The organism is Vibrio sp. 1457 (genome assembly GCF_033340195.1).
Lineage (GTDB): Bacteria > Pseudomonadota > Gammaproteobacteria > Enterobacterales > Vibrionaceae > Vibrio > Vibrio alginolyticus.
The window spans coordinates 1-57671 of the sequence record NZ_JAWOWA010000013.1 but is presented as its reverse complement, the minus strand read 5'-3'; the positions used below and the strand labels follow the sequence as shown (position 1 = coordinate 57671).

At 44.0% G+C, this 57671-nt stretch carries 53 protein-coding genes (1 of these 53 running past the window's edge); 25 read left to right on the top strand and 28 right to left on the bottom strand.

Features of this window, described 5'->3' with window-relative positions:
* From sucC to sdhC, 7 genes are all read right to left on the bottom strand, one after another.
* Positions 1-604 carry the 5' portion of an ADP-forming succinate--CoA ligase subunit beta gene (gene sucC / locus R7Z41_RS14905; protein ID WP_005382179.1) on the bottom strand. Its footprint begins 563 nt before the window's first position, so the window shows 604 of its 1167 coding nt (coding positions 1-604); its start codon is at positions 602-604; its stop codon lies beyond the left edge, outside the window.
* A gap of 213 nt (positions 605-817) precedes the next feature.
* Positions 818-2026 (bottom strand): 2-oxoglutarate dehydrogenase complex dihydrolipoyllysine-residue succinyltransferase, encoded by a 1209-nt coding sequence (odhB, locus tag R7Z41_RS14900; protein ID WP_005382177.1) that lies wholly within the window; start codon positions 2024-2026, stop codon positions 818-820.
* Between the two features lie 28 nt (positions 2027-2054).
* Positions 2055-4880, bottom strand: a complete 2826-nt coding sequence (gene sucA, locus R7Z41_RS14895) for a 2-oxoglutarate dehydrogenase E1 component (protein ID WP_017634810.1) — start codon at positions 4878-4880, stop codon at positions 2055-2057.
* 171 nt (positions 4881-5051) lie between these two features.
* The gene (locus R7Z41_RS14890; protein WP_005382174.1) at positions 5052-5762 is read right to left on the bottom strand and encodes a succinate dehydrogenase iron-sulfur subunit; all 711 of its coding nucleotides are present in this window, start codon (positions 5760-5762) and stop codon (positions 5052-5054) included.
* Between the two features lie 15 nt (positions 5763-5777).
* Positions 5778-7544 carry a succinate dehydrogenase flavoprotein subunit gene (gene sdhA / locus R7Z41_RS14885; protein ID WP_005382172.1) on the bottom strand — a complete coding sequence of 589 codons (1767 nt, stop codon included), beginning with the start codon at positions 7542-7544 and terminating at the stop codon, positions 5778-5780.
* Positions 7545-7889, bottom strand: coding sequence for a succinate dehydrogenase, hydrophobic membrane anchor protein (gene sdhD, locus R7Z41_RS14880; protein WP_005382169.1), 345 nt, complete (start codon positions 7887-7889; stop codon positions 7545-7547).
* Complete coding sequence (gene sdhC, locus R7Z41_RS14875) at positions 7883-8275, bottom strand: succinate dehydrogenase cytochrome b556 subunit (protein WP_017634811.1); 393 nt, start codon at positions 8273-8275, stop codon at positions 7883-7885. Before sdhC ends, sdhD begins: the two co-directional genes overlap by 7 nt.
* Before the next feature lie 396 nt (positions 8276-8671).
* Between sdhC and R7Z41_RS14870 the strand changes: the two genes are divergently transcribed.
* Complete coding sequence (locus tag R7Z41_RS14870; protein WP_017819951.1) at positions 8672-9961, top strand: citrate synthase; 1290 nt, start codon at positions 8672-8674, stop codon at positions 9959-9961.
* A gap of 92 nt (positions 9962-10053) precedes the next feature.
* Here the strand turns inward: R7Z41_RS14870 and R7Z41_RS14865 are convergent, their stop codons facing one another.
* A complete protein-coding gene (locus R7Z41_RS14865) occupies positions 10054-10812 on the bottom strand; it encodes a Nif3-like dinuclear metal center hexameric protein (RefSeq protein ID WP_005382162.1) in 759 nt (252 codons plus the stop codon).
* A gap of 231 nt (positions 10813-11043) precedes the next feature.
* On the opposite strand from R7Z41_RS14865, the gene R7Z41_RS14860 reads away from it, so the two are divergent.
* A complete protein-coding gene (locus R7Z41_RS14860; RefSeq protein WP_213973131.1) occupies positions 11044-11817 on the top strand; it encodes a DUF1853 family protein in 774 nt (257 codons plus the stop codon).
* A 61-nt stretch (positions 11818-11878) separates the two neighbouring features.
* Here the strand turns inward: R7Z41_RS14860 and pgm are convergent, their stop codons facing one another.
* Complete coding sequence (gene pgm, locus R7Z41_RS14855) at positions 11879-13525, bottom strand: phosphoglucomutase (alpha-D-glucose-1,6-bisphosphate-dependent) (protein ID WP_005382154.1); 1647 nt, start codon at positions 13523-13525, stop codon at positions 11879-11881.
* 92 nt (positions 13526-13617) lie between these two features.
* Positions 13618-14160: a replication initiation negative regulator SeqA gene (seqA, locus tag R7Z41_RS14850; RefSeq protein ID WP_225477748.1), complete on the bottom strand. Its 543-nt coding sequence runs from the start codon at positions 14158-14160 to the stop codon at positions 13618-13620.
* 92 nt (positions 14161-14252) lie between these two features.
* Here seqA and R7Z41_RS14845 point away from each other — a divergent pair, with 92 nt between their 5' ends.
* From R7Z41_RS14845 to fldA, 3 genes are all read left to right on the top strand, one after another.
* Positions 14253-15020 (top strand): alpha/beta fold hydrolase, encoded by a 768-nt coding sequence (locus tag R7Z41_RS14845; protein ID WP_017819953.1) that lies wholly within the window; start codon positions 14253-14255, stop codon positions 15018-15020.
* A gap of 112 nt (positions 15021-15132) precedes the next feature.
* Positions 15133-15354, top strand: coding sequence for a DUF2788 domain-containing protein (locus R7Z41_RS14840; protein WP_005393038.1), 222 nt, complete (start codon positions 15133-15135; stop codon positions 15352-15354).
* Between the two features lie 48 nt (positions 15355-15402).
* Positions 15403-15936, top strand: a complete 534-nt coding sequence (gene fldA, locus R7Z41_RS14835) for a flavodoxin FldA (protein WP_005382146.1) — start codon at positions 15403-15405, stop codon at positions 15934-15936.
* A 52-nt stretch (positions 15937-15988) separates the two neighbouring features.
* On the opposite strand, the gene R7Z41_RS14830 is transcribed toward fldA, so the two are convergent.
* Entirely contained in the window at positions 15989-16492 is a 504-nt protein-coding gene (locus tag R7Z41_RS14830) for a DUF4442 domain-containing protein (protein ID WP_005382144.1), read from the bottom strand.
* Between the two features lie 200 nt (positions 16493-16692).
* On the opposite strand from R7Z41_RS14830, the gene fcrX reads away from it, so the two are divergent.
* A complete protein-coding gene (fcrX, locus tag R7Z41_RS14825) occupies positions 16693-17142 on the top strand; it encodes a ferric iron uptake transcriptional regulator FcrX (protein ID WP_005382141.1) in 450 nt (149 codons plus the stop codon).
* A gap of 222 nt (positions 17143-17364) precedes the next feature.
* Here the strand turns inward: fcrX and glnS are convergent, their stop codons facing one another.
* Together glnS and nagE are read right to left on the bottom strand one after the other, a co-directional pair.
* Positions 17365-19035 carry a glutamine--tRNA ligase gene (gene glnS, locus R7Z41_RS14820; RefSeq protein ID WP_005382124.1) on the bottom strand — a complete coding sequence of 557 codons (1671 nt, stop codon included), beginning with the start codon at positions 19033-19035 and terminating at the stop codon, positions 17365-17367.
* A gap of 276 nt (positions 19036-19311) precedes the next feature.
* Positions 19312-20805, bottom strand: a complete 1494-nt coding sequence (gene nagE / locus R7Z41_RS14815) for an N-acetylglucosamine-specific PTS transporter subunit IIBC (RefSeq protein WP_065274258.1) — start codon at positions 20803-20805, stop codon at positions 19312-19314.
* A gap of 489 nt (positions 20806-21294) precedes the next feature.
* Here nagE and nagA point away from each other — a divergent pair, with 489 nt between their 5' ends.
* From nagA to asnB, 4 genes are all read left to right on the top strand, one after another.
* Positions 21295-22431 (top strand): N-acetylglucosamine-6-phosphate deacetylase, encoded by a 1137-nt coding sequence (gene nagA / locus R7Z41_RS14810; protein ID WP_005384983.1) that lies wholly within the window; start codon positions 21295-21297, stop codon positions 22429-22431.
* A gap of 2 nt (positions 22432-22433) precedes the next feature.
* The gene (gene nagC, locus R7Z41_RS14805; RefSeq protein WP_053307520.1) at positions 22434-23648 is read left to right on the top strand and encodes a DNA-binding transcriptional regulator NagC; all 1215 of its coding nucleotides are present in this window, start codon (positions 22434-22436) and stop codon (positions 23646-23648) included.
* A gap of 81 nt (positions 23649-23729) precedes the next feature.
* Positions 23730-25319 carry a cation:proton antiporter family protein gene (locus R7Z41_RS14800; RefSeq protein ID WP_005384981.1) on the top strand — a complete coding sequence of 530 codons (1590 nt, stop codon included), beginning with the start codon at positions 23730-23732 and terminating at the stop codon, positions 25317-25319.
* Positions 25320-25549: 230 nt separating this feature from the next.
* Positions 25550-27214 carry an asparagine synthase B gene (gene asnB, locus R7Z41_RS14795; RefSeq protein WP_171343130.1) on the top strand — a complete coding sequence of 555 codons (1665 nt, stop codon included), beginning with the start codon at positions 25550-25552 and terminating at the stop codon, positions 27212-27214.
* Between the two features lie 115 nt (positions 27215-27329).
* On the opposite strand, the gene rfaH is transcribed toward asnB, so the two are convergent.
* On the bottom strand, positions 27330-27830 hold the full coding sequence (gene rfaH / locus R7Z41_RS14790) for a transcription/translation regulatory transformer protein RfaH (RefSeq protein WP_005382098.1): 501 nt from the start codon (positions 27828-27830) through the stop codon (positions 27330-27332).
* A 333-nt stretch (positions 27831-28163) separates the two neighbouring features.
* On the opposite strand from rfaH, the gene R7Z41_RS14785 reads away from it, so the two are divergent.
* Positions 28164-29552: a peptide MFS transporter gene (locus R7Z41_RS14785; protein ID WP_005382097.1), complete on the top strand. Its 1389-nt coding sequence runs from the start codon at positions 28164-28166 to the stop codon at positions 29550-29552.
* 49 nt (positions 29553-29601) lie between these two features.
* Here the strand turns inward: R7Z41_RS14785 and hemH are convergent, their stop codons facing one another.
* From hemH to htpG, 3 genes are all read right to left on the bottom strand, one after another.
* Positions 29602-30564: a ferrochelatase gene (hemH, locus tag R7Z41_RS14780; RefSeq protein ID WP_054575221.1), complete on the bottom strand. Its 963-nt coding sequence runs from the start codon at positions 30562-30564 to the stop codon at positions 29602-29604.
* Between the two features lie 166 nt (positions 30565-30730).
* Entirely contained in the window at positions 30731-31375 is a 645-nt protein-coding gene (adk, locus tag R7Z41_RS14775) for an adenylate kinase (protein ID WP_005382094.1), read from the bottom strand.
* Between the two features lie 320 nt (positions 31376-31695).
* Positions 31696-33600 (bottom strand): molecular chaperone HtpG, encoded by a 1905-nt coding sequence (gene htpG / locus R7Z41_RS14770; protein WP_213961846.1) that lies wholly within the window; start codon positions 33598-33600, stop codon positions 31696-31698.
* A gap of 271 nt (positions 33601-33871) precedes the next feature.
* On the opposite strand from htpG, the gene R7Z41_RS14765 reads away from it, so the two are divergent.
* From R7Z41_RS14765 to R7Z41_RS14750, 4 genes are read left to right on the top strand one after another with little or no spacing between them, the layout of a single operon-like run.
* Positions 33872-34750, top strand: coding sequence for a transcriptional regulator (locus R7Z41_RS14765; RefSeq protein ID WP_017634819.1), 879 nt, complete (start codon positions 33872-33874; stop codon positions 34748-34750).
* A gap of 11 nt (positions 34751-34761) precedes the next feature.
* The gene (toxS, locus tag R7Z41_RS14760) at positions 34762-35277 is read left to right on the top strand and encodes a transmembrane regulator ToxS (RefSeq protein ID WP_005382091.1); all 516 of its coding nucleotides are present in this window, start codon (positions 34762-34764) and stop codon (positions 35275-35277) included.
* 46 nt (positions 35278-35323) lie between these two features.
* On the top strand, positions 35324-36079 hold the full coding sequence (locus tag R7Z41_RS14755) for a sulfite exporter TauE/SafE family protein (protein ID WP_176310838.1): 756 nt from the start codon (positions 35324-35326) through the stop codon (positions 36077-36079).
* Between the two features lie 21 nt (positions 36080-36100).
* Positions 36101-36379 carry a SelT/SelW/SelH family protein gene (locus R7Z41_RS14750; protein ID WP_005382088.1) on the top strand — a complete coding sequence of 93 codons (279 nt, stop codon included), beginning with the start codon at positions 36101-36103 and terminating at the stop codon, positions 36377-36379.
* A gap of 39 nt (positions 36380-36418) precedes the next feature.
* Here the strand turns inward: R7Z41_RS14750 and yfcE are convergent, their stop codons facing one another.
* The 6 genes from yfcE to R7Z41_RS14720 form a co-directional block, all read right to left on the bottom strand.
* Positions 36419-36964 carry a phosphodiesterase gene (gene yfcE, locus R7Z41_RS14745; RefSeq protein ID WP_138939153.1) on the bottom strand — a complete coding sequence of 182 codons (546 nt, stop codon included), beginning with the start codon at positions 36962-36964 and terminating at the stop codon, positions 36419-36421.
* Between the two features lie 75 nt (positions 36965-37039).
* Positions 37040-37249, bottom strand: a complete 210-nt coding sequence (locus R7Z41_RS14740; protein WP_005382086.1) for a hypothetical protein — start codon at positions 37247-37249, stop codon at positions 37040-37042.
* Positions 37250-37398: 149 nt separating this feature from the next.
* Positions 37399-37806 carry a CBS domain-containing protein gene (locus tag R7Z41_RS14735; RefSeq protein ID WP_005382085.1) on the bottom strand — a complete coding sequence of 136 codons (408 nt, stop codon included), beginning with the start codon at positions 37804-37806 and terminating at the stop codon, positions 37399-37401.
* Complete coding sequence (locus R7Z41_RS14730) at positions 37803-38153, bottom strand: P-II family nitrogen regulator (RefSeq protein WP_054578025.1); 351 nt, start codon at positions 38151-38153, stop codon at positions 37803-37805. Before R7Z41_RS14730 ends, R7Z41_RS14735 begins: the two co-directional genes overlap by 4 nt.
* Entirely contained in the window at positions 38143-38934 is a 792-nt protein-coding gene (locus R7Z41_RS14725) for a DUF1538 domain-containing protein (RefSeq protein ID WP_005382078.1), read from the bottom strand. Before R7Z41_RS14725 ends, R7Z41_RS14730 begins: the two co-directional genes overlap by 11 nt.
* On the bottom strand, positions 38931-39665 hold the full coding sequence (locus R7Z41_RS14720) for a DUF1538 domain-containing protein (protein ID WP_005382077.1): 735 nt from the start codon (positions 39663-39665) through the stop codon (positions 38931-38933). The genes R7Z41_RS14725 and R7Z41_RS14720 overlap by 4 nt, the downstream gene beginning before the upstream one ends.
* A gap of 255 nt (positions 39666-39920) precedes the next feature.
* Here R7Z41_RS14720 and R7Z41_RS14715 point away from each other — a divergent pair, with 255 nt between their 5' ends.
* From R7Z41_RS14715 to R7Z41_RS14695, 5 genes are all read left to right on the top strand, one after another.
* The gene (locus R7Z41_RS14715; protein ID WP_047102894.1) at positions 39921-40835 is read left to right on the top strand and encodes a TIGR01777 family oxidoreductase; all 915 of its coding nucleotides are present in this window, start codon (positions 39921-39923) and stop codon (positions 40833-40835) included.
* Positions 40836-40879: 44 nt separating this feature from the next.
* Positions 40880-41707, top strand: coding sequence for an SDR family oxidoreductase (locus tag R7Z41_RS14710; protein WP_025766996.1), 828 nt, complete (start codon positions 40880-40882; stop codon positions 41705-41707).
* Positions 41708-42179: 472 nt separating this feature from the next.
* Positions 42180-43034 (top strand): co-chaperone YbbN, encoded by an 855-nt coding sequence (locus R7Z41_RS14705; protein WP_005388628.1) that lies wholly within the window; start codon positions 42180-42182, stop codon positions 43032-43034.
* A 159-nt stretch (positions 43035-43193) separates the two neighbouring features.
* A complete protein-coding gene (locus R7Z41_RS14700) occupies positions 43194-44111 on the top strand; it encodes an SPFH domain-containing protein (RefSeq protein WP_047102903.1) in 918 nt (305 codons plus the stop codon).
* Positions 44112-44114: 3 nt separating this feature from the next.
* On the top strand, positions 44115-44576 hold the full coding sequence (locus R7Z41_RS14695; protein ID WP_047102904.1) for an NfeD family protein: 462 nt from the start codon (positions 44115-44117) through the stop codon (positions 44574-44576).
* A gap of 840 nt (positions 44577-45416) precedes the next feature.
* Here the strand turns inward: R7Z41_RS14695 and R7Z41_RS14690 are convergent.
* From R7Z41_RS14690 to zipA, 3 genes are all read right to left on the bottom strand, one after another.
* The gene (locus R7Z41_RS14690; protein WP_005382055.1) at positions 45417-46826 is read right to left on the bottom strand and encodes a hypothetical protein; all 1410 of its coding nucleotides are present in this window, start codon (positions 46824-46826) and stop codon (positions 45417-45419) included.
* A gap of 509 nt (positions 46827-47335) precedes the next feature.
* On the bottom strand, positions 47336-49348 hold the full coding sequence (ligA, locus tag R7Z41_RS14685; RefSeq protein WP_017819968.1) for an NAD-dependent DNA ligase LigA: 2013 nt from the start codon (positions 49346-49348) through the stop codon (positions 47336-47338).
* A gap of 90 nt (positions 49349-49438) precedes the next feature.
* Positions 49439-50395 carry a cell division protein ZipA gene (gene zipA / locus R7Z41_RS14680; RefSeq protein WP_213896912.1) on the bottom strand — a complete coding sequence of 319 codons (957 nt, stop codon included), beginning with the start codon at positions 50393-50395 and terminating at the stop codon, positions 49439-49441.
* 251 nt (positions 50396-50646) lie between these two features.
* Here zipA and cysZ point away from each other — a divergent pair, with 251 nt between their 5' ends.
* The 5 genes from cysZ (at position 50647) to crr (ending at position 55577) form a co-directional block, all read left to right on the top strand.
* Positions 50647-51390 (top strand): sulfate transporter CysZ, encoded by a 744-nt coding sequence (gene cysZ / locus R7Z41_RS14675; RefSeq protein ID WP_025767003.1) that lies wholly within the window; start codon positions 50647-50649, stop codon positions 51388-51390.
* 164 nt (positions 51391-51554) lie between these two features.
* A complete protein-coding gene (cysK, locus tag R7Z41_RS14670) occupies positions 51555-52523 on the top strand; it encodes a cysteine synthase A (protein WP_005382045.1) in 969 nt (322 codons plus the stop codon).
* A gap of 300 nt (positions 52524-52823) precedes the next feature.
* Positions 52824-53081, top strand: coding sequence for an HPr family phosphocarrier protein (locus R7Z41_RS14665; protein WP_005382043.1), 258 nt, complete (start codon positions 52824-52826; stop codon positions 53079-53081).
* 140 nt (positions 53082-53221) lie between these two features.
* Entirely contained in the window at positions 53222-54946 is a 1725-nt protein-coding gene (ptsI, locus tag R7Z41_RS14660; RefSeq protein ID WP_206970908.1) for a phosphoenolpyruvate-protein phosphotransferase PtsI, read from the top strand.
* A 121-nt stretch (positions 54947-55067) separates the two neighbouring features.
* Positions 55068-55577 (top strand): PTS glucose transporter subunit IIA, encoded by a 510-nt coding sequence (crr, locus tag R7Z41_RS14655; RefSeq protein ID WP_005382041.1) that lies wholly within the window; start codon positions 55068-55070, stop codon positions 55575-55577.
* A 94-nt stretch (positions 55578-55671) separates the two neighbouring features.
* Here the strand turns inward: crr and R7Z41_RS14650 are convergent, their stop codons facing one another.
* The gene (locus tag R7Z41_RS14650; protein WP_005382040.1) at positions 55672-56796 is read right to left on the bottom strand and encodes a flagellin; all 1125 of its coding nucleotides are present in this window, start codon (positions 56794-56796) and stop codon (positions 55672-55674) included.
* 116 nt (positions 56797-56912) lie between these two features.
* The coding region (locus R7Z41_RS14645) for a flagellin (RefSeq protein ID WP_225477752.1) at positions 56913-57671 on the bottom strand (759 nt) is incomplete at its 5' end.

The following is a 57671-nucleotide window of genomic DNA, read 5'->3' as shown; positions in this document are numbered from 1 at the left end:
CAAGTGGGTTGATCTCTAGCAGAGCAAGATCGTACTGAGAAAACATAGTGCCAAGACCCATAAAGATCTTAACGAATTGTTTGATTTGGTCGCCTTCAAGACCAAGTTTGAACGCTAGCTCACGACCTTGGTAAGCTTGTGGACCTACTAGTGGGTCAATTGCTGCTTTGTGGATGAGTTCCGGCGTTTCTTCCGCAACTTTTTCAATTTCCACACCACCTTCGGTAGAAGCCATGAAAACGATCTTACGGCTAGCACGGTCAACTACCGCACCTAGGTATAGTTCGTTCGCAATATTTGAAGCTTCTTCAACAAGGATTTTTGTTACTGGCTGACCATTTGCGTCTGTTTGGTAAGTTACTAGGTTTTTACCTAACCACTTCTGTGCAAACTCTTTAACGCCTTCTTTTGTATCGTGTAGCTCTACGCCACCCGCTTTACCACGGCCACCAGCGTGAACCTGACATTTAACTACTTTCTTGGCTGTACTAATACGGCCTGCGGCTTCAAAAGCTTCTTGTGGTGTATCACACGCGTAGCCTTCTGGCACAGGCAAACCGAATTCTGCAAACAGCTGTTTGGCTTGGTATTCATGCAAATTCATTTCGATATTCCGTTTGTTTTTCCCTTAAGGGATTTATTATTTCCATAACGCTGCAGTCTTGGCTGCTTGTACGTCTGTAGGGTCTTCTCAAATCAATCCTTTATCATGAGTTCTCATACTGAAGGATTCAAATGAAGGCCAAACGTTGAGCTAGTCTAGCCATTGAAATTTTTAACGTCTAGCTACCTACGATAACTAGACGTTTTAGCGATATTAAACGTCTAATAGGAGACGTGCTGGGTCCTCTAGTAACTCTTTAATCGTTACTAGGAAACCAACTGATTCACGACCGTCAATTAGGCGGTGATCGTAAGATAACGCTAGGTACATCATCGGCAAGATTTCAACTTTGCCATCCACTGCCATCGGACGCTCTTGGATCTTATGCATACCAAGAATCGCTGATTGAGGTGGGTTGATGATTGGTGTAGACATTAGTGAACCGAACACACCACCGTTTGTGATAGTGAAGTTACCGCCCATTAGCTCGTCTACCGTTAGCTTGCCATCACGACCTTTGATAGCCAGTTCTTTGATGCCTTTTTCAACATCAGCGAAACCAAGCTTGTCACAGTCTTTTAGGACAGGTGTAACTAGACCACGTGGCGTTGATACCGCCATGCTAATGTCGAAGTAGTTGTGGTAAACAATGTCATCGCCATCAATCGAAGCATTTACTTCTGGGTAACGCTTAAGCGCTTCTGTCACTGCTTTCACGTAGAAAGACATGAAGCCCAAACGAATACCGTGACGCTCTTCGAACTGATCTTTGTACTGCTTACGAAGGTCCATGATTGGTTTCATGTTCACTTCGTTAAACGTCGTTAGCATTGCCGTGTTGTTCTTCGCTTCTAGCAAACGGTTAGCAACTGTCTTACGAAGGCGAGTCATTGGAACACGTTTCTGACTGCGAGCCGCTGCCGGCACGTCAACCACTGCTGGCGAGTCTTCTTTTGACGCAGATTTAGCGTTCGCAAGATGCGCTTCAATATCTTCGCGCGTAATACGACCACCAACACCAGTGCCTTTCACTTGGCTTGCTTCTAAGCCATGTTCAGCCAATAAACGGCGCACTGCTGGGCTTAGTGCGTCATTACTTTCTTCGCTAAGCGCAGCTTTGTGACGCTTATCAGGAGATGCTTCAGTACCTTCTGTTTTGTCTGCAGTTGGTTCACCTGCAACTGCGCCTGGCTTCAATTTAGCAATGATTTGTTTAGAAAGTACTGTCGCACCTTCTGCTTCAACAATAGCTTCTAAAACGCCAGCTTCCGGAGCTGGAACTTCTAGCACAACTTTGTCTGTTTCGATGTCAACCAAAACCTCGTCACGCTCTACTGCGTCGCCCGGTTGTTTGTGCCATGTCGCTACGGTTGCATCAGCAACTGATTCAGGTAAATCTGGAACCAGAATTTCAATTGTCATATCTGTTTCTTCCTTTAACTTCTAGTTCTTAATTCGAAGTTTTTGAGTTCACGTTCAGAGCGTCTTCAACCAACGCTTTTTGTTGTTTCAAGTGCACCGACATGTAGCCAACTGCTGGCGAAGCAGAAGCTGGGCGACCTGCGTATTTAAGATTTGCACCTGCAGGAATAGCGGCACGGAAGTTATGTTGGCTACAGTACCAAGCACCTTGGTTCTGAGGTTCTTCCTGACACCACACGAAGTCTTCAACGTTAGTGTATTGAGCGATTGCTGTTTGTACTTCTTCCATTGGGAATGGGTAAAGCTGTTCAATACGCACGATAGCAACATCGTCTTGCTCGTTGTTACGGCGCTGCTCTAGTAGGTCAAAGTAAACCTTACCAGCACAGAACACGACACGTTTCACTTTGCTTGGTTCTAAATCATCTACTTCTGGAATTGCAGATTGGAATGTACCATCCGCCAAGTCTTCAATCGTTGAAGTACATAGAGGGTGGCGCAGCAAAGATTTCGGTGACATAACAATGAGAGGTCGACGCATTGGGCGTACAACCTGACGACGAATCATGTGGTACACCTGAGCCGGTGTTGAAGGAACCACAACCTGCATATTTTGCTCAGCACAAAGCTGAAGGTAACGCTCTAAACGTGCAGATGAGTGCTCAGGACCTTGACCTTCATAACCATGAGGTAGAAGCATAGTAAGACCGCACAAACGCGCCCACTTTTGCTCGCCTGACGAGATAAACTGGTCGATAACAACTTGTGCACCGTTGGCAAAATCACCAAACTGTGCTTCCCAGATAGTTAAACCACCTGGTTCGGCTGTTGCGTAACCGTATTCAAACGCCAACACAGCTTCTTCTGACAATACTGAGTCAAAGACTTGGAATGGCCCTTGGTTGTCATGAATATTCGCTAATGGAATGTAAGTGCTTGCATCGGTTTGGTTATGAAGAACCGAGTGACGGTGGAAGAAAGTACCACGACCCGAGTCCTGACCAGAAAGACGAATACGCTTGCCATCGTCAACCAATGTAGCATATGCCAATGTTTCAGCCATACCCCAGTCAATAGCTTTTTCACCGGTCATCATTGCTAGACGATCGTTGTATAGCTTATTAACACGGCTTTGCAGTTTATGGCTTTCTGGGTACTGACACAGACGATTGCCTAGCTCAATAAGGCGTGTCTTGTCGTATTTTGAATCCCACTCCATATCCCATTCGTGCCCTAAGTAAGGGGACCAGTCTACAGAGTGCAACGCCATTGGACGCCATTCTTTAACAACCACTTCACCGCGATCTAATGCATCGCGATACTCATTGACTAACTGAGTCGCTGTCTCGATATCTGATTCATTTTTATCGATCAGAACATCTGCATACAATTTGCGTGGTGTAGGATGCTTTTTGATTTTCTGGTACATCAAAGGCTGAGTCGCATTTGGCTCATCCGCCTCATTGTGACCGTGGCGACGGTAACATACAAGATCGATCACGACATCACGCTTGAACTCGTTACGGTAATCCAATGCAATGCGAGTAACAAAAGCAACTGCTTCTGGGTCATCTGCATTTACATGGAAAATTGGCGCCTGCACCATCTTCGCGATATCGGTACAGTACATCGTAGAACGCGTGTCACGAGGATTAGACGTCGTAAAGCCTACTTGGTTGTTGATGACGATACGTACCGTACCACCAACTTGGAACCCACGAGCAAGAGACATGTTGAACGTTTCGGCAACCACACCCTGACCAGCGATTGCAGAATCACCGTGGATGGTGATAGGAAGTACTTTGCTACCTTGATTATCACCCAAGCGGTCTTGACGTGCTCGAACTGAGCCCATGACTACCGGGTTTACGATTTCTAGGTGCGATGGGTTAAATGCAAGTGCTAAGTGAACATCACCGCCTGGAGTCGCAAAATCAGCAGAGAAACCTTGGTGATACTTCACATCACCCGTCCCCCAAGTTTCGTCGTGTTTACCGGCGAACTCATCAAACAGGTCTTGAGGTTTCTTACCAAGGACGTTCACCAGCATGTTCAAACGACCGCGGTGAGCCATACCGATAACCACTTCACGCATTCCACTTGTACCCGCATGACGGATCAACTCTTTCGTCATCGGAATCAGCGCATCACCACCTTCTAAAGAGAAACGTTTTGCACCTGGGAATTTCGCCCCGAGGTAACGCTCCAAACCTTCAGCGGCTGTTAGCTCTTCTAGGAATGTGCGCTTCTCATCTTTGTTGAATGATGGCTGGCCTACGACAGACTCAAGGCGTTGCTGAATCCAACGCTTTTGCTCTGTGTCAGTCATGTGCATGTATTCAGCACCGATGGAACCGCAATAAGTTTTGTTGAGGGCTTCATAGATATCTTTCAACTTCATGGTTTCTTGCCCAACAGCAAAAGAACCTACGTTGAAAGTTTCTTCGAAGTCATCTTCGGTAAGATTATGAAAAGCAGGGTCTAACTCCGCCACGGTTGGGCGTTGCCATAGACCTAGTGGGTCTAATTCTGCAGCTTCATGTCCGCGGAAACGGTATGCGTTGATTAGCTGTAGAACTTTTACTTGTTTTGCATCGACATCTGGGTCACTAACTTGGACATTGTAATGCTTTGTTTCTCTAGCGAGTCGTCGGAAGTAGTCACGGACACGTGAATGTGGTTGTTCTGCCACTTCTTCTGATGGCTTAGGCAAGCCTTCAAAAACACGTTTCCACTCCTCACTTACCAGATCGGGATCACTTAGATACAGTTCGTAGAGGTCCTCTACATACGTTGCATTGGCGCCAGCCAAGTGTGAAGACTCGAGCCATGCCTTCATCACGCCGTTGTGCATATTTTCCCTTAACCAGTAGTTTTCACGTTTGCTTCGGTCTTTGCCGAGCTATAAGAGCCGACTAAAAATACGGTCGGCAATTTTTGTATTCTTTACTCGAATATTACTGAAGCAGTGAAGCGGTCATATCGGGTGATCCGCAACACTGCGACATTCCTAAGAGCGAGCAAATTAAACCGAACGATTAACCAACATCGACTTAATGTGACCGATGGCTTTCGTCGGATTTAATCCCTTAGGACAAACACTTACACAATTCATGATGCCATGGCAACGAAAAACGCTAAATGCATCATCAAGATCAGACAAACGTTCATCTGTTGCCGTATCGCGGCTATCAATTAGCCAACGGTACGCTGCAAGAAGACCAGCTGGGCCGATGAATTTATCAGGGTTCCACCAGAATGATGGGCAAGACGTTGTACAACATGCACACATGATACATTCGTACAATCCATCTAAATGCGCACGATCATCAGGCGATTGTAGGTTCTCACGTGATGGTGGTAATGCACCATCATCAATCAAGAATGGTTTAACTTTCGCATAGTTATCATAGAACTGCGTCATGTCAACGATAAGATCGCGCACGACAGGTAACCCTGGTAGTGGACGAATAACTATCTTATCGCCTTGTAGAGCAGATAACGGTGTGATACACGCTAGGCCGTTTTTACCATTCATATTCAAACCGTCAGAACCACATACCCCTTCACGGCATGAGCGACGGAACGCGATGCTTGGATCTTGCTCTTTTAGCAGAATCAATGCATCAAGAACCATCATGTCTGAGCCTTCGTCTACCTCAAGGGTATACTCCTTCATGTAAGGCTTGGTATCCACATCCGGATTGTAACGGTATAAAGAGAAGTTTAATTTCATAGTCGTATCCTCCCTTTAGTATGTACGTACTTTCGGCGGGAAAGCTTCACGATGCGTTGGCGTCATGTTCACATCACGCTTAGTCATCGCTTCTGTTTCCGGATTGTAGATAGAGTGGCATAGCCAGTTCTCATCATCACGCTCAGGGAAATCGAAACGAGCATGTGCGCCACGACTCTCTGTACGGTAGTTCGCTGCAACGGCAGTTGAAAACGCGGTTTCCATCAGGTTATCAAGTTCTAGACACTCGATACGCTGCGTGTTGAACTCTGAAGACTTGTCCGCTAGATGCGCATCTTTCAAACGTTCGCGAATCACTTTCAACTCTTCTAGACCGGTTGCCATCGCATCGCCTTCACGGAATACCGAGAAGCTGTTTTGCATGCATGCTTGTAGGTCTTTACGAATCTGAACTGGATCTTCACCACCAGTGCTGTTTTCCCAACGCATAGTACGCGCTAGAGACGCTTCAATATCAGATTCTGTTGCAGGACGAGCTTCTGCTTGCGCTGCTAGCGTTTCGCCAAGGTGCAAGCCAGTAGCACGACCAAATACGACCAAGTCTAGTAATGAGTTGCCGCCCAGACGGTTAGCACCGTGTACCGATACAGAAGCAATCTCACCACATGCGTAAAGGCCTTGTACTTCCATCTCGCTACCGTCGGCCTTCTGCTTAATTGCTTGGCCAGAGACTTGAGTAGGTACACCACCCATCATGTAGTGACAAGTTGGAATTACTGGAATTGGCTCTTTCACAGGGTCAACGTGTGCAAATGTACGAGACAGTTCACAGATACCTGGTAGACGTGATTCAAGTACTTCTTTACCAAGGTGATCAAGTTTCAACTTGATATGTGGACCCCAAGGACCATCACAGCCGCGGCCTTCACGGATTTCAATCATCATTGAACGAGCAACCACGTCACGACCAGCAAGGTCTTTCGCGTTTGGTGCGTAGCGCTCCATGAAGCGTTCACCATCTTTATTTAGAAGGTAACCACCTTCACCACGACAACCTTCCGTCACTAGAACACCCGCACCAGCAATACCTGTTGGGTGGAACTGCCACATTTCCATGTCTTGCATTGGAACGCCTGCGCGAAGTGCCATACCAACGCCATCACCCGTGTTGATGTGCGCGTTAGTGGTCGATGCGTAAATACGACCTGCACCACCTGTAGCTAGAATGGTTGCTTTCGATTTGAAGTAACAGATTTCACCCGTTTCCATACAAATCGCAGTACAACCCATGATTGCGCCGTCTTGGTTTTTCACAAGATCCAAAGCGTACCACTCCGAGAAAATGGTTGTTTTGTGTTTTACGTTTTGCTGGTAAAGCGTGTGAAGAAGTGCGTGGCCAGTACGGTCTGCAGCTGCGGCTGTACGAGCAGCTTGCTCACCACCAAACTCTTTAGATTGACCACCGAATGGACGTTGGTAGATGGTACCGTTATCAAAACGAGAGAATGGAAGACCCATTTTTTCAAGCTCGATAACTGACTCAGGACCATTTTTACACATGTATTCAATCGCGTTCTGGTCACCGATGTAGTCGGAACCTTTAACGGTATCGTACATGTGCCATTGCCAATCGTCTTTGTGCGAGTTACCCAGAGCAACAGTAATGCCACCCTGTGCAGACACAGTATGAGAACGTGTTGGAAATACTTTTGACAACAAAGCACATGATAGGCCTTGTTCTGAAATTTGTAGTGCAGCGCGCATACCTGCACCACCAGCGCCGATTACTACGGCATCAAACTCACGAACTGGAATAGACACTTACGCACCCCACAGAATAAATAGACCAGAGAAGACATAGCCGAATAGCACGGCAATAACACCAAGTTGTAGTGCGCCACGTAGTTTCGCGCACTTAATGTAATCAGTTAATACCTGCCACAAACCAACCCATGCGTGAATCAGGATCGAGACAAGTGCCAACATGGTGAATACTTTAGTGAAGGTACCACCAAAGAATTGGGTCCAAGATGCGTAAGAGATATCTGAAAATGCACAGAAGCTAATCAGATAAATCGTGTATAGCGTCATAATGATTGCAGTTGCACGAATTAGTAGGAAATCGTGTACACCATTACGACCAAATGAAGATACGTGTTTTACCATACCAAGATCCCCGCCAATAATGATAATACTGCTGTTGCACCAAACGCGACTTTAGCGCTCATCGTGCCTGAATCTAGTTCTTCAAAGTGACCTAGATCCATCAATAAGTGACGGATACCACCTGCGATGTGGTAGGCAAGTGCAGTAAGAATTCCCCACAGGATGAATTTTACGAAGAAGCTATCGACGATGTCAGCGGCTTCCATAAAACCCATTGGGGATGACAGAGAAATGGATAGTAACCACAGTAATATACCCACCGCAACAAACGTAATTACCCCAGACACACGGTGTAGGATGGATGCGATTGCTGTGATAGGAAAGTGGATGGTCTGTAAATCTAAATTAACAGGTCTTGACTTTCTTTCTTTCACGGGCTTGCTCACTCAGCTCCATTGAGCATTTATTGTTATAACCAATTTCAGCTTCCAAACGTACAAAAGTTAACATCTACTTAACAAATATCGCGAGTAACCACCCAGATAATTGTAAACGATTTGTTAACAAACGGAATCCAGCAACAAACCTCACTCTTTGTTTCTAGCCCCGAATTTATAAGGATTTAACTAAAATTTTCTTTGCCAATATACGGCGAGCAACATTCTAATACAATTGGTGTAACAAATTATGCTACATAGAACAGATTTTTAACGATTTTCATGAGAAAAATCATAACAAGTGCACACAAAGATGGAGAAAAATTGACTTTAAGCTTTAACAACAGTACAAAAATGGCACATAAACATCCTGGACGGATTAAATAATAAACAAAGGAGATTGTTATGGCGGATAAGAAAGCGACCCTTCATGTTGAAGGTCAAGCGCCAATCGAACTGCCAATTATGGACGGTACGCTAGGTACACCTGTAATTGACGTTCGTAAGCTGGGAGCCAATGGTTACTTTACTTTTGACCCAGGTTTTCTTGCCACTGCATCTTGTGAATCATCAATCACGTACATCGATGGCGGCAAAGGTATTCTTTTGCACCGCGGTTTCCCGATTGATCAATTAGCCAATAACGCAGATTACTTAGAAGTATGTTACATCCTTCTTTATGGTGAAGCCCCTACCCGAGAACAATACGAGCAATTCAAAACGACCGTTACTCGTCACACAATGGTACACGAGCAAATCGCAAGCTTTTTCCATGGCTTCCGACGCGATGCTCACCCAATGGCGGTAATGTGTGGTGTAGTTGGAGCACTTGCAGCCTTCTATCACGACTCTCTTGACATTAACAACGACGAACACCGCGAAATTGCAGCGTACCGCCTGCTGTCAAAAATGCCAACACTGGCGGCGATGTGTTACAAATATTCTATCGGTCAGCCATTTATTTACCCTCGTAACGACCTTAGCTACGCAGAGAACTTCTTGCATATGATGTTCGCAAACCCTTGCGAAGAGTATGAAGTAAATCCTGTGGTTGCCCGTGCGATGGATAAGATTTTCACTCTACACGCGGATCACGAACAGAATGCGTCGACATCAACTGTACGTCTAGCTGGCTCTTCTGGTGCGAACCCATTTGCATGTATTGCCGCTGGTATTGCATCCCTTTGGGGACCTGCTCACGGTGGTGCGAACGAAGCCTGCTTGAGAATGCTAGAAGAGATTGGCAGCGTCGATAAGATCCCTGAATATGTAGACCGCGCGAAAGACAAAGATGACCCATTCCGCTTAATGGGCTTTGGTCACCGCGTTTACAAGAACTACGACCCACGTGCGACAGTAATGCGCGAAACGTGTCATGAAGTTCTCAAAGAGCTAAACATTCAAGACCCTCTGCTAGACGTTGCAATGGAACTTGAGCGCATTGCACTTTCTGATGAGTACTTCGTGTCTAAGAAGCTGTACCCGAACGTAGACTTCTACTCAGGTATCATTCTTAAAGCGATTGGTATTCCAGTTTCTATGTTTACGGTTATCTTCGCGATTTCTCGTACCATCGGCTGGATTGCTCACTGGAACGAAATGCACAGCGATCCACTGAACCGCATCGGTCGTCCTCGTCAGCTATACACTGGCGAAACACAACGTGAGTTTTCTCCACTTCACGAACGTGAATGATCTTTTAGTACGAAGATAGACAAACAAAAGGGTTGAGATTTTCGTCTCAACCCTTTTTTCTTTTTTGCGTTTAACGTTATTAATGGAGAACGCTAAACCGGATTATCAATATCGATAAACTCCACATGTAGGCCATATTCATCCGCTAGCCATTTGCCTAAGGCCTGAACACCATAACGCTCAGTAGCATGATGACCTGCAGCAAAGTAATGAATGTCCATTTCACGAGCAGTATAAGTGGTGCGCTCTGAAATTTCTCCAGAGATAAATGCATCCAGCCCGTGCTGTACAGCAAGTTCAATGAAATCCTGCCCTCCACCAGTACACCAGCCGACTGTCTCAATCATCTTATCAGTATTCTCTGGAGCGATATGCAGAGGCTCTCTTTCAAGAACTTGATTGATCTTACTCGCAAATTCAACACCAGACATCGGCTTTTTCAAGCGCCCAAACATAGCAACTGACTGAGGGTGCCCTTCAAGCCCACCTTCTACTTCGATTTCAAGTAAGCGAGCTAATTCAGCGTTGTTGCCTAGCTCTGGATGAATATCTAGAGGAAGGTGATAACCATATAAGTTGATATCATTTTTGATCAGGCTACGAATTCGTTTACCTTTCATGCCACGAATTGGCTCAGGCTCACCTTTCCAAAAATAGCCATGATGAACAAGCAATGCGTCTGCATTAAGCTCAATCGCTTTATCGATTAAGGCTTGAGAGGCGGTTACGCCAGTGATAACACGCTTTACCGCTGATTTCCCTTCTACCTGTAACCCATTTGGTGCGTAATCTTTAATTAACTGCGGTGACAGTTTGTCATTAAGAATCTGTTCTAACTTTAAGTTATTCATTATTACTTCCAATTTCTAGCGCATGTAAACCTAAATAACCTCTCGATGGAATCAGACGAAAGAGTGCAACCTAGTTGATACAACAACGTTTTGACATCTGGCACCTTGATATCATTTAGGTCTTTAAAGTGTATCTCGAACCCTAATATCGATGCTAGCCACCCTACCCTCAAAAGCAAATTTAGTTACAATAACAAAGCTTGTCGCCTCACCATAAATTTAGGGATACGGATGAACCAACTGCAACGCTTTTACCAATGGATCGCCACTTCACCTCCGCTTTTCAAGTTACGCCCTCCGTTTGCAACCTTAGAAGATGTCTCGGTCAAACCTTTGAATAGCTCAGAACAATACAATGGTAATCCGAGACTGGGTTTTTTATATCAGCACCTATGCACTGCGGCTCTTTCTAATTCAGAACGATATCAGATTATTGCCGAAGAAATTCAGTTAAACGACGCTGAAGGTAAGACCATTGGTGCTGTCGATTTGGTGTTGAGGAATACAGAATCAAATCAGATAGAACATTGGGAAGTGGCGATTAAGTTTTATCTTCTTTACAACGGCATTTGGTATGGCCCGAATGCTCACGACCAGTTACATGCGAAATTGGATAGAATGCTCACGCATCAACTGAAAATGAGCGATCGCCCGGAATTTCAAAAAATAATTCCTTTAAACGACTCTCCAGAAGAGCGCCTAATGATGCAAGGACGACTCTATATTAATCCGTTTACTCCAGAGCCAACTCCTAAGGAGTGCTTGGGTTATGAATTAAATCCAAGTCAGATTAGTGGTTACTGGTGCTATCAAAGTCAATGGGATTTAATTGGTAAACCCCTTTATCATTTACATAAACCATGCTGGGCGATCGGTACAGACGATTTCTCTCAACCTATTGAAAAGCCTTTAGATCGATTCATACACGCACAAACGGAAGACGGTCAATTCTGGTTTGTGGTACCAGATTCATGGCCCGGAGATAAAGCGGTTCGGGGCACTTAAACATGAAAGGGTTGATGTTTTCACATCAACCCTTTGCTAGATACATTGACCATTGGATGTTTTACAAACCAGCGGCTGCAAACACTTGATTAACGATCTCTTGTGCTTCAGCTTCGATTTGTTTCAGATGTTCTTCACCTTTGAAGCTTTCACAGTAAATCTTGTAGATGTCCTCTGTGCCTGATGGACGAGCAGCGAACCAACCGTTAGCTGTCGTTACTTTAAGGCCACCAATCGCAGCACCATTGCCTGGTGCATGCGTTAGACGAGCAGTGATCTCATCACCTGCTAGAGTTTCAGCCGCAACCATTTCTGGTGACAACTTCTTCAATACGTCTTTTTGTGGGCCATTTGCTACAGCTTGAATACGGTTGTACTTCGACTCACCGTGCTTCGCCGCTAGCTCTTCATAGTAATCTTGTGGGTTCTTACCCGTTACCGCAGTGATCTCTGCTGCTAGAAGGCATAGCAAGATGCCATCTTTGTCTGTTGACCAAGGCGTGCCATCTTTACGAAGGAAAGACGCACCAGCACTTTCTTCGCCGCCGAAACCAAACTTACCAGTGTACAGACCGTCTACAAACCATTTGAAACCAACAGGCACTTCACATAGCTCACGACCTAGATCCGCAACAACACGGTCAATCAGCGCACTTGAAACTAGTGTTTTACCAACAGCGACATCTTTACCCCACTCGTCACGATGACGGTACAAGTAGTCAATACAAACGGCTAAGAAGTGGTTCGGGTTCATCAAACCTTTTGGCGTAACGATACCGTGACGGTCGTAGTCAGGATCGTTACCAAATGCTAAATCGTATTCGTCTTTCAGTGCCAATAGACCCGCCATTGCGTAAGGAGAAGAACAGTCCATACGCACAACGCCGTCTTTATCTAGCGACATGAATTGGAAAGAAGGATCGATAGATTCACTTACTAGCGTTAGGTCTAGGTTGTATGCCTGACCAATTTGACGCCAGTAATCGATACCGCTGCCACCCAATGGATCTACACCAATCTTCAGGTTCGCTTTTTGGATTGCTTCCATATCGATAACGTTCACCAGGTCATCAATGTATGGCTTCACCAAGTCCATCTCTACAAACAGATCCGATGCTTTTGCTTCTGCTAGTGGTAGGCGTTTAACACCTTGTAAACCTTCAGCAATCAATTCGTTCGCACGATCTTCGATAGCTTGAGTCAACTCAGCTTCTGCAGGACCACCATGTGTCGGATTGTATTTGATACCGCCGTCTTGTGGTGGGTTATGTGATGGGGTAATAACGATACCGTCTGCTTTTTCATCGTGTTTGATGTTGTAAGTCAGAATCGCGTGTGAAATACCCGGTGTTGGCGTGTAACCGTTGTCTTGTTGGACAATCACTTTCACACCGTTTGCAATCAGTACTTCAATCACACTTGAGAAAGCAGGCTCAGATAGCGCATGCGTGTCTTTACCCACAAACAACGGGCCAATTGTGCCTTGCTCAGCACGAACTTCTGCTACCGCTTGAGCGATCGCTAAAATGTGGTTTTCGTTAAAAGTGTGCTTGTCTGCAGTACCGCGGTGGCCAGAAGTACCAAATTGAACTTTGTGTTCTGCGTTTGCCGCGTCTGGTTGAAGTAAGAAGTAGTTAGCAACGAGTGCTGGGATATTGTGAAGATCTTCCTGCTGCGCTTTTTGCCCAGCACGAGGGTGCATAGCCATGTTTGACATCCTTTCTTTCAATACAAATAAAATTAAAAAAGCCTCATAATATCCGCTCACTGCGACGCATTATGAGGCTTCTATCAGGTTTCTTAGATTGAACCTGTTACTTTTTCTATTAAGTCAGGTTGGAACCCCATGTGTGCCATCACTTGTTCAACCATCTGTCTTTTACGACTTGTATTGTTATTCGTGATAACCCAAAACGGTGTGCCAGGAATGGCTTTTGGCTTGGTCGTATTACCGTTTGCTAGCAAGGTTTCTTCATTATCTGCAAAGTACACGCGTTTGCGTCCTTTTACATTCGTAGCCTGGGCGAAACCTTCTGGATTCAATTTATGTAAGGTCGATAATACCAACATAAAGCGATCAATCGCTTTTTTTAGACCGGCAAACTCATCAGAAATAAGCAGCGAACGCATTTCTTTCACTACATCAACAGATTCCGTTTTACCCGCATCTTTACTTACTACAATCCCTTGTGGCTTCTCTACTACAGGCGCGGATTTAGCTTCCTGCAACTGACCATCAAGGTTTAAAAGGCGTCGCAAAATATCCGAGGCGCTTTCACCGATATGCTTAGTTTGACTAGCTATATAACGGTATAGATCCTCATCAACCTCAATTGTTTTCATTCGCTTTTCACATTCTCAATGTTTAAACTCTGGGGGATTATAACGAGATCCACGCGGATACTCCACGTTAAACCCATCACGAATAAGATAAAATGTCAGCATTACTCAACTATAAGCAGGAAGGCCAAGGCCAAACAGTTGTTTTGATTCACGGATTGTTTGGTAGTTTAAGTAATCTGGGTCTACTCGCCCGCGATCTTATTAAAGATCACACGGTGATCAGTATTGATCTGAGAAATCACGGCCTCTCTTTCCACTCCGAAGTCCATAACTATACCGATATGGCAAAAGATGTGGCTCAGCTCCTTCAGCACTTAAACGTTGAGCCATCTATTGTTATTGGTCACTCCATGGGCGGAAAAGTCGCGATGGCTCTTGTGGACATTGCGCCAAATGTAGTCAAGCAGTTAGTCGTTCTCGACATGGCGCCTGTAGCCTACACTACGAACCGTCACGATAATGTTTTTAACGGCTTACATGCTGTTATTAATGAAAAACCAGCAAATCGACAGCAAGCCATGGATATCCTAGCTCAACATATTGAGCTCGATGGTGTAAGACAATTTCTCTCTAAATCACTGTACAAAAATGGCGATAAGATGGATTGGCGGTTTAACGTACCGAGCCTTTTTGAGAATTATGACCAAATTATTGGCTGGCAAGAAATCACACCAACAGATATCCCAACTTTATTTATCAAAGGCGGCGACTCTGACTACTTAATGCCAGAACATCAGCCGGCAGTGAAGCGACAATTTAACCATGCTAAAGCACACATTATCGCTGGCACTGGTCACTGGTTACACGCCGAGAAACCGACAGAAGTAATGAGAGTCATTCGAAAATACATTTCGAGTTAACAAATTCGAAAAGCAACACTAGATTATTGAAATAACCCTTCTTGTAGTGCATTAACTTTACCGTTTAACAGTGGTATAGTGCGCCCAAGATTTTTCGGCATGAAGGGCTAAAATGCTTTACGACTATATGGATATGCTCGAGTCTATTGGGCTCGATCTTCTTTTTGCTGCTATCTTTTTTTTCATCGGGATGGCGATAAAAGATGTGCTAAAGCAAGGCAATGTACCTGTTTTTGGTCGTCGTATTGTGTGGTTAGTCCTTTTCCTAGGCTGTGCTGGCTTTATTGCAAAAGGTGTAATTCAGCTAACTTGGGAAGGCTCAGGGTTAGGTTAAACCCTTAGTAACATCGCCAATAACAAACAATGTAAAGGTATAGACTCTATGGCAAGTGTAGGTATCTTCTTCGGTAGCGACACAGGTAATACTGAAGCCGTTGCAAAGATGATTCAAAAGCAACTAGGTAAACATCTAGTTCACGTTCAAGACATCGCGAAAAGCAGCAAAGAAGACATTGATAACTTCGATCTTCTTCTTCTAGGTATCCCAACTTGGTACTACGGCGAAGCACAATGTGATTGGGATGACTTCTTCCCTGAGCTTGAGCAAATCGACTTCTCTACTAAGCTAGTGGCTATCTTTGGCTGTGGCGACCAAGAAGACTACGCAGAATACTTCTGTGACGCGATGGGCACAGTCCGTGATATCGTTGAATCTAAAGGCGGCACAATTCTTGGCCATACCTCGACAGAAGGCTACGAATTTGAAGCGTCTAAAGCACTTGTTGAAGGTGACGAAAGCCAATTCGTAGGTCTATGTATTGATGAAGACCGCCAACCAGAATTGACTGACGAGCGTGTTGAAAGCTGGGTTAAACAGATCTATGAAGAGATGTGTTTAGCTGAGCTAGAAGGCTAATCAAATTGAATGATGCAAAGACCTCCACTTGGAGGTCTTTTTGTATGTATTGTCACACAGCATCGGTAAGTACTTCCTCTTCGCGATACTGAGGTTTCTTTCTTACATAAAGCTTGCGTTGAACCTCTGAAACCACATTCCCCTGTTTATCTTTTACATGAGTAATAAACTCAGGAAAACACTTTTCTCCATTCCGTGTCATTTGATAAATGTTTTCCAGCATCCCTTCAGTGACCTCAAATTCTGCAAACAAATCACTTTGCCCCGGCTTAATAAAGTTAATGCTTGCCTCTTTATCCCACACATAATATTCCTCTCGTAGAATCCCCATCAGCATCAACGAGTAAATAGGATCAGTTAAAGAGAAAATACTGCCGCCATATTGGGTGCGATTGGCATTTTTATTCCACCAGCGAAGCTTTAAACGTACCTTTACAGTACGGAAGTCTTGAGAAATATGTAAGATTTTAATACCCGCCCCCCAAAAAGGAGGCCAAATATTGAGTGCGAACTTTACAATTCCTGGTTTGTATATCTTCGCTAGTCGCCTATTCATCGCTATCCCTGCCCTCTCCAAGCTTAATGTTACATAATTGTAACTGGTCAGAGCTGTAATATAATAGACCTGTTTCTAATTTACAAAAAGATTCTATTAACCCTTTGAAGTTCGTGGTTTAATGTTCCGAACGCTTATCCTATAATGGTAGGAAGATTGAATTCTGTTAAATCGCTGCAGATGATCCAACGGGAAAGTATATGTCAGATAATAATCAGGCGCTGAAGGATGCGGGTTTAAAAGTAACCCTTCCGAGGCTAAAAATTCTAGAAGTACTTCAGCAGCCAGACTGCCAGCACATCAGTGCTGAAGATTTGTACAAAAAGTTGATTGATCTAGGTGAAGAAATTGGCCTAGCAACTGTTTACCGAGTTCTAAACCAGTTCGACGATGCTGGTATTGTAACTCGTCACCACTTTGAAGGTGGAAAGTCAGTCTTCGAATTATCGACTCAACATCACCACGACCACCTAGTGTGCCTAGACTGTGGTGAGGTAATTGAATTTTCTGACGATCTTATCGAAGAACGTCAAAAAGAGATTGCAGCTAAGTACAATGTAACACTAACAAACCACAGCTTATACTTGTACGGCAAGTGTAGCGATGGTGGTTGTAAAGACAATCCAGATGCACACAAACCGAAAAAATAAGGGTTTGTTAATTTAAAAAGTAAACGTCAGCACATGCTGGCGTTTTTTGTTTCTAGAAGTAAGTACGTTAGACGTCAGTACTTTGGTTACAGAACAAAAGCTACTAAACGCCCATCTTTTTTCTCCACAGTTTTGCACATCTATATAGCACTCTGTGGGATTAGGTATAAAAAATGCCAGCGTTTGCTGGCATTTTTTCATCGTTCTCAGCATTAATTGAGATTATTGATTCTCAATTTTTGCCCAGGTATCACGTAGACCAACCGTGCGGTTGAATACTAGATTATCTGCTGAAGAGTCTTTCGAGTCTGCACAGAAGTAACCCATACGTTCAAACTGGTAACCTTTTTCTGCTTCTGCAGAAGCTAGGCTAGGCTCGACGAAGCCATTGATCACAACTAATGATTCAGGGTTGATAGTAGAAGCAAAATCTTCCGCTGCGCCTGGGTTTGGCACCGTAAATAAACGATCGTACAGACGAATTTCCGCTGGAAGAGCTTTATCAGCTGACACCCAATGAATAACGCCTTTCACTTTACGACCATCTGCTGGGTTTTTACCTAGCGTATCTGCATCGTAAGAACAGAAGATCGTTGTGATGTTGCCTTCGGCATCTTTTTCAACGCGCTCAGCTTTGATCACGTAAGCACCACGTAAACGAACTTCTTTACCTAGCACTAAACGCTTGTACTTTTTGTTCGCTTCTTCACGGAAGTCTTCACGCTCAATCCACAATTCACGCGTGAATGGCACTTCACGCACACCCATTTCAGGTTTATTTGGGTGGTTGGCAACTGTCAAGTTTTCTACTGCGCCTGCTTCAAAGTTTTCGATAACAACTTTAACAGGATCCAGTACAGCCATTGCACGCGGAGCGTTCTCGTTTAGGTCATCACGAATACAAGATTCTAATGAACTAAACTCGATCATATTTTCTTGCTTCGTTACACCAATACGCTTACAAAACTCACGAATAGATGCAGGTGTGAAGCCACGACGACGCAGACCTGAGACAGTCGGCATACGTGGATCATCCCAACCATTAACCAGTTTTTCAGTAACTAGCTGGTTAAGCTTACGCTTAGACATCACTGTATATTCAAGGTTTAAACGACTGAACTCGTATTGATGTGGACGGCTTTCGATCGTGATGTTGTCTAGAACCCAATCGTACAGACGACGGTTATCCATGAATTCAAGCGTACAAATAGAGTGCGTAATGCCTTCTAATGCATCAGAAATACAGTGCGTAAAGTCGTACATTGGGTAAATGCACCACTTATCACCAGTTTGGTGGTGCGTAGCAAAACGCACACGGTATAAAACTGGATCGCGCATGACCATGAATGAAGAACCCATGTCGATTTTAGCACGAAGACACGCTTTACCTTCTTCAAATTCACCAGCGCGCATTTTTTCAAACAACGCCAAGTTCTCTTCAACAGAACGGTCACGGTATGGACTTGGTTTACCTGGCGCCTTTAGTGTGCCGCGGTATTCACGAATTTGCTCTGGACTTAGCTCATCTACGTACGCTAAGCCTTTGTTAATCAATTCAATTGCATATTCGTAAAGCTTATCGAAGTAGTTTGATGAGTAACATACTTCACCACTCCACTCAAAGCCCAACCAGTTTACATCTTTCTTGATAGACTCAACGTATTCGATGTCTTCTTTTTCAGGGTTTGTATCGTCGAAACGCAGATTACATTGACCCTGGTAGTCCTGAGCAATACCGAAGTTCAAACAGATAGACTTAGCATGACCGATATGCAGGTAGCCATTTGGCTCCGGCGGGAATCGAGTATGCACGCTAGTGTGTTTACCATCCGCTAGATCTTTATCAATGATCTGGCGAATAAAGTTTGATGGACGAGCATCAGCTTCACTCATCTATAGCACCTCAAAAATATTAGTATTGTCAGAGAAAACGGAACCCTGTATCCAAGTATGGTTTCACAGAGTACATTGTTCCTAATGATCCACAATTCTAAGCAATTAGACAACAAGAACTCGCTCTAAAACGACAATATTTATCGAGTTGGCGTGAAAGCAAAGCAGATTCAAAGGGCCTAAACGAAAAAAGGCCTCCTGCGGAGGCCTTTTGCGATGTTGTAGTATCAATTGTTTGCAATACCAATAACAAACAATCGCACCACTATTAAACAGTTAAGCTGGTAACTGAACACCACTTAAGTCTTCATCTTTAGATACATTCTTCATCTCACCAGCAACAATCTCTGCTAGTGGACCAAGGATAACTTGTAGGTTGTTTGTACCTAGCTTCACAACTCCCATAGCTCCAAGATCTTTCAGAGTTTTCTCATTGATAACGCTCATATCTTTCACGGAAAGGCGCAAACGAGTAATACAGGCATCGATAGAACTTAGGTTGTCATGACCGCCAAGTGCTTTCAAGTACTGACGAGCAAGCTCTGAAGAATTGCTTGATCCAGCCACGTTAGATAAAGCTTCTTCATCATCTTCACGTCCCGGTGTTTTAAGGCCAAACTTAACAATCACGGTACGGAACACGAAGTAGTAAACCGCAAAGAAACCAAGACCTTGTACAATGAGCATGTACCAATTTACCGCTAGCGGGTTACGAGTCGACAATACTAAGTCGACTAAACCAGCAGAGAAACCGAAACCTGCAATCCACTGCATTGATGCCGCGATATAAACTGATAGACCAGTCAGCGCTGCGTGAAGAACGTACAGTCCTGGAGCAAGGAACATGAATGCAAATTCAAGTGGTTCTGTTACACCTGTAAAGAATGAAGCAAACGCAGCTGCAATCATGATAGATGCCACTTTCTCTTTATTCTTTGATTTCGCAGTATGGTACATCGCTAGAGCAGCACCTGGTAAACCAAACATCATGATTGGGAAGAAGCCCGCTTGGTACATCCCCGTAACACCTACCGTTGCCGTGCCTTCAGCTAATGATTTCGCACCGCCAAGGAAGTTTGGAATGTCATTAATACCAGCAACATCAAACCAGAACACTGAGTTTAGTGCATGGTGCAGACCAACAGGAATTAGAAGACGGTTGAAGAATGCGTAAACACCTGCACCTGCTTCACCCATACCTTGAATGCTTTCACCAAAACTGACCAGACCGCCGTAAACTGATGGCCAAACGTACATCAGGATGAACGCAATAACGATACCAGCAAAAGACGTTAGGATCGGTACAAGACGCTTGCCAGAGAAAAACGCCAGTGCTTTGTGCAGCTCTACGTGAGAAAAACGGTTGTACAACTCAGCAGAAACAATACCAACCAAGATACCGACGAACTGGTTATTGATTTTACCAAATGCAGCAGGTACTTCACTTGGGTCAATGCCTTGAATTTGTGATACTGCACCAGGGGCCAAAAGCGTTGTGACAACTAAGAAGCCCACGAAACCTGAAAGTGCAGCGGCGCCATCTTTGTCTTTAGACATTCCGTAAGCAACACCAACAGCGAACAATACTGACATATTGTCAATGATCGCTGCACCAGCTTTAATAAGAAATGCAGCAAGTGCACTGTTTGCGCCCCAGCCATTTGGGTCGATCCAGTAGCCAATACCCATGAGTATTGCTGCTGCAGGAAGTGTGGCAACCGGCACCATAAGCGCCTTACCCACCTTCTGGAAGTATCCGAGAATGTTCACCTTAAGTTCCCCCTATAGGATTAGATGTTATGTTGAATGACTTATTTCAGCCGTCCAATTTAGTCATCCTAAGTTTATGATATTAATTTTGCTCCGCAAATTAAAAGCTCACCGTTTGTGATCATAATCACCACAATTTGCCCTTTCGGAAGGTTTTTGCTAGCGAGATCATAAAACTTATTTTATTATACGAAAAAATGGCGTTTTAAAGATAATATTCTCGCACTTTATGCAAGGCAGAATCAGTGTTATTTTGGTATCTAGGCGGGTAAATCACTGTAACTTTGCTCTGAAAAAGAATCATAAAAAACCATACAATTATTACTTTTCAGTTAGTTACTATGACAATAACATCGATAAAACGCGACTTGCTGTATGTGACTCGTTATCTAATTCAGTGATACAAACTAAGTACCCATATGACTGAAGCAGTCTCTACTTAGATAACGATATAGAAATTGAATTCTCATCTATAAGGACTAGCTGACTATGTACGCGCTAAGTAACTGTAAAATTTATACCGGTAGTGATGTTCTTACCGATCATGCGGTCATCATCGAAAACGATCTTATTCAATCTATTGTGCCGGTTTCTGAGCTACCTCAAAGCATCGAAGTAAAAGACCTTGCAGGCGCTAATCTAAGCCCAGGCTTTATCGATCTGCAGTTGAACGGTTGTGGCGGTGTAATGCTAAACGATGCAATTACCCCTGAAACAATGCAAATCATGCACCAGGCAAACCTCAAATCTGGCTGTACTAGCTTCCTGCCAACACTCATTACATCATCTGATGAAGATATGCGAACTGCAATTGCTGCAGCTCGTGAGTACCACAACAAGTATCAAAATCAATCGCTTGGTTTACACCTCGAAGGTCCTTACCTTAACGTCGCGAAAAAAGGCATCCATAACGTAGATTTTATTCGCCCTTCAGACGAAAGCATGATCGACCTTATCTGCGCAAACGCCGATATCGTAGCGAAAGTAACACTAGCACCTGAGCATAACGACCCAGAGCATATTGCGCGATTAAAGGCTGCTGGCATCGTAGTTTCAATTGGCCACACAAATGCAACCTACGCCGAAGCACGTAAAAGCTTTGAAGCAGGCATTACTTTTGCTACACACCTCTTTAATGCAATGACACCAATGGTTGGTCGTGAACCAGGAGTTGTTGGTGCAATTTACGATACTCCTGACGTATATGCTGGCATTATTGCTGATGGTTTTCACGTCGACTACGCAAACATCCGAATTGCTCATAAAATCAAAGGTGAAAAGCTTGTTTTGGTGACGGATGCCACAGCTCCAGCAGGTGCTAACATTGATCACTTTATTTTTGTCGGTAAGAAAGTATATTACCGAGATGGTAAGTGTGTTGATGAAAATGGCACGCTAGGCGGCTCAGCTTTGACAATGATTGAAGCAGTTCAGAATTCAGTTGAGCACGCGGGGATCGCTTTAGACGAAGCTCTACGAATGGCCACGTTATACCCAGCAACAGCAATTGGTGTTGAGGATCGCCTTGGCCGAGTTCGAAAAGGGATGGTTGCAAACCTGACTATTTTCGATCGTGACTTTAAAGTAAAAGCGACGGTTGTTAACGGACAATACGAGCAAAATTAAGCATGAATGGCGGACAGATTGGTAATGTAGATTTAGTAAAACAGCTTAACAGCGCTGCGGTATATAGGCTGATTGATCAGCAAGGTCCTATCTCCCGTATTCAAGTCGCGGACGTGAGTCAGCTCGCGCCTGCTAGTGTTACCAAAATAACCCGCCAACTTTTAGAGCGCGGCCTTATTAAGGAGGTCGCCCAACAAGCTTCAACTGGTGGTCGTCGTGCGATCTCTTTGACTACTGAAGTCAAACCTTTTCATTCGATTGCCGTTCGCTTAGGTCGAGATTACGTACAGTTCAGTTTATACGATTTAGGTGGTACCGCGCTGGCAGAAGATCAGCATGAACTGCACTACACTAACCAAGCAGACTTAATCGCAGGACTCATCGATTTATTAAAAGATTTCGTAAGCCGTTGCGAAGACAAAATTGATCAACTCATCGCTATCGGCATCACTTTACCGGGCCTTGTTAACCCAACAACTGGCGTGGTCGAATACATGCCTAATACCGATATCGATAATCTTGCTCTCGGTGAAATTGTTGGAGAGAAGTTTAATACAGCATGCTTTGTTGGCAACGACGTACGTGGCATGGCGTTGGCTGAGCACTACTTTGGAGCAAGCCAAGACTGCCAGGATTCTATTTTGGTTAGCGTCCACCGCGGTACTGGCGCAGGTATTATCGTTAACGGCCAGGTTTTTCTTGGTTTTAACCGCAACGTCGGTGAAATTGGTCATATCCAAATTGACCCGCTTGGTGAGCAATGCCAATGTGGAAACTTTGGCTGTTTAGAAACCGTAGCTGCAAACCCAGCGATTATTCAACGAGTGAAGCAACTGATTACTCAAGGATACGAATCAAGCTTAACCGACCTTGAAAACATCACAATTGAAGCGGTATGTCAGCACGCAATGAATGGTGATGAACTTGCGAAACAGAGTTTAGTGCGAGTGGGCAACCAGCTAGGTAAAGCGATTGCGATTACGGTTAACTTATTTAATCCACAGAAAATTGTAATTGCTGGCGATATTACTGCAGCACAAGATATTCTTTTCCCTGCAATTCAACGCAACGTAGAGAATCAATCTCTTAAAACTTTCCATAACGACCTCCCTATCGTGGCTTCTCACATTGATAAGCAGCCAACGATGGGCGCATTTGCGATGATTAAACGCGCTATGCTGAACGGAGTTTTGTTACAAAAGTTACTGGAAGACTAAGTTTATACAACCAATTGAGTTACAATCTCGGGCTGTGTTTTCACAGCCCGAGATTGTATATCAGGAATACAGCTTAACAGTATGGAAATTATTCTAATTACAGCCGCTTTTTTAGCTGGTTTTATTGCGCTTAAATGCAGCCTCCCTCCCCTCGTTGGTTTTCTACTAGCTGGATTTGGCTTGCATGCATTTGGTTACCAAAGCAATGACGTTATCGTCACTCTCGCAGATCTTGGTGTTACTCTTCTTCTGTTTACTATTGGACTCAAACTCGATGTAAAAACCCTGCTGTCCAAAGAAATATGGGGAGGGGCAACCGCCCACAACATACTCTCTACCGCTTTTTTTGCCCTAGCGTTATCCGGCTTAAAACTACTGGGCTTGACTTCGCTAGCCAGTATGGACGGCAGCCAAATCCTGCTTTTAGCTTTTGCACTATCGTTCTCTAGTACCGTTTTTGCCGTAAAAGCATTGCAAGAAAAAGGCGAAATGAACGCGACCTACGGCACACTCGCGATCGGTATCTTGGTTATGCAAGATATTTTTGCCGTAGTATTCCTGACTGCTTCAACCGGAAAAGTCCCAGAATGGTATGCCATCGGTTTGTTCGCACTGCCTTTCCTTCGTCCCCTATTCTATAAGCTGCTCGATAAAGTTGGCCACGGCGAAATGCTGGTGCTATTCGGTATTTTCTTCGCGCTTGTTGTCGGTGCTGGGCTATTCGAGTTGGTCGGGATGAAACCAGACTTGGGCGCGCTAATTTTAGGCATGCTACTCGCAGGTCACCCAAAAGCCTCAGAACTATCCAAGTCATTATTCAATATGAAGGAGCTCTTTTTAGTCTGCTTCTTTTTAAACATTGGTTTATCCGCCTCATTGAGCGTGAATGGCGTCGTTCTCGCCCTGCTATTTATCTTACTGCTACCAATCAAAGGACTCTTGTACTTCGTCACTATTAATCATTTTAAGTTTCGAGTACGTACCTCTTTGCTCGCCTCTTTATCACTATTTAACTACAGTGAGTTTGGTCTTATTGTTGCAGGGTTGGCCTATAAAATGGGCTGGATGCCAAGTGATATGCTTGCTGCGATTGCGGTTGCGGTGTCGGTATCCTTTGTAATTTCCGCGCCACTTAACCGCCTTAGCCATAAAATTTATCAACATTCAGGTAAGTGGCTGCAAGAGACAGCGGTAGAAAAGCTCAATCAACGCGACCAACTCATCAACCCAGGTCATGCCCAAGTATTGATCTTAGGTATGGGGCGTATTGGGACGGGCGCTTATGATGAGCTACGCTCACGCTATGGCAAAATTTCATTGGGTATAGAAATTCGTGAAGACGCTGCACATCATCATCGTTCAGAAGGAAGAAATGTGATTTCTGGTGATGCCACCGACCCGGATTTCTGGGAGCGAATTTTAGATACAGGTCATGTAAAACTGGTTCTGCTTGCAATGCCACATCATCAAGGTAACCAAACAGCACTTGAGCAGCTTAAACGCAGAAAATATAAGGGGCAAATTGCCGCTATCGCCGAATACCCAGATCAATTGGAAGGCTTACTTGAAAATGGCGTTGACGCAGCATTCAATATATATAGTGAAGCTGGTAGCGGTTTTGCTCGACACGTCTGTAAACAACTTCAACCTAAATTCACACCAATTAAATAAGCAACAGCACTGATATTTTTCGGAAGGCTTTCTATTGATAGAAAGCCTTTTTTGTATAGTTTTTATACCAAACCTTGATCTCATTCACCAAAACAACGGTTGAGTTAAATATTTTCCACACAACAAGGCCTTTTATCATTTTTTTAATCACAAAACGTTGCTTTTTTTATTAGTAATGGCAAATTTAAACCATACCGATTAGAAATTGTTTAGTTTAGTAAGGATGTAGTATGTGTTCAGTATTTGGCATTTTAGACATTAAAAGCGATGCAGCCGCATTGCGCCCTATCGCATTAGAGATGTCGAAAAAACTTCGTCACCGTGGCCCAGACTGGTCTGGGATTTACTCTTCAGAGCGTGCTATTTTAGCGCACGAGCGCTTGGCGATTGTTGGTCTAAATAGTGGTGCACAGCCGCTATACAGCCCTGATAAGAAGCTCATCCTTGCCGTCAATGGTGAAATCTACAACCATAAAGAAATTCGTGCTCGTTACGAAGGAAAGTACGAATTTCAAACCGATTCAGACTGTGAAGTCATTCTTGCACTTTACCAAGATATGGGTGCAGATCTCCTTGAAGAACTAAACGGTATTTTCGCTTTTGTGCTCTACGACGAAGAAAAAGATGAGTATTTAGTCGGCCGTGACCATATTGGTATTATCCCTCTTTATCAAGGTCACGATGAGCATGGTAACTACTATGTGGCATCAGAGATGAAGGCTCTTGTTCCAGTATGTAAAACAGTAAGTGAATTCCCTCCTGGTAGCTACTACAGCTCTAAAGATACTGAGCCAACACGTTACTATGTTCGTGACTGGAACGAGTACGCAGCAGTACAAGGTAACAGCACTAGCAAAGAAGAATTGACTGAAGCGCTAGAAGCGGCTGTTAAACGCCAACTAATGACTGACGTGCCTTACGGTGTACTTCTTTCAGGCGGTCTAGATTCTTCTATTACATCTGCGGTAGCAAAACGCTTTGCAGCGATGCGTATTGAAGATGATGAAAAGTCTGAAGCTTGGTGGCCTCAACTGCACTCTTTTGCTGTTGGCCTAGAAGGCGCGCCTGACCTGAAAGCAGCTCGCGAAGTTGCCGACCAAATTGGTACCGTTCACCACGAAATGACGTACACGATTCAAGAAGGTTTGGACGCGATTCGTGACGTGATTTACCACATTGAAACGTATGACGTGACGACTATCCGCGCATCAACACCTATGTTCTTAATGGGTCGTAAGATCAAAGCGATGGGTATCAAGATGGTATTGTCTGGTGAGGGCGCTGACGAAATCTTTGGTGGCTACCTTTACTTCCACAAAGCGCCAAACGCGAAAGAGTTCCACGAGGAGACAGTGCGTAAACTGCTTGCTCTGAACATGTTCGACTGTGCTCGTGCTAACAAGTCGCTGGCAGCATGGGGAGTTGAAGGACGCGTACCTTTCCTAGATAAAGAGTTCATTGATGTAGCAATGCGCTTGAACCCAGCAGACAAGATGTGTGGCAACGGTAAAATGGAGAAACACATCCTTCGTGAGTGCTTCGAGCACTACCTGCCAGAATCGATCGCATGGCGTCAAAAAGAGCAGTTCTCTGATGGCGTTGGCTACAGTTGGATCGATACGCTGAAAGAAGTAGCAGAACAGAAAGTGACAGACCAGCAGATGGAAACAGCTCAATATCGATTCCCATACAACACGCCAACGACAAAAGAAGGCTACGCGTACCGTGAAATCTTTGAAGAGTTATTCCCACTTCCATCAGCAGCAGAGTGTGTACCAGGAGGCCCTTCAGTAGCGTGTTCTTCAGCGAAGGCGATTGAATGGGATGAATCGTTCCAAAACTGTGTTGACCCATCAGGTCGTGCAGTACAGACCGTTCACAACGACTCATACTAATTCTCTACGATAAAGATAAGGGTCGGTTCGTCCAATCCTTTTAAAACAGACAGAAAATTAGATACGATCAAAAAGAGGTGCTTTTGCACCTCTTTTTATGTTTGATGGAATTAGGCTATTTTAAATCTAAATCACTATTGTCTATGCTGACAGGCACACGCTTGGTGATCATCTGAACTAGCATAATTGAGCGTTTCTCACCATCTTGTTCTTGGAAGATGGCATCTATGCCCGCAAATTGACCGCTTTTAACTCTAATTTGATCGCCTGGTTTTGGCATACATTCAGAAACGGTATTGTCATTACAACACTTTTCTAGCTGCATCAATTCGAAGACCAAGTCACCTTGAACTTCTTTCGGTTGAGCACCAAAACGCACAAAGTCAACAACACCTCGAGTAGAGCGGACTGAGGTGAAGTTTGGCCCTTGCTCATAATCAAAGTAAGCGAATACGTAACAAGGAAACAGCGGTTCCTCGACTTTTTGTCTTTTACCGCGCAAAATCTTCTCAACTTCTACAGTTGGATAAAAGCACTCTACACCTTGATTTTCAAGGTGTTGTTTCGCCCTAACCTGCTCCCCACGTTTACAATAAAGTAGATACCAACGTTTCATCTTTTTACTAGCCAATTCTATTTTGTTTTTATCCTAGCATTAAGCCAAAGTTGAGTCATTGATATTCAGTTTATCTATAAAAGTATGATTATACATCGCTCGCATTAACGACATTTTTCAGCAACTTACGATAAAGAAGTCCATAGGCAAAAATGGAAATTAAGTTTGTAACACAACCAATACACCATCATATAATCTGCAAATCCAATCAAAAACAGCCACTTAACAAACAAAAATAGTTGAATGGCAAAATTTTATTATTTGTCACTCGTTGAATTGCATTGTATACGTAGAAGTCGTTAAAAAATGTAATAACTATTATTAGAAGAGCTTATGTCAAACCAACATCAATATTTTGGTCATCCACGTGGCCTGTTCTTATTGTTCGGTACAGAACTGTGGGAACGCTTTTCTTACTACGCAATGCGTGCCATTCTCGTGCTTTACCTTACTGATACAACAATGAATGGCGGCCTTGGCTGGTCAACCAAAGACGCATTAGACCTATACGGCATATACACAGGGCTTGTGTATATCACGCCTCTTATCGGTGGTTACCTAGCAGATAACTATTTAGGTCAACGTCGCTCAATTTTGCTTGGTGGCGCGTTAATGGCCATCGGCCAGTTTACTCTTGCACTTCCTGCTGATGCTTTAGGTATTGGTTCGCTACACAGTTTCTATTTAGGTCTTGGCCTACTTATCACTGGTAACGGTCTCTTTAAGCCAAATATCTCAACCATGGTTGGCGACCTTTATCAAGAAGGTGACAACCGTCGTGACGGCGCATTCACTATCTTTTATATGGGTATCAACTTAGGTGCATTACTTGCCGGCGTCGTTTCTGGCTCTGTGACAACCTCTTACGGTTGGAAAGCTGGCTTTGTTGCCGCTGGTGTGGGTATGCTGGTTAGCCTAGTGATGCAAATGGTACTGGCTCAATCATGGCTTGGTGATATTGGTCGCGAACCAGCGGCGAAACGAGATCTAAACAACAAAAACGCCACCACGAAGCAGCCACTCACCAAAGAAGAAGTGAATCGACTAAAAGTAATTCTGGTCATGAGCTTATTCACTATTGTCTTCTGGGCAGGCTTTGAACAAGCTGGTGGTCTGATGAACATCTACACTCAACAATATACTGATCGCATGATTGGTGGTTTCGAAGTTCCTGCTGCGTGGTTCCAATCACTAAACCCATTTTTCATTATTACTCTAGCGCCAGTTCTGGCTGTCCTTTGGGTAAAATTGGGTAAACGTGAACCTACTTCGCCAGTGAAATTTGCGATGGCACTATTTTTCTTGGCGATTGGTTTCCTTTGTATGGTTGGCGCAGTGCTAGAACAAGGTGGAGATACAACAGTAAAAACATCGATGTTATGGTTGGTCGGCGCTTTCTTCTTCCACACATTAGGCGAGCTGTGTTTATCACCAATTGGTCTTTCATTGGTGACTAAATTAGCACCGCTTCGCTTAGCTTCACTTATGATGGGTGCATGGTTTGGCTGTAATGCGATTGCTAACTATGTTGCGGGCTATGTGGGCTCTCACGTAGGCGAGTTAGGCGCTATGGCTATCTTTAGTGGTATTGCGGTCAGCGCAACCGTAAGTGGCGTAATTTTGCTCCTATTCTCTAATACACTCGTTCGCTGGATGCATGGCGCTGAAAATACGCACAGCACGGCAGAGCAAGTAGAAGAGCAGCAAGTACAAGTTGCTTGATCGCTCAACTAAACGTAGAAAGGGTCGCTATTGCGACCCTTTTTTGTATCTAAAGTTTAGATTGAACTAACTCAACCATCATCTCGATATGAAGTTCACTATCGTTCAAACAAGGGATGTAGGTAAAGTTTTCGCCACCAGCTTCAAGGAAAATCTCTTTACACTCTTCCGAGATCTCTTCCAACGTCTCTAAACAATCTGACGAAAATGCGGGGGTCACAACATTAATATTTTTCACACCCTTTGCAGGAAGTGCCTCTAGGGTCTTATCGGTATAAGGTTGAAGCCACTCTTCTCTCCCAAATCGGGACTGATACGTCATGCCAATTTGTTGTTCGCTTAAACCTAACGCTTCCCCAAGCAAGCGAGTCGTCTCTTCACAATGCTGTGGGTAAACATCACCATTGTCAGCATAGCGTTTTGGAATACCATGATAAGAACACAGCAGGTAATCTCCCTGACCATTCTTTTGCCAATGTTCACGAACTGAATGCGCTAACGCTTCAATATATTTCGGGTGATTGTAATAATCACGAATAAAGCTAAAGCTTGGCATCACAGGCAGGTTTTTAAATGCTTTAGTGATTCCGTCAGAAACCGCTGCCGTTGTTGTGCCCGAGTATTGCGGATACAAAGGTAAAACAATGACTTCATCAACGCCTTGCGCCAATAGGGCTTCAAAGCCTGATTGTAAACCTGGGTTACCATACGTCATACCAAGCTCTACAGGTATATCAAGCTTTTGTGCCAACTTTTCCGTTTGGCGTTTAGAGTACACCATCAACGGCGAGCCCTCTTCCATCCATACTGATTGATAGAGTTTGGCAACTTTAGGAGCTCGGATAGGAAGGATAACGCCGTGCAATAGTGGACACCAAAGCCATCGAGTCATGTCTACCACTCGGTGATCATGAAGAAACTGACTTAAAAAGCGCTTTACGGCAGGAGCGGTTGGTGCGTCAGGAGTTCCCAGGTTAACTAGGAGTACACCCTGTTTATTATTCTCTTTCATAACATCCTATTCATGGTAAACGGCTTGGTTCATATATTTAAGTAACCTCGAAGTAACGAATAGCCGAGCTGAGGTTAATTAGATATATGTTTACGAGTAAACTAAAAAAGCGACCACTTGGGCCGCTTTCAATATATCAAAATATTAAATTTTTGACTTCAGCAAATTAAGATAGTGCTTTCTCGATATCCGCACTAACTTCAGCTACTTGCTTAGTACCATCAAACTTAAGGTACTTAGTCTTGCCTGCTTCAGCTTCTTTGCCGTAGTAGTTGATTAGCGGTGCAGTTTGCTCGTGGTAAACACCTAGACGAGCACGTACTGTTTCTTCTTTGTCGTCATCACGAACAACAAGATCTTCACCAGTTACATCATCTTTACCTTCCACTTTAGGCGGGTTGTAAACCACGTGGTAAGTACGACCAGAAGGAAGGTGAGCACGACGACCAGCCATACGCTCAACAATCACATCGTCTGCAACGTCAAATTCGATAACGTAGTCTACGTCTACGCCCATTTCTTTTAGGCCGTCAGCTTGAGGGATAGTACGTGGGAAACCATCTAGTAGGAAACCGTTTGCACAGTCTTCTTGAGCGATACGCTCTTTGATAAGACCAAGGATGATTTCATCAGAAACTAGCTGACCAGCGTCAATAACAGCTTTAGCTTGTTTACCAAGCTCTGTACCTGCTTTGATAGCAGCACGAAGCATATCACCAGTAGAGATTTGTGGAATACCGTATTTTTCCATGATGAAGTTTGCTTGTGTGCCTTTACCTGCACCTGGAGCACCTAGAAGAATGATGCGCATGATTTATCCTCTTTAATATTTAAGATTTATACCGAAGCTCACAATAGCTGACCTCTTAGACATCAAACCTGAGAAGCACCTGCAACGATAAGTTTCGGTATAACGTATATAGGCGAGCAAAAATACACGCCTTATTACTCACATTCAAGTCGCAGATTCTATCACAGGTTCTCTGAGCAAAGAGTGTATTAAGACTAAAGAATGTTAACAGTACCCTCTTTCACGCCCTATTGATTATTAACTCAGCACTTGAGATGCAAAATTTTGCGACAACAAACAAAAAGCTCGCGAAATGCGAGCTTTTTGATTTGCAGAGGTTATTACACCTTAGTCAAAAGTTGATTAACGGCTCCTAAGAACTCTGTTGGATCCTCAATAGAGCCTCGCTCCGCTAGCATTGCCTGACCAAGCAGAACTTCAACCCAGCGACCAAACGCTTCTTCATCGGCTTCGTCAGCCATACGCTTAACCAATTTGTGCTCAGGGTTTAGCTCAAAGATGTATTTCACTTCCGGCACAGCTTGACCAGCTGCCGCAAGAAGCTTCGCCATTTGAGTGCCCATTTCGTAATCGTCCGTTACCACAACAGCAGGCGTAGATACGAGTTTGAAGGTCGTACGAACTTCTTTCACACGATCGCCTAGGTAAGACTTCGTGCGCTCTACAACCGACTTGAACTCTTCTTCGGTTTCTTTTTGCTTCTCTTTTTCTGCTTCATCTTCAAACTGACTTAGATCAAGCCCAGCTTTAGTGATTGACTGGAACTGTTTACCATCAAACTCAGTTAAGTAGTTCATCAGCCACTCATCAATGCGGTCGTACATCAAGATAACTTCAATGCCTTTCGCTTTGAACTGTTCTAAGTGAGGGCTGTTTTTCGCAGCTGCATAGCTGTCTGCCGTCAAGTAGTAGATCTTATCTTGACCTTCTTTCATGCGCTCAACGTAAGACGCCAAGCCCACAGTTTGCTCAGAAGAGTCCACTTCAGTTGAAGCAAAGCGCAATAAACCTGCAACTTTCTCTTTGTTTGCAAAGTCCTCCGCAGGGCCCTCTTTCATCACAAGACCAAACTCTTTCCAGAATGATTGGTATTTCTCTTCGTCATTCTTGGCCATACGCTCGAGCATCGTTAGCACGCGCTTAGTACAAGCATTACGTAGAGACTGAGTCACTTTATTGTCTTGTAAGATCTCACGCGATACGTTTAGCGGTAAATCGTTTGAGTCTATTAAACCACGTACGAAGCGTAAGTATGACGGCATAAATTGCTCTGCATCGTCCATAATGAATACGCGCTGTACGTACAGTTTCAAGCCTGATTTGTGGTCGCGGTTCATCATATCCCAAGGTGCTTTCGATGGGATGTATAGTAAGCTCGTGTAGTCGTTTTTACCTTCTACACGGTTATGACTCCAGACCAAGGGATCGGCAAAGTCATGTGATACGTGCTTGTAGAACTCTTGATACTCTTCTTCTGAAATATCAGATTTGTTACGCGTCCACAGTGCTTGGGCTTTGTTGATTTGCTCCCACTTTTTCTCATCTGTTTCCTTGCCTTCGTCATCACGAACGACAGTTTGGATTGAAACAGGAATGCCGATGTGATCAGAGTACTTACTGATAACGTCACGTAGACGCCACTCATTCAAAAACTCTTTACCCTCTTCACGCATATGAAGAATGATGTCGGTACCACGTGACTCTTTGGTAATGTTTTCGATGGTGTACTCACCTTCACCCGCTGAGTGCCATTGTACCGCTTCATCAGCGGCTAGACCCGCAGCGCGAGTGCGCACGGTAACGGCGTCAGCAACGATAAATGCCGAGTAGAAACCAACACCAAACTGACCAATAAGCTGAGAGTCTTTGCTCTGCTCTTCAGATAGCTTTGAGAAAAACTCGGCTGTTCCAGATTTTGCGATTGTTCCTAAGTGCTCAATCACATCATCACGGCTCATACCGATACCGTTATCAGAAATGGTTAAGGTATTTGCGCTTTCATCAAACGACAGTTTCACGCAAAGATCTGCATTACCTTCGTATAGATCTGGGTTAGATAACGCCTGAAAGCGCAGTTTGTCTGATGCATCTGATGCGTTAGAGATCAGCTCGCGCAAAAAGATCTCTTTATTTGAATAAAGAGAATGGATCATTAAATGCAGTAGTTGTTTTACTTCTGATTGAAAACCACGAGTTTCTTTATTTTGAGATACGGTTTCGCTCATGTGTGCTCCATAACATCTAAACTAATTGGCTTTTTCATAGGGACAAGTTTGTGACTTTCCCCTTGAAATCACCTTACCGAGATGTCATTTAACATGTGGCTGACAAATGTAAATTCAAGGTCAATATTGCTAAAAACGGTGTTTTTTTAGAAAATTTTAATTATCCTACCCGTCTAAAAGCATCTAAAATGTCGTGCGCACTCCAAGCGCCCCGGTAATTTTGTGACATAAATCACCATAATTACAACATCATCCATCTAAGAAGAACTAAATGACTAACATTGGCACCAAATTTCTACTTGCTCAAAGGTTCACCTTTGATCCAAATAGTAATTCGCTCGCTGACCAACAAAACGGCAACGACGTTGTACGATTAGGAAGCAACGAAAGCCGTATACTTCTGATGTTGGCAGAGAGACCAAACGAAGTTTTAACCCGTAACGAGCTTCACGAGTTTGTTTGGCGTGAGCAAGGTTTTGAGGTGGATGACTCAAGCCTGACTCAAGCGATTTCTACTCTGCGTAAGATGTTGAAGGATTCAACAAAATCTCCAGAGTTTGTTAAAACGGTACCTAAACGTGGCTACCAACTCATTTGTTCAGTGGAACGCTTGAGCCCATTTTCTACTGACTCTAACACTGACGTTGAAGAAAGCGCTTCTGAACACGAAGCGCCAGCAGTGGAGTTAGAAGCGAGCGATACACCACCAACAGAGATAGTGACCGATACTACTGCTGATCTTGAGCCTCAAGTAGAGCCGACTAAAACTCAGCCGAAGCCAGCATCTAACACGATTAACTGGCTACCGCGTGTCATTATCTTTTTATCTCTGCTGCTTCCTGTTTGCGTATTGTTATTCACGAACCCAGCGGAATCCCAATTCCGTCAGATTGGTGAGTATCAAAATGTGCCGGTGATGACACCTGTAAATCACCCTCAAATCAACAACTGGTTGCCCTCAATAGAGCAATGCATTGAGCGCTACGTGAAGCACCATGCAGAAGACTCGTTGCCAGTGGAAGTGATTGCCACTGGCGGACAAAATAACCAGCTGATTCTGAACTACATTCATGACAGTAACCACTCTTACGAGAACGTAACACTGCGTATTTTCGCAGGTCAAAACGATCCAACAGACATCTGCAAATAAAGGAGGCCAATATGAAGATTAAATTAGCATCTGCGGTTTTGGCCGTATCCGTTCTTTTCAGTAGTTGGTTGTATTGGGGAAGTGACCTAAAAGTGGAACAGCTCCTCACAGCAAACGAATGGCAGTCGACCATGGTGACAGTCATTACAGACAGCTTGCCTGACGATACTGTCGGCCCACTACGCCGAGTTAATGTTGAATCAAACGTGAAATATCTCCCTAATGGTGACTATATTCGCGTAGCAAATATAAAACTATTCGCTCAAGGTTCAACCGCAGAATCAACGATAAATATCTCGGAAAAAGGCCGCTGGGAAGTAAGTGACAACTATTTGTTGGTCTCGCCTTCGGAGTTTAAAGATATTTCATCTTCTCAATCAAAAGACTTTTCCGAAGCACAGCTACGTTTGATTACTCAAATTTTTAAGCTAGATGCGGAGCAAAGTCGTCGTATTGACGTCGTGAACGAAAAAACACTATTGCTCACTAGCTTGAACCACGGTTCTTCGGTACTGTTTAAAAACTAATTTTGATTGGATGATAAGGGGGCAAGACGCCCCCTTTGTTTTGCTTATGGATTGGCTAGATACCCTTACCCTTTTTTTCGGTTCACTAATCGCCAACACGCTGGCTTCACTTTCTGGTGGCGGAGCAGGCTTGCTTCAATTCCCTTTACTCATCTTTCTCGGCTTACCGTTCTCCGTTGCGCTAGGCACACATAAGGTGGCTTCGGTTGCTTTAGGCTTAGGCGCAGCAAGCACGCATTTAAGATCAGGCACTATTAAATGGAAAGTCGCGCTCTACCTTATCTTGTCCGGTAGTATTGGCGTGATTTTAGGGGCTAACTTAATTGTACAGATCCCTGATGGTATCGCGGAAAAGATGCTCGGCACGATGATCCTAGCGCTAGGTATCTACTCGCGATTTAAGACATCGCTAGGCCAAGCTGAAGTAATACGTAACCGTCATCCTATCGGTTGGGTTATTGGTGGAATTGGCTTACTGTTTATCGGCATCATTAACGGATCTCTTACCGCAGGTTCTGGTTTGCTCGTGACACTATTTTTGGTGCGCTGGTTTGGTTACGACTACAAACAAGCCGTTGCTTACACCATGATTTGTGTCGGCCTGTTTTGGAATGGCATTGGAGGCATTGCCGTCGTACAGGCAGGGGCGCCTATTCACTGGGCTTGGTTACCTGTTTTATTGTTTAGCTCTTTTCTAGGCGGCAGTTTAGGCGCATGGGCCGCGACTCGATACAGTAACAGAGTGATTAAAGTTGCATTCGAAATTCTCACGTTTGCGGTGGGCATCAAGTTGCTGGTTTAAAAAGATTAAAAGGAAAGTTTCATGGATAAAGCAATCATTGATATTTATTACTGCCGCCAGTGCAACTGGATGTTGCGTTCAACTTGGCTATCGCAAGAATTACTGCATACTTTTAGCGAAGAAATAGAAACAATCAGCTTACACCCGGACACAGGTGGTCGCTTCGAAATTTTCTGTAATGGCCAGCAAATTTGGGAACGGAAAAAAGACAGCGGCTTTCCTGAAGCCAAGGTGCTAAAACAGCGCGTTAGAGACATTATCGACCCAGAACGCGATTTAGGACATTCAGACACAAAATAGGGAGCAATTCGCTCCCTATTTTTTTACTTAGTAAAACCGTTAAATCATGGTTTGTGCTAATACTTCGCCTTCTGGCGTTTTTACCGTTAGCTTATTGTCTTCTAGAGTACCAAAGCTTCTCGGTAAGCCATTACGTGGGAATGTCATCGAGCCTGGGTTGAATATAATGGCTCCATCTTGCATCTCTGCGACGGGAACATGTGTATGCCCGTGGGCGATGATATCACCTTCGCGCAGTGGCGGCCGTTTTTCAGAGTTGTACAAGTGACCATGAGTCAAAAAGATTCTCTTGCCAGATTCAAGTAGCACCCATGAGTAATCCATCATCATTGGAAACTTCAATAGCATTTGGTCCACTTCACTATCACAGTTGCCACGTACAGAAATAATTTGATCACTGTATTGGTTCAATAAGTCTGCTACCTGTGGAGGGTTGTAGCCTTCCGGAATAGGGTTTCGCGGCCCATGGTTTAGCGTATCTCCTAGCAAAATCATGTGGTGCGCACCAGAGGCCAGAAATAGCTCAATGGTTTCTTTAGTTGCTGGCAAAGAGCCATGCAGGTCTGAGGCAAAAAATAGTTTCACGACATTGTCTCCTCAAAAAGTATGAGGTCATTCTACGGCATTTTTTTAGCAGCTCAACCTACGACGGTTTGAATACTACTGATAGCGCAATGATTCAATGACCATAGGCAAAACATAGAACCATGCTGCATACGCTGTTCCAACCAACACCAGTATCCAAAACACCATCGACATAAATTTTGATTTGGCTAGATGGTGCAGCGGATCGGGCTCTCCGCATCCTGGACATGCATGAGCGCGTTTTGAGATTTGTTTCTCACACACGGGGCAAGAGACTAAAGGCATGATACAGATTCCTCGACATTAGGCTTAGGGCGCAAAGAATAATGGTGAATTAACACATATGCAACCTAACATATATTAAATATTTTAGTTCTTTGTAACAGTCGCTGACTTGAGAAAAAATTCGTTGATTTTTCATTTATATCAACCTATTACACTTCTTCTCGCACCATACCGTTGATGACAATATTGTTATAACTCACCATCCCAATGACCTCGCCACTTTCAATGACCGGCGCTCTGCTTATGCCAAATCGCTCAAACAAACGTGCACAATATTTTACGTTCATATCTGGTTCGACACACAAAGCGGGCTTGGTCATGATTTCATAAATATTTGTGCGCTGAGGAGAACGATTATTCGCCAGCACCTTTTTGGCGATATCATTCATCAACACGATGCCATATTCATCATTATCATCTCGCTTTTTCACCACCAGCGCTTTGACTTGGTATTTTTTCGCTAGCGTTATGCCTTCGTATACGGTCATCAGTCCATCAACCATTACATACGTTGCCGCCATAACATCTCGAACTCTAATTATCGTTTGATCACTCATAATTCATCCTCGACTACTTTGGTCAATGTCTCGACTTGATGCGCGACACCGACTGCATCTTCAATATCGATCTGAACAGCAATCCCCTGTCCCGACTCTCTGTCAAATTCACCAACCTCATTAATGGTCTCTAATATGTGTCGAGATAGATGTTCCTCGACCACAAACAGCAGCACATCTTTTTGCACTTCTAGCGTTAAACCAAAAAACGTTCGCTTTTGATTTAAACCTTGCCCGCGAGCATTGTTAATCACTGTTGCACCGGTCGCACCAGCATCGCGTGCAGCGTCCAACACCTTGTCTGTTTTGCTGTCTTCAACAAACGCAAGTATCAATTTAAAGCGCATTTTCTTCTTCCTCCGAGACGTTTTTATTCAGCCACTGGGTTATTTGCGCATAGCCCATCACAGAGATCATAGGAAATAGACTGGCAAACGCGATCAAGCCAAAGCCATCAATCATTGGGTTTCTTCCAGGGACGGTCGAAGCAAGCCCTAACCCTAATGCAGTTACAAGTGGGACAGTGACGGTAGAAGTTGTTACGCCTCCAGAATCGTAGGCGAGTGGAACAATAAGCTTAGGAGCGTAAAACGTTTGAATCACAACGACGATGTAACCCGCGATGATGTAATAATGAATGGGATCGCCCACGACAATCCGGTAACTCCCTAATGCAATACCAATTGCCACCCCAAACGCAACGGCTACGCGCAAGCCGTTAATACTGATACTGCCTCCAGAGACTTGGTTTGCTTTTATCGCTACAGCGATTAAAGAAGGCTCTGCAATCGTGGTACTAAAGCCTATAAAAAAGGCGAAGGTGTAAACCCAATAATAGTCGACCCACATTAAGGCTTTCCCTACCGATACTTTGAACTCTTGTAAAAACTCCGGCGCCGTTAATTGCACAGCCATCGTCTCCCCAAGTGGAAACAACGCCATTTCTAATCCAAGTAAAAAAAGAGCTAACCCGAAAATCACATAAACGAACCCAAGCAAAACTTTCTTAAGGTTGCTAACAGGACGCCTTAACACCGCTAACTGAAAACCAAAAATAATGCTGGCGATGGGAACGACATCTCTAACGGTCGATAACAAAGTGTCTAGGAAATGATCAATTGAAATCATGTTACGACCATTCCGTAAACCATCACAAACATCATCGGTAACAGCGAGGCAAAAGCGATTAAACCAAAGCCATCCACCATAGGGTTACGCCCTTTAATAGAAGACGCTAAACCGACACCCAGTGCAGTGACCAAAGGTACTGTTATGGTGGACGTGGTTACACCTCCGGAATCGTAAGCGACGCCAATAATGGCTTCAGGTGCAAACCACGTCAGTATTACAACGCCGACGTAGCCACCAATGATCATGTAATGAATCGGCCACCCTTTTAAGATACGCAAAACGCCGATAACGATGGCTATCCCCACAGAGAGAGCTACTGTTACTCGAAGTCCTTCTCCGTAATCCTGCATGGACTGCTCTGAGTTAGCGATCATTCCGCCCTCTGCCGCAACTTCTGAGGCTTCTTCCGCTACCGCGGTTAATGCAGGTTCAGCTATCGTGGTGCCAAACCCCAAACAAAACGCAAAGACTAATAACCAAAACACGCTGCCTTTTTTTGCAAAGGCTTGAGCCATACTCTCTCCGATAGGAAAAAGACCAAGTTCTAGGCCAAAGATAAAAAAGGTTAATCCTAAAACGACAAGCAACAAGCCAAAAAGAATGGAGACCAGGTTGGGCAGCGGCTCTTGCAAAACGACTAATTGGAAAAAAGTGATAACAATGATGATGGGTAATAAGTCACGAGCACTATTGAGGAGCGCTCGAAAAAGCGCAACAAATGCTTCCATGCCTATCCTCCTTGATTGTGCAAACTGATTACGCTCGTTCCAATGAGCGATAACTTCTAGTCTGGCATAGATTTCACTCTTCTACCGTGAATGCACTAGCGCCATCTATAACATTTAGTTACATATTTTCTAATATGTGAAGTTAATAGTATCTCTGCCAGCTTGTCACTATCCCAGAAATAATGGTGTTGAGATGATCAAGCTAAGCACAAAACGACTATAATGTTCTAATACGTGTACATTCAAAGAGATAACATGAAGATATTACTCACAGGTGGCACTGGGTTTATTGGCTCGGAGTTGCTCAAGCTGCTATCAACTCACCAAGTTATGCTACTTACACGCTCTCCAGAGCGAGCAAAACAACGCCTACAGCATGCTGATCTGGGTAATATCGAATACCTTGACTCGCTCGAGTCGTTCGCCGATCTCAATCACGTTGATGCCGTCATTAATCTTGCAGGTGAGCCTATTGCGGATAAAAGGTGGACCAGCGAGCAAAAAGAAAAAATCTGCAAAAGTCGTTGGAAAATTACCGAGCAAATTGTTGAGCTGATCCACGCAAGTACCGAACCTCCCTCTGTTTTTATTAGTGGCTCGGCAGTTGGCTACTATGGTGATCAACAAGACCATCCGTTTGATGAGTGCTTACATGTTAATAGCGACGACTTTCCTCACGAGGTTTGTGCAAAGTGGGAGCAAATAGCCAAGCGCGCAGAGTCGGAGCAAACTCGGGTTTGTCTAATGAGAACTGGCGTGGTACTCGGCCTTAATGGTGGTGCGTTGGCAAAGATGCTATTACCTTACAAGCTTGGCGTAGGCGGCCCACTTGGGAACGGTAATCAGTACATGCCTTGGATTCACATCCTAGATATGGTCCGCGCCATCATGTACTTGCTTGAAACACCACATGCCCACGGTGCATTCAATATGTGCGCCCCCCATCCTGTGACTAATCGTATATTCAGCGGCACACTAGCTAAAACGCTAAAACGTCCGCATATCTTGTTCACGCCTAAATGGGCGATGGAACTCCTAATGGGAGAATCTTCCTGCTTATTGTTTGATAGCATGAGAGCCAAACCCAAAAAACTCACCGAACTGGGCTTTAAATTTAGCTACTCCAGAATAGAGCCAGCACTCAAGCACTTGCTTCATGACCGGAGCTGATGAATGATGGCTCTAATCAAGGTTTCTGAGTCTTAAATTAAATTATGAAAAAGTCGATTCTTATTACGGGTTGTTCAACCGGCATCGGTTACGTGTGCGCTCACGCCCTACAAAACAAGGGATTTAATGTCATTGCATCTTGTAGGAAAGAACAAGATGTCCAGCGCCTAATTAATGAAGGGCTAACCTGCATCAATCTAGACCTAAATAGCCCAGAAAGCATTTCTTCGGGCGTGAAGCAAGCGCTAGAGTTAGCAGAAGGTAAGCTTTACGCAGTGTTCAATAATGGTGCCTATGGTCAGCCCGGAGCATTGGAAGACTTACCCACCGAGGCTCTTCAAGATCAATTTCAGACCAACTTTTTTGGTTGGCACCAGTTGGTCAGAGAGGTGCTTCCTCATATGCGCCAGCAAGGCGAAGGACGCATCATACAAAACAGCTCTGTTCTTGGTTTTGCCGCAATGAAATACCGTGGTGCCTATAATGCATCAAAATTTGCCTTAGAAGGCTGGACAGATACGCTCAGGCTAGAGCTTGCGGATACGAATATCAAAGTGGCATTGATAGAACCAGGACCGATCGAAACTCAATTTAGAAACAATGCATTACGAGCCTTTGAGAAGTGGGTTGATATTGAATCTAGCCCCCATCGTCATGCTTATGAAGGACAAAGAGAGCGACTCAACAACGACAAGTCTAATAATCGATTTGTTTTGCCTGCAGAGTCTTGCATCGCACCAGTTCTTCATGCATTAACTAGCGTTTCACCGAAAATTCGTTATCGAATTACTACACCGACTAAATTATTCGCAGTCTTGAAAAGACTATTACCAACCCGTGTACTTGATAAAATTTTGCGACAGGCTGCATAAAAAAGTTTTGTCGAAATGTAATTTCACCGTAACAATGTGATGTCATTATGAACATGTAGGTTAAAAAAACCTCAACTAAACGAATCAATTTCTACGCAATTCAGCGGGGATTCTTTCGCCCAAAGTGATTGAGTTGCTTAGATTTGGTATCGCCACCCATTACGTTTTGTAGCAATGTTTATACTACTGCGAGGCAACAATGACATTAAATCAGCTTAACTGGCTTAGTGTGGGTGTAGTGTTGACCATGTTCATCCTATTTTGATACCGCACTAACAAATAGCATTAGAATTGCGCTGCTTCGGCAGCGTTTTCTTTTTATCTAACACCTGAGCAGCAATAACCTCACTCTATTACCTCACGTTTTCTCAAAATAGAATGATTCATTATTGATGGTGAATGTCGCTTGAATTTCACCTAAATCAACTCCATATCTAATATCAACGACAAGACACAAGGCAAGGATACTCTGATGCAATCCCCATTTATCGTTGAGATAACAGAACAGAACTTTCGCGAAACGCTTGAAGGATCAATGAACACGCCCGTTTTGATCCACTTTTGGGCCAACGCTCAGCCAGAAAGCGCACAGATACTCCCTGAGTTGCAATCTCTTGCTCAACAGTACAACGGTGCATTTACGCTTGCTCTACTAAATTGTGAAGATCAGCCAGCTTTAGCGTCTCAATTTGGCGTGCAAGTATTGCCAACTATCGCGCTGTTTATAAATGGTCAAGCCGTCGATGGTCTGGGAGGCCCCCAGCCAATTGATGCCATTGCTACCATGCTACAAAAGCATTTGCCAAGCCCAGATGAACAACTATTAAAACAAGTCAGTGAACTTCTTCAGCAAGGTGAGCATGCTCAGGCTTTGAGTATCATCCACACTTTGCCGCCAGAGCTGCAAGAGCGTGGTGATGTGAAACTCGCGATGGCTGATTGTTTGCTAGAAACCAAACAATTTGATATTGCCCAAGAACTACTGAACGCTATCCCTCTCGAGTATCAAGATAACTACTACAAGAGCCTAATAGCCAAGCTCGAGCTGCATTTGCAGGCTGCAGATAGCCCTGAGTTACAGCGACTAGAACAAGCATACGCAGCAGACATGGCAAACTTCGAACTCGCTTGTGAATTGGCGGTACAATACAACCAAGTTGGTCGGGATGAAGAAGCGTTGGAACTGCTGTGGAATATTCTTAAAAAAGACTTGGGCGCCCAAGACGGTGACGTGAAGAAGACTTTTATGGATATTCTCAGTGCGCTAGGTCAAGGTAACGCATTAGCAAGCAAATATCGTCGCCAGCTTTACTCAATTTTGTACTAAGCGTCGCATTCTTCTAGGAAGAAGACAACAAAGGCCGGGATTTCCGGCCTTTGTCATATAAAAGACCAATAACCTCTCAAAGGTCTCAGAACTTCAATTGTCTATTGTCTATAAATAGGTAAAAATGGATCGAATATTATGCACTTAAGGGAATAACTTATGCCAATTGATTCACTGATCACCATCGGTATTTTCGTCGTTCTTGCTGTCGTTATCTTATCTTCAGCCATTAAAACGGTTCCGCAAGGAAACAACTGGACAGTTGAACGCTTCGGACGCTACACCCACACATTAAAGCCGGGTTTAAACTTGATCATTCCATTCGTTGATAAAGTTGGTCAAAAAGTAAATATGATGGAGCGCGTTCTCGATATTCCTGCGCAAGAGGTCATTTCAAAAGATAACGCTAACGTGGTTATTGACGCTGTCGGATTTGTTCAAGTGATCGATGCTGCCAAAGCGGCTTATGAAGTCAACGACTTAGAACACGCTATTAGAAACTTGACCCTTACCAACATTCGTACCGTTTTAGGTTCAATGGAACTGGACGAAATGCTGAGCCAACGCGACATGATCAACTCTAAGCTGTTGGCGATTGTTGACCAAGCAACAAACCCTTGGGGCGTAAAAGTCACACGAATTGAGATTAAAGATGTCCAGCCACCAGCCGATCTGACCGCTGCAATGAATGCGCAAATGAAAGCCGAGCGTAATAAGCGTGCGGAAATTCTTGAAGCAGAAGGAGTTCGCCAAGCTGAGATATTAAAGGCCGAAGGTCATAAACAATCAGAGATATTAAAAGCTGAAGGTGAAAAGCAGTCTGCTATTCTCCATGCAGAAGCACGTGAGCGTGCCGCGCAAGCAGAAGCAAAAGCGACTTACATGGTTTCCGAAGCCATTGCAAAAGGTGACATGCAAGCCGTCAATTACTTCATTGCACAGGGTTATACCGAAGCGATCAAGAGCATTGGTCAAGCCGAAAATGGTAAAATCATTATGCTTCCATTAGAAGCAACCGGACTAATGGGCTCGGTTGCAGGGATAGCAGAAATGTTTAAACAGCAAGGTAAAGAATAATTTATGGATTTTTTTAGTTTGCTGGAAGGTATCTCTTTCTGGCATTGGCTAGCGTTTGGCTTTGCTCTTTTAGCAGTTGAGCTACTTGGTACCGCAGGGTATTTTCTCTGGCTCGGGGTGTCTGCACTTATCGTTGGAGCAATCATGACCGTTTTGCCAATGAGCTGGCAATTACAATGGCTTTGCTTTGCAAGCTTCAGCTTAATCACCACCTGGCTTTGGTGGCGACGACAATGGTCTAAAGACAAGCAAGAAGACCAAGAAAGAGATCTGAACCAAAAGTACAAGCAGTTAATTGGGCGTACTCTTATCCTTGAAGAAGACTTTTCCGTCGGGCTCAATCGCATCAAGGTAGCCGATACCACATGGTCCGCACAATCGGATCAAGCACTTCCAGCCGGTACCCGCGTAAGAATCACCGATGTTGAAGGTATTATTTTAATCATTGAGCCTGATTCTAATTAATTTATGCCAAAGTAATGGGGCAAATCATGCTCCATTACTTTAATCTAAACAACTGCTTTCATTTCATTACCTTAATTAAAATCGAGAAAAAAATAAGTATTAGTAATATTATTAATACCCTACCTACCATTTCCTATTATTTAATTATTCAACACACGACAATCAATAAGATAGAAATATATCTAGGTAAATTATCGATCTAATTTTATTTTAAAAAATAAAACTTTATTGAATTATTTTTTGATCTTTTTATCCTCGGATACATACTTAACACATAAGCATTTAAGTTGAGTGCTTTTTATTTGGTAAGTAAGAGGATGTACTATGAATAAGCTTCTCTTTTTAATGTTGTGCGGTATTTTTTCTTTTTCTTCCTTTGCCTACAACAACGGAAACGGCGGTACAACTAATTTGGGACCTATAGTCGAATGTAAGATGCCAAGTGGCGACGTTACGAATATTCCAAGTGAAATGTGTCGATTTAGAGGTGGGGAATGGGAATAGTAAAGAAGTAAGAGCTTAGTTTGATATAAGAGCCCTATTCAACCTTGCCTTTCTGCGTAGTCACGGTTTATACAAGCACGTAGATATTTAAAGTTTATATTAAGGTGATTATTATGAGATTTTTATCTGGTCTATTAGTAATATCTTTTGCCATAATTCCGTTAACCACTAATGCTAATGGTGCATCCGGTGGTCGTACGTTAGGCCCAGAGATAAAGTGTGAGTTGCCAAACGGTAATGTACATATGTTGCCACCGTTATATTGCAAAATATACGACGGCCGAGAAGTGAAATAGAAAAGGAGCCTAGCGGCTCCTTTTATTATCCCATTAAGTATTAGTGGAAGCTGTAAGGGATAAGAACTTGTAGACGTAAGTCTGTTTCATCCGCATCGCCAGCACCTGCGTACTCATCACGTTCTAGGATTGTACCGTGTAAACGAATGGTAGAACCTTTAAGCGCGCCACTTTGTAGTGAGTAAGATACTGTTGCGTTAACTGCGTATTCGCTTTCGTAATCCCAGTCACCTGATGCTCCGCTTGCTGCAGAGTCAGCGCCAGTACCGTAACCAAAGCCTAGGTAGTAGTTCCAGCCGTTACCTTGGTTGTAAGATAGACGGTTGTACCATGCTAGCTCACCCGCTTTGTTCCAGTCAGATAGCGCGTCCCACCACTGAGACCAAGTACCATTGTTCATACCATATGTATGAATAGTACGAGGAACGAAGTCCGCACGGTTATCTGTGTCTGTGTAGCGCAACTCAGACATCCAAGCTAGCTTGCCGAAAGATTGATTCAAAGATAGACCAGTGTGGAAACCTAGACCATCGTATTTCACATCATCGTCAACACCGTAGAAATCAAATGCTAGAGTTGTACGGTCACTAACAGTGTACTTCAAGTAAGCCTTGTAAGAAGTGTTGTCAGTTTCGTTGTGGTAGCTAGTTACTTGACCTGCACCCCAGTCAACACCATTTGCATATTGAACGCCAGTAGCTTGACCCAAACCAAGTTGCATAAACAGGCTGTCAGTTAGGTTACCATTTAGACCTAGAGAGTGTAGGTAGCTCCATGACGTGTCAGACCAAAGCGCTGGTGCGTAATCATCTTCGTGAAGCAGCCAAGGTGCTGTAAATTGGTCTGCGCCAAAGTAGCTTAGGTTGAAATCACCAAGTTTAGCGTTCAGTTCGAAACCACGGTAAGTACCAGGTACAAAGCTCCAAACGTTACCGATTGTACCGTTACCACCAGCCTGTAACATACCGAAACGAGCATTAAAGTTTTCGTTTGCTTTGAATTTCAGCGCTGCTTTGTAAACTTTAAGCTGCTGACCATCACCTGCACCCCAGTCTAGGTTGTTACAAGTTGAGATTTCGTTACATAGGTAGCCTTCGTTTGAATTGTAAAGACTATCGTTGTAAAGATCGCCAGAGTAGTAAGCCGCAACATCTGCGCCCACCCAACCATCGTGGTAGCCAGAAGTGAAGTCTAAAATTGCGTTGTAAGAAGAGTAGTTTAGACGACTCCAACGGTCACCATTTTCACCGCCGGGCTTACCTGTTGTACGAGTTCGTGAACGAGTATCAACTATGAATAATGCATTCAGACTTGAGTCTTGCATAAATTCGTTCACTTTCTCTACGTACTCGCCACCTGCTGCACTTTCAGTAGACGCTGTAGCTGGAGCGACAGCAACAACACCAAACATTGCTGCGGTTAACGCTGAAACCTTAAAAAATTTGTCCATGGAAAAACTCCTAAAAATGGATATAGCTGTATTTTTCTATCTCACCTTTAGTTGGCCGCCGAAGGAGAGAAGTAAATTCCTGATCAAACCTCATTATTTCTAATTTGGCTTTTTTTAGTTCCTGCATACACACCGTGTATCCACGTGATTAAGACTAACTTCGCAGCTAAAAACATCCAAATGGAACTTATTTTTTTTCTAAAAAAATATGAGCCACTCCAAAGTTCCATATAACTTATTGATCCAGATCTTATTTTTAACAACACCAACACAACGCAATAAAATATCATTTAAAATTAATCACTTAAATTCAACTTGAAAGTATCAACTTGAAGTCACTCGCAGACTAAAAAAGCCAAAAAAACCAATAACCCAAGGTTCGATCTTGATCACTGAAAAGAACAAAGGCATCAATTACTCAATAAAAAACACTTAATTATGAACAATAAAAAGCCCCGCATGCTTACCATACGGGGCTTTTAGTTATTTTTTAGCTTTTTTGAGAAGACTTAATTCATCAGTTCGAGTAAGTCTTGTTCTGTTTTAATTTCGATACCCAGTTCTTGTGCCTTTGCGAGCTTCGAACCTGCATTTTCACCAGCAAACAAAATATCGGTTTTCTTAGAAACACTACCCGTCACTTTAGCCCCCAGTGCTTGGAGGGCTTCTTTGGCTTCTGTACGCCCCAGTTGAGAAAGTGTTCCCGTTAATACTACTGTTTTACCTTCTAATGGTAATTCCCCCACCTGCTCAGTAGTATTAATCTCTGGCCAATGAATTCCTTGTTCAAGCAAATCTTTAACCACCGCTTGGTTCTGTTCTTCACTAAAGAAAGTCGTAATATGTTGAGCAACCACAGCACCGATGTCTTGCACTTCAATCAACTGCTCTTCGGTAGCATTTTGGATCGCTCCCAACGTTTTAAAGTGCATTGCTAAGTTTGCTGCGGTTGCCTCGCCAACTTCACGGATCCCCAGTGAATACAAAAACCGAGGTAAAGTTGTTTCTTTGGATTTTTCTAACGCATTCACAATATTCTGCGCAGACTTTGGCCCCATGCGATCTAGTACGGTTAAAATCCCCGCTGATAACTTAAATAAGTCAGCAGGAGTTTTCACCATCTCACGATCAACAAGCTGCTCGATCACTTTATCGCCTAAACCGTCAACGTCTAACGCTTTACGAGAAACAAAGTGTTTTAGCGCTTGTTTGCGTTGGGCTTGGCAAACTAAGCCCCCCATACAACGTGTTACCGCTTCTCCTTCGATCCGCTCAACATGCGAACCACAAACAGGACACTGAGTTGGGAAAACAATATCTCGAGCTGTTTCTGGTCGACGCTCTTTGATGACAGATACGACTTGCGGAATAACATCGCCAGCACGGCGGATCACAACGTGATCACCAATCTTGACCTGCAGACGTTCTATCTCATCTGCGTTATGAAGCGTCGCATTACTTACCGTTACCCCGCCAACAAATACAGGCTCTAGTTTAGCAACAGGTGTAATCGCACCAGTGCGACCGACTTGGAACTCCACTTCATTCAGTGTCGTCATTTCTTCCTGTGCTGGGAACTTGTAGGCAATCGCCCAACGTGGAGCGCGAGCAACAAACCCCAGACGCTCTTGCACGGCAATATCGTCAATTTTAATAACGACACCATCGATCTCATAAGGGAGGGCATCACGACGCTGCAATATATCTTGGTAGTAAGCTTTTACATCCGCCAAGCTTTCAACTCGCTTAGTTTCCGGACACATTGGCAGTCCCCAAGATTTGATTTGCAAAAAGCGTTCGTAATGACTTGCTGCCAATTCTGCGCCTTGCACCACGCCTACACTGTATGCATAGAAGCTAAGCGGACGAGAAGCCGTAATACGTGAATCCAATTGTCGTAAGCTACCTGCCGCAGCGTTACGTGGATTAACAAAGATTTTCTCGCCTTTCTTCCTTGCTAATTCATTGAGCTTTTCAAACCCAGCTTTCGGCATAAAGACTTCACCACGAACTTCAAGACGATTTGGCCAGTCATTACCTCTGAGTTTTAAAGGAATGGCTTTAATCGTACGCACATTCTCTGTGATGTTTTCACCCGTAGTACCATCGCCTCGAGTGGCCGCCTGAACTAATACGCCATTCTCATATAACAAACTTACGGCGAGTCCATCCAATTTAGGCTCACAACAGTATTCTTTCACACTCTGGCTGCCCACGCGCTCTTGTGCGCGCTTGTGGAAACTATCAAGTTCACTATCATCAAACGCGTTATCAAGCGAAAGCATCGGTACTTCATGTGTCACTTGGCTAAACGCAGAGAGAGGTTGTCCACCGACACGTTGGCTTGGCGAGTCTACGGTTATTAAGTCAGGGTTCTCAGCTTCAATATCCAGTAACTCTCGCATTAAACGGTCGTACTCGGCATCAGGGATCTCTGGGTTATCTTCCACGTAGTAACGCACAGCGTGGTAATGCAACGACTCTTTTAGTTCTTCTAGTCGCTGAAGTACTGATTCAGACATAGTAAAGCCCCGTGTATTTTCAATCGGTGAGGTTGGGAAATCCAAGAAAAAGGGCTCCATCCGGAGCCCTATTATTATTTGCTGTTAAGATTATGCGTTAGCGGCATTAAACTCAACTATTTGACGTCGATAAGATGCTAAACGATCTGGCGTCATTAAGTTGCGCTGGTCATCAAGTACGTTACCACCTAAATCATCAGCAATTTGCTGCGCAGTTCGGAGCATTAAGTTGAAGTTCTGTTCAGCCTCGCCATAACAAGGCAATGTCATGAAGAATGAAATACCCTTCGTTGTAAACTCAGCAGGATCAGCATGCTCAAACGTACCAGGGTGCATCATATTAGCGACGCTAAACAGCACTTTGCCGTTACCGGACAAGTCGACATGACGGTGGAAAATATCCATCTCGCCATAAATTAGACCGTTTTGTTGCATACTTTCAAATAAAGCAGTACCAACAAATGGCTCTTCACCAGCACAGTGCACATTCAATACAATCACTTGCATTTCAGGTTCTGGCTTTGGCTCTTCCTTAGGCTCTGCAACGACAGGCTCACTAACCGTTTCGACTTGCTGTTCTTTCTCCGTAATATCAAACGCGGCGGGAATAGCTTCTTCTTCCACAGCGGGCTGGAATGGCTCTTCAGCTACTGGTGCTTGAACAACAGGCTCAACGTCCTCTTCTTTATCTTTTTCTACAACAAATGAAGGGATGTCATCCGGCTCCTGCTGCGTCTGTTTGACTTCAGATGGACCACCGAATAACGGGTCAGATTCAAACTTGTTGTCGAAAGAATTCGCCATCCCAAAATCTGGTTCTTTGCGATCTTTGCGAATGATCTCAAAGTCATCTTCAGGAGCGGGAGCGAAGTCTCGTTCTTTCTCAACAAGATCATTTTTGTCTTCTTGGTCAACATCCAGCTTACCAATTGGCTTATTACCAAACTTTGCTTTGCCTTCTTTTTTACTGCTCCATAAACCATGAAACAGTAATGCCGCGATGGCTAATGCGCCAACAACAATGAGTACGAATCGCAATTCCTGCATTATTTACTCTCAATATACTTGTTTTTACTACTCGCAGTTCCTTGAGCAGCAACCCAAGTGCAATAAATCTGAATGATACGTTTACTTTACCAAAACTATATGTAGATTTAGAACAACTTAATGCAAGAAGTTCCGTTTTTTGTTGTGATTCTTGCCACGATTCCACTTAACAAGACGTCATTTGTCAGGGCATTGAAAGAAAAGTCCTCACAGGTACAATGAGTTTTCATTTACACGAAGCCAAAATAGACATGAAGAAAAACAATCAGCAGAGAACCGGGTTCGGTTATTTTCTATACGGGATACAATTGGCACTAGCCCCTAAAATCAGGCGCTTTGTCATCTTACCTCTACTTGCAAATATCTTGCTTGTAGGTGGTGCCATCTTCTATCTATTTTCAAACCTTAATATATGGATAGAAGGCTGGATTGGGCAGCTGCCTGAGTTTTTATCCTGGTTAACTTACATTCTTTGGCCTTTACTCGCTCTGACGATACTCGCTACCTTCTCCTATTTTTTCAGCACGCTCGCGAACTTTATCGCCGCGCCATTCAATGGCCTCTTGGCTGAAAAAGTGGAAGAGTACTTAACGGGACAAAAAGTAAATGATGATGGTTTCACTGCCGTCCTGAAAGATGTTCCTCGCGTTTTAGCTCGTGAGTGGAGAAAGCTCCTTTACATTTTACCTAAAGCAATAGGCCTATTCCTATTATTGCTCATCCCTGCCCTTGGACAAACAGTAGGCCCATTTTTATGGTTTATCTTTACCGCCTGGATGCTCGCGATTCAATATTGTGATTACCCGTTTGATAACCATAAAATCCCATTTAACGACATGCGTTACAAATTGAAACAAAAGCAAGGTAAAGCCTATGGCTTTGGTGTGTTGGTTTCAGTATTTACAACGATTCCAATTTTGAACCTCATTGTCATGCCTGTAGCAATATGTGGTGCAACCGCGATGTGGGTCGCGGAGTTTAAGCACCAACGATAGTCGATTAGAGATTAAGGAAAGGGATCAGCGCCAGCTTTTCCCTTTTCTTTTATCAAGTTCTGGGCCAACCTAATAAGATATAACTTTTTAATCCTTTTCCCTTTTTTTCATACCGCATATTCTTCTATCCATATTCACACAACGTGTAATGAAGGAACATCACTATGAGCAAAATCTACGAAGATAACTCTCTTACTATTGGTAATACACCTCTCGTTCGTCTAAACAAAGTAAGTAAAGGCAAAGTTCTCGCAAAAATTGAAGCGCGTAACCCTAGCTTCAGTGTTAAGTGCCGTATCGGTGCAAACATGATTTGGGAAGCAGAGAAAGCGGGCCTTCTTAAGCCAGGTGTAGAGCTTGTAGAACCTACCAGTGGTAACACTGGTGTTGCTCTAGCATTCGTAGCGGCTGCTCGCGGTTACAAGCTAACATTGACCATGCCTGAATCAATGAGCCTAGAACGCCGTAAGCTACTAAAAGCACTAGGCGCGAACCTTGAGCTGACTGAAGCGGCGAAAGGCATGAAAGGGGCGATTGCTAAAGCAGAAGAAATCGTAGCAAGCAACCCTGAGAAGTACCTACTTCTTCAACAATTTGACAACCCAGCGAACCCAGAAATCCACGAAAAGACTACGGGCCCTGAGATTTGGGAAGCGACAGACGGTGAAATCGACGTATTCGTTGCTGGTGTTGGTACGGGCGGTACTATTACAGGTACTAGCCGTTACATCAAAGGTGAAAAAGGCAAAGCCATCACTTCTGTTGCAGTTGAGCCAGCAGAGTCTCCGGTTATTGCACAAGCACTTGCTGGCGAAGAAATCCAACCTGCCCCACACAAAATTCAAGGTATCGGTGCTGGTTTCATCCCTGGTAACCTCGATTTAGACATTATTGACCGTGTTGAGCAAGTTACCTCAGAAGAAGCGATTGAGATGGCTCGTCGCCTAATGGAAGAGGAAGGTATCCTAGCTGGTATCTCATCAGGCGCAGCGGTTGTTGCAGCGAACCGACTTGCGGAACTACCTGAATTTGAAGGAAAAACAATTGTAACTGTCCTGCCAAGTTCCGGTGAGCGTTACCTAAGTACAGCACTCTTTGCAGGTATCTTTACCGAAAAAGAGAACCAACAATAATATGTGTTCAAATCAATTTTTAGTTTAAAAAAGCCCCGTTTAGGGGCTTTTTTGTTGATCCCTGCCCTACCTTTGGTAATATCAGGGTGTTTTATTTCTAGCTTCAAAATAAAGAAGCAGAACACAAAAAGGTTTCAAAGTGATTACGCACGCAAACAGTTGCGTAGTTACCAAACTTTTGACTAGTATCAGAACTGACGCGCTTTGAACTCTTCCCGTGCTAGCGCACAAGATGTAAAGCAGTTAAGCTAAAATCTGGTCACAAACTAACAAAAAAATACATTTATTGGGGTATATCACATGTACGAGAAGCAAGTAGAAATCACAGCAGAAAACGGCCTTCACACTCGTCCAGCTGCACAGTTTGTTAAAGAAGCGAAAGCATTCGACGCAGACATCACTGTGACTTCTAACGGTAAAAGCGCTAGCGCTAAGAGCCTGTTCAAACTACAAACACTAGGCCTAGTAAAAGGTACTCAAGTTACTATTTCTGCTGAAGGCCCACAAGCTCAGCAAGCAGTTGACCACCTAGTTGCTCTAATGGACCAACTACACTAATCCGGTCTCCTACTCCAGAAGCCATTTTGTGAAAGCAAAATGGCTTCGTTGGAAATAGGCTCAAAACTAAGCTAAAACTATTCGTTAGCGCACCCATTATTCTCCCGTTTTATAAAGTTGACCAAACTTAAGGTAAGGCTATGATTTCAGGCATCCTAGCATCTCCTGGTATTGCAATCGGTAAAGCACTACTACTTCAAGAAGATGAAATTGTCCTAAACACAAACACTATTTCTGACGATCAAGTAGAAGCTGAAGTTCAGCGTTTCTTTGACGCTCGTAACAAATCTGCAGCTCAACTAGAAACAATCAAGCAAAAAGCGCTTGAAACGTTTGGCGAAGAAAAAGAAGCGATCTTTGAAGGTCACATCATGCTTCTTGAAGACGAAGAGCTAGAAGAGGAAATCCTAGCACTTATCAAAAACGACAAGATGACTGCTGATCACGCTATCCACTCAGTGATCGAAGAGCAAGCATGTGCTCTTGAGTCTCTAGACGACGAATACTTAAAAGAGCGTGCAACTGACATCCGCGATATCGGTTCTCGTTTTGTTAAGAACGCACTAGGCATCAACATTGTTTCGCTTAGCGATATCAACGAAGAAGTAATTCTTGTTGCTTACGACCTAACGCCATCTGAAACTGCACAAATTAACCTAGACTACGTGCTTGGTTTTGCTTGTGACATCGGCGGTCGTACATCTCACACTTCAATCATGGCTCGCTCACTTGAGCTTCCAGCTATCGTTGGTACTAACGACATCACGAAGAAAGTTAAGAATGGCGACATGCTGATTCTTGACGCAATGAACAACAAAATTGTTGTCAACCCATCAGAAGCTGAGCTAGAAGAAGCGAAAGCGGTTAAAGCAGCATTCCTAGCTGAAAAAGAAGAGCTAGCGAAACTGAAAGACCTACACGCAGAAACGACTGACGGTCATCGTGTAGAAGTTTGCGGTAACATCGGTACAGTGAAAGACTGTGACGGTATCCTTCGTAACGGCGGTGAAGGTGTTGGTCTATACCGTACTGAATTCCTATTTATGGACCGTACTGCGCTACCAACTGAAGAAGAACAGTACCAAGCGTACAAAGAAGTTGCGGAAGCAATGAACGGTCAAGCTGTGATCATCCGTACTATGGATATCGGCGGCGATAAAGATCTCCCATACATGGATCTTCCAAAAGAGATGAACCCATTCCTAGGCTGGCGCGCTGTACGTATCAGTCTAGATCGTCGTGAAATCCTTCGTGATCAGCTACGTGGCATTCTACGTGCTTCTGCACACGGCAAACTGCGTATCATGTTCCCAATGATCATCTCTGTCGAAGAAATCCGTGAGCTTAAGAAAGCGATCGAAGAGTACAAAGAAGAGCTACGCGCTGAAGGCCACGCGTTCGACGAAAACATCGAAATCGGTGTTATGGTTGAAACTCCTGCTGCTGCTGCGATCGCACACCACTTAGCGAAGGAAGTGTCTTTCTTCTCTATCGGTACAAACGACCTAACTCAGTACACGCTAGCGGTTGACCGTGGTAACGAGATGATTTCTCACCTATACAACCCACTATCACCAGCTGTACTTACTGTGATCAAGCAAGTTATCGACGCTTCTCACGCAGAAGGTAAATGGACTGGTATGTGTGGTGAACTTGCAGGTGACGAGCGTGCAACACTTCTACTTCTAGGTATGGGTCTGGACGAGTTCTCAATGAGCGGCATTTCAATCCCTAAAGTGAAGAAAGTAGTTCGTAACTCTAACTTCGCAGAAGTGAAAGCAATGGCTGAAGAAGCCCTTTCTCTACCGACAGCAGAAGAAATCGAAACCGTGGTAGAAAAGTTTATTGCTGAGAAAGCTCAGTAATCGGTAGTACCAAGTAATTCAATACTTAATGGCCATTAGACGGCGAAAAAAGTCGTCTAATGAGCTATATTGGTATACTATAATTCGACAGAATAAAACCAAACCTTAGGAGCATGACACAATGGGTCTGTTTGACAAACTTAAGAAGCTTGTATCTGATGACAGCGCTGACGCTGGTGCTATCGAAATCATCGCGCCACTTTCTGGTGAGATTGTAAACATCGAAGACGTGCCAGATGTTGTTTTCGCTGAGAAAATCGTTGGTGACGGTATTGCTATCAAGCCAGCAGGCAACAAAATGGTAGCTCCTGTAAACGGTACTATCGGTAAGATCTTCGAAACTAACCATGCGTTCTCTATCGAGTCTGACGACGGTGTTGAGCTTTTCGTTCACTTCGGTATCGACACAGTTGAACTAAAAGGCGAAGGCTTCACGCGTATCGCTGAAGAAGGTCAAACTGTTAAAGCTGGCGACACTGTAATTGAATTCGATCTAGCTCTTCTAGAAGAGAAAGCGAAGTCAACGCTAACTCCAGTTGTTATCTCTAACATGGACGAAATCAAAGAGCTAAACAAGCTTTCTGGTTCTGTAACTGTTGGTGAAACTCCAGTTCTACGTGTAACTAAGTAATTTTTACTTAATCGAACACGAAAAAAACGCTGCCAATGGCAGCGTTTTTTATTATCTGACTTTTTTCTGAGCGATGTGCATCGCTGAAACACGTTCAACTGAGCAAGCCTAGTGCTGAGCTCGGCCTTTGCTTCGCTTGAGCGAGTAATGCAGTTGTCGCATCTTGGAGCACTTGAGAACGCACCATTTCCGTAGATTCTCTTGCGAAGTCTGTATCTCTTATTCGACTCTTGGATTCTGTAACACTCCGATTCACAGTATTTAAGTTATCCATCGAGCCGTTTACACGGTTCTGAAAGCTGCCAATTTCACTCCGGTGCGAATCAACATACTTAATTGCTGCATCAATCACCCCAATAGAAAGCTGCGCCTTACCTGCCGTCGACATATCGATGTCATCCATTGTGACTAATTGACCAGCGCTCACATCAAGCTCATCCGCTAAACTCCCATCGAGAACCACACCCTCTGGCGCCTTCATCGTAGAAGCGAAGAATTGCAGTTCGTTGTTTTCCGTTACTGAAGCATTCACTATCGATTGTTGAGCATTGATGTAAGTGGCGACCTGTTCTATACGGTCACCCAATTTGAGTCCAATGGATTCCGTTTGGGTTTGCCCTTTACTGTCTTGGTATTCGACTTTTAGGGTTTGGTTATCTTTAGTGACTCGCCAATCTTTATCGACCGCATCACCAACATAATGCTGCCCTCCCATCTCTGGGATATGGCTACGCATGTTACGTAACGTCAAAGAGATTGAATTAGCGTTCGCGCCAATATGGAAACTTTGTGAACCGTAAGATCCATCAAACAGGTTTTTATCCGCAAATGTTGTCGTGATCGCGACACGATCAAGCTCATCTTGCAGCGCTACGACCTCATATTGAATACTTTGCCGATCACTTGAGTCATAACTGCCGTTTGCTGCTTGAAGCCCCAGAGAGCGTAAGCGTTGCAATATGTCACTGCTTTCGTGCAATGCTCCCTCCGCTGTTTGAGCAACAGAAAAAGCGTCGTGCGCATTTCTTAAGGCGACATCAAGCCCTCTCGTTTGTACATGGAGAGTATTCGATATCTGTAAACCTGCCGCATCATCGCTCGCCGAGTTGATTCGAAACCCCGAAGTTAGGTTGCGTTGTGACTCAACATTTTGCGCAGCTGCTTGACTCAGGTGTCTCTGCGCCACCATCGCAGAAACATTGGAATTTAAAGAGATCATCTAATCGATATGAATGCCTTATCGAACATACTGTCAGGACACATCTGAATCGTTATAGCCAATAAGCAAAAAGCCAGGGATGAGCCTGGCTTTGGTTTCTTGCTTTGTTAAATTGATTAACCTAGCAGACTTAGCGCTGAGTTAGGCGCTTGTTTCGCTTGCGCAAGGATTGAGCTTGACGCTTGCGATAGAATTTGTGATTTGGTCATTGCCGTCGTTTCTTTCGCGAAATCTGTATCTTTGATACGGCTCTTCGACGCATTCACGTTCTCGTTAATGTTGTCCAAGTTGCTGATTGCGTGGTTGAAACGGTTCTGGAAAGCACCTAGCTCTGCGCGGTGGCTGTCTACATATTTCAGTGCCGCATCGATGATGGCAACAGATTCTTGTGCGCCACCAACTGAGGTTACGTCAATAGTATCTACCGTCACCTTTTTGCCTTCGCCCAAGCCTAGTTCGCCAGATAGGCCGCCTGAAAACTCGACTTCGCCTTCGACTTTGTTGTTGCCAGCAAAGATTTGCAGTTTACCGTCTTGGTCTACTGAGGCTTTCACTAGGTCAGTTTGACCGTTAATGTAAGTCGCAAGCTCTTCGATATCGTCACCCGCTTTTGCGCTGATGTTGACTTCTTGCTCTTGGCCGTAGCTGTCCGTTAGGTTGATTTTTAGGTCATTCTTGCCTTGGGCAACGTTCCAGTCTTTACCTTTACCACTTTCAGCTTGGTAGCTCACACCGCCCATCATTTTGTTGTCTGAGCGCATGTCTTTTAGCTCAAGCATCACTGCTTCACCGTTATCCGCACCGATTTGGAACGATTTCGCACCGTGTGTGCCGTTTAGTAGCTTGTTACCACCGAAAGAAGTGGTTTCTGCGAT

Coding starts and splice junctions, on each gene's coding strand:
- odhB (WP_005382177.1), bottom strand. CDS start 2,026: ATGACAATTGAAATTCTGGTTCCAGATTTACCTGAATCAGTTGCTGAT.
- sucA (WP_017634810.1), bottom strand. CDS start 4,880: ATGCACAACGGCGTGATGAAGGCATGGCTCGAGTCTTCACACTTGGCT.
- R7Z41_RS14890 (WP_005382174.1), bottom strand. CDS start 5,762: ATGAAATTAAACTTCTCTTTATACCGTTACAATCCGGATGTGGATACC.
- sdhD (WP_005382169.1), bottom strand. CDS start 7,889: ATGGTAAAACACGTATCTTCATTTGGTCGTAATGGTGTACACGATTTC.
- R7Z41_RS14870 (WP_017819951.1), top strand. CDS start 8,672: ATGGCGGATAAGAAAGCGACCCTTCATGTTGAAGGTCAAGCGCCAATC.
- R7Z41_RS14865 (WP_005382162.1), bottom strand. CDS start 10,812: ATGAATAACTTAAAGTTAGAACAGATTCTTAATGACAAACTGTCACCG.
- R7Z41_RS14860 (WP_213973131.1), top strand. CDS start 11,044: ATGAACCAACTGCAACGCTTTTACCAATGGATCGCCACTTCACCTCCG.
- pgm (WP_005382154.1), bottom strand. CDS start 13,525: ATGGCTATGCACCCTCGTGCTGGGCAAAAAGCGCAGCAGGAAGATCTT.
- seqA (WP_225477748.1), bottom strand. CDS start 14,160: ATGAAAACAATTGAGGTTGATGAGGATCTATACCGTTATATAGCTAGT.
- R7Z41_RS14845 (WP_017819953.1), top strand. CDS start 14,253: ATGTCAGCATTACTCAACTATAAGCAGGAAGGCCAAGGCCAAACAGTT.
- R7Z41_RS14840 (WP_005393038.1), top strand. CDS start 15,133: ATGCTTTACGACTATATGGATATGCTCGAGTCTATTGGGCTCGATCTT.
- fldA (WP_005382146.1), top strand. CDS start 15,403: ATGGCAAGTGTAGGTATCTTCTTCGGTAGCGACACAGGTAATACTGAA.
- R7Z41_RS14830 (WP_005382144.1), bottom strand. CDS start 16,492: ATGAATAGGCGACTAGCGAAGATATACAAACCAGGAATTGTAAAGTTC.
- fcrX (WP_005382141.1), top strand. CDS start 16,693: ATGTCAGATAATAATCAGGCGCTGAAGGATGCGGGTTTAAAAGTAACC.
- glnS (WP_005382124.1), bottom strand. CDS start 19,035: ATGAGTGAAGCTGATGCTCGTCCATCAAACTTTATTCGCCAGATCATT.
- nagA (WP_005384983.1), top strand. CDS start 21,295: ATGTACGCGCTAAGTAACTGTAAAATTTATACCGGTAGTGATGTTCTT.
- nagC (WP_053307520.1), top strand. CDS start 22,434: ATGAATGGCGGACAGATTGGTAATGTAGATTTAGTAAAACAGCTTAAC.
- R7Z41_RS14800 (WP_005384981.1), top strand. CDS start 23,730: ATGGAAATTATTCTAATTACAGCCGCTTTTTTAGCTGGTTTTATTGCG.
- asnB (WP_171343130.1), top strand. CDS start 25,550: ATGTGTTCAGTATTTGGCATTTTAGACATTAAAAGCGATGCAGCCGCA.
- rfaH (WP_005382098.1), bottom strand. CDS start 27,830: ATGAAACGTTGGTATCTACTTTATTGTAAACGTGGGGAGCAGGTTAGG.
- R7Z41_RS14785 (WP_005382097.1), top strand. CDS start 28,164: ATGTCAAACCAACATCAATATTTTGGTCATCCACGTGGCCTGTTCTTA.
- hemH (WP_054575221.1), bottom strand. CDS start 30,564: ATGAAAGAGAATAATAAACAGGGTGTACTCCTAGTTAACCTGGGAACT.
- adk (WP_005382094.1), bottom strand. CDS start 31,375: ATGCGCATCATTCTTCTAGGTGCTCCAGGTGCAGGTAAAGGCACACAA.
- htpG (WP_213961846.1), bottom strand. CDS start 33,600: ATGAGCGAAACCGTATCTCAAAATAAAGAAACTCGTGGTTTTCAATCA.
- R7Z41_RS14765 (WP_017634819.1), top strand. CDS start 33,872: ATGACTAACATTGGCACCAAATTTCTACTTGCTCAAAGGTTCACCTTT.
- toxS (WP_005382091.1), top strand. CDS start 34,762: ATGAAGATTAAATTAGCATCTGCGGTTTTGGCCGTATCCGTTCTTTTC.
- R7Z41_RS14755 (WP_176310838.1), top strand. CDS start 35,324: ATGGATTGGCTAGATACCCTTACCCTTTTTTTCGGTTCACTAATCGCC.
- R7Z41_RS14750 (WP_005382088.1), top strand. CDS start 36,101: ATGGATAAAGCAATCATTGATATTTATTACTGCCGCCAGTGCAACTGG.
- R7Z41_RS14740 (WP_005382086.1), bottom strand. CDS start 37,249: ATGCCTTTAGTCTCTTGCCCCGTGTGTGAGAAACAAATCTCAAAACGC.
- R7Z41_RS14735 (WP_005382085.1), bottom strand. CDS start 37,806: ATGAGTGATCAAACGATAATTAGAGTTCGAGATGTTATGGCGGCAACG.
- R7Z41_RS14730 (WP_054578025.1), bottom strand. CDS start 38,153: ATGCGCTTTAAATTGATACTTGCGTTTGTTGAAGACAGCAAAACAGAC.
- R7Z41_RS14725 (WP_005382078.1), bottom strand. CDS start 38,934: ATGATTTCAATTGATCATTTCCTAGACACTTTGTTATCGACCGTTAGA.
- R7Z41_RS14720 (WP_005382077.1), bottom strand. CDS start 39,665: ATGGAAGCATTTGTTGCGCTTTTTCGAGCGCTCCTCAATAGTGCTCGT.
- R7Z41_RS14715 (WP_047102894.1), top strand. CDS start 39,921: ATGAAGATATTACTCACAGGTGGCACTGGGTTTATTGGCTCGGAGTTG.
- R7Z41_RS14710 (WP_025766996.1), top strand. CDS start 40,880: ATGAAAAAGTCGATTCTTATTACGGGTTGTTCAACCGGCATCGGTTAC.
- R7Z41_RS14705 (WP_005388628.1), top strand. CDS start 42,180: ATGCAATCCCCATTTATCGTTGAGATAACAGAACAGAACTTTCGCGAA.
- R7Z41_RS14700 (WP_047102903.1), top strand. CDS start 43,194: ATGCCAATTGATTCACTGATCACCATCGGTATTTTCGTCGTTCTTGCT.
- R7Z41_RS14695 (WP_047102904.1), top strand. CDS start 44,115: ATGGATTTTTTTAGTTTGCTGGAAGGTATCTCTTTCTGGCATTGGCTA.
- R7Z41_RS14690 (WP_005382055.1), bottom strand. CDS start 46,826: ATGGACAAATTTTTTAAGGTTTCAGCGTTAACCGCAGCAATGTTTGGT.
- ligA (WP_017819968.1), bottom strand. CDS start 49,348: ATGTCTGAATCAGTACTTCAGCGACTAGAAGAACTAAAAGAGTCGTTG.
- zipA (WP_213896912.1), bottom strand. CDS start 50,395: ATGCAGGAATTGCGATTCGTACTCATTGTTGTTGGCGCATTAGCCATC.
- cysZ (WP_025767003.1), top strand. CDS start 50,647: ATGAAGAAAAACAATCAGCAGAGAACCGGGTTCGGTTATTTTCTATAC.
- cysK (WP_005382045.1), top strand. CDS start 51,555: ATGAGCAAAATCTACGAAGATAACTCTCTTACTATTGGTAATACACCT.
- R7Z41_RS14665 (WP_005382043.1), top strand. CDS start 52,824: ATGTACGAGAAGCAAGTAGAAATCACAGCAGAAAACGGCCTTCACACT.
- ptsI (WP_206970908.1), top strand. CDS start 53,222: ATGATTTCAGGCATCCTAGCATCTCCTGGTATTGCAATCGGTAAAGCA.
- crr (WP_005382041.1), top strand. CDS start 55,068: ATGGGTCTGTTTGACAAACTTAAGAAGCTTGTATCTGATGACAGCGCT.
- R7Z41_RS14650 (WP_005382040.1), bottom strand. CDS start 56,796: ATGATCTCTTTAAATTCCAATGTTTCTGCGATGGTGGCGCAGAGACAC.